Genomic DNA, 57671 nt, shown 5'->3' with positions numbered 1-57671 from the left:
GGCGGCGGCCTTCTGCTCGGCCATGGCCTTGTCGAAGCCTTCGCGGTCGACGCTGAGGCCGCGCGAGCGCAGCGCGTCTTCGGTCAGGTCATAGGGGAAGCCGTAAGTGTCGTAGAGCTTGAACGCGGTTTCGCCCGGCAGCGTGCCGCCTTCGCTGAGGTCGCCGGTCGCTTCGTCGAGCAGTTTCAGGCCCTTTTCCAGCGTCTGGCGGAAGCGGGTTTCCTCGCGCAGGAGGGTCTCCTCGATCAGCGGCTGGGCGCGGACCAGTTCCTGATAGGCGCCGCCCATTTCGGAGACGAGGCTGCCGACCAGACGGTGCATCAACGGCTCCTTCGCGCCGATGATGTGGGCGTGGCGCATGGCGCGGCGCATGATGCGGCGCAGGACATAGCCGCGGCCCTCGTTCGCGGGCAGCACGCCGTCCGCGATCAGGAAGCTGGTGGAGCGCAGATGGTCGGCGATGACGCGGTGGCTGGCCTTGAACTCGCCGTCGGTGGCGGTCTTCGTCAGCGCGCCCGATTCCTCGATCAGCGCCCTGAACGTGTCGGTGTCGTAATTGTCGTGGACGCCTTGCAGGACGGCCGCGATGCGTTCCAGCCCCATGCCGGTGTCGATGCTGGGCTTGGGCAGTTCGCTGACGATCTCGTTCGCTTCCTGCTCATATTGCATGAAGACGAGGTTCCAGATCTCGACGAAACGGTCGCCATCCTCTTCCGGGCTTCCGGGAGGGCCGCCCCAGATATGGTCGCCATGGTCGTAGAAGATTTCCGAACAGGGACCGCAGGGGCCGCTGTCGCCCATCGCCCAGAAATTATCCTTGGTGGGAATGCGGATGATGCGTTCTTCGGGGAGACCCGCGATCTTCTTCCACAGGTCGAAGGCTTCGTCGTCCGTGTGGTAGACGGTGGCGGTCAGTTTCTCCGCCGGAAGGCCCCATTCCTTCGTCAACAGGGTCCAGGCGTGGGTGATCGCCTGTTCCTTGAAATAGTCGCCGAAGCTGAAATTGCCCAGCATTTCGAAGAAAGTATGGTGGCGCGCCGTGTAGCCGACATTGTCGAGGTCGTTATGCTTGCCCCCGGCGCGGACCGACTTCTGGCTGCTGGTCGCGGTGGAATAAGGCCGGGATTCCAGGCCCGTAAAGACATTCTTGAACGGCACCATGCCCGCATTGACGAACATCAGCGTCGGGTCGTTGTGCGGCACCAGAGGCGCGGACGGAACGATGGTGTGGCCGTTGGCCCCGAAATAGTCGAGGAAGGAGCGGCGAATGTCGTTGGTCGAGGTCATGCGGGCGATTTAGTGGGAAGCGCTCCAACGCACAAGCGGGGCTTTTCGTCGTTCATGGGAATATCGGTCGATGGGGTGGCGGAGCGGGATGGGTGGCAAGCCTGGACGGCTTCACGCATCCGTTCGGGCTGAGCCTGTCGAAGCCTCTTCACTTCCTTTCAAGCATGTCGTTTGAAGAAGAAGTAAAGCCCTTCGACAGGCTCAGGGCGAACGGGGAGGGCTATGTGGCCCTCCCCTTTTCCCGCTCTTCAGGCCAGCGCCTTCGCCATTGCGCGATATTTGTGGAGCAGGGGTTCGGTGTAGCCATTGGGTTGCGCCACGCCTTCGAAGACCAGGGCGCGGGCGGCTTGCCAGGCGAGGCTTTCCGGATGGCCGCTCATCGGCCTGTAGAGCGGATCGCCTGCATTCTGGGCGTCGACCTTGGCGGCCATGCGGGCGAAGGCGGCGTCGACCTGTTCCGCCGTGCAGACGCCGTGGAGCAGCCAGTTCGCCATATGCTGAGAGGAAATGCGCAGGGTGGCGCGGTCTTCCATCAGGCCGATGTCGTGGATGTCGGGAACCTTCGAGCAGCCGACGCCCTGGTCGATCCAGCGGACGACATAGCCCAATATGCCCTGGGCATTATTGTCCAGTTCCTGCGTGATTTCCTCCTCCGACCAGTTGCGGCCCTGGGCGACGGGGATCGTCAGCAGCTTGTCGAGCGGGGCGATGGCTTCCTTCGCCCGCTCCTCCTGGCGTTTGAAGACGTCGACGCCGTGATAGTGAGTCGCGTGCAGCGTCGCCGCGGTGGGGGACGGAACCCAGGCGGTGTTGGCGCCGCTTTTCGGGTGGCCGATCTTCTGGTCCAGCATGTCGGCCATGCGGTCCGGCGCGGCCCACATGCCCTTGCCGATCTGGGCGCGGCCCGACAGGCCGCAGGCGAGGCCGATCTGGACATTGCGGTCCTCATAGGCCGCGATCCAGTCGCTGGCCTTCATCTCGCCCTTGCGGATCATGGCACCGGCGTGCATCGACGTGTGCATCTCGTCGCCCGTGCGGTCGAGGAAGCCGGTGTTGATGAAGACGATGCGGTCCTTCACCGCCGCGATGCAGGCGGCGAGGTTGGCGGAGGTGCGGCGTTCCTCGTCCATGACGCCGACCTTCAGTGTATGGCGGCTGAGGCCCAGCAGATCTTCGATGGCGTCGAACAGGCGGTTGGTGAAGCCGACCTCCTCCGGCCCGTGCATCTTGGGCTTGACGATATAGACGCTGCCGGCGCGGCTGTTGCCCCCTGCCCGCTTCAGGTCGTGCAGGGCGATCAGGCTGGTGACGATGCCGTCGACTATGCCTTCGGGCGCCTGCGCGCCGTCGGCCAGCAGGACGGCGGGCGTGGTCATCAGATGGCCGACATTGCGGACGAACAACAGGCTGCGGCCGGGCAGGGTGAAGGCGCCGCCCTTGGGCGCGATATAGTTGCGGTCGGGGTTGAGGGCGCGGGTCATCATCGCGCCGTTCTTCTCGAACGTGTCGACAAGATTGCCCTGCATCAGGCCCAGCCAGTTGGAATAGGCGGCGACCTTGTCATCCGCGTCGACGGCGGCGACCGAGTCCTCCAGGTCGCAGATGGTGGTGAGCGCGGATTCCAGGATGATGTCGGCGATGCCCGCCGGATCGCCGCCGCCGATGGGGTGGGAGCGGTCGATGACCAGTTCGATATGCAGGCCGTTATGGCGCAGCAGGATCGCCGTGGGATCTTCCGGATCGCCGCGATAGCCGGCGAAGCCGTCCGCCTGCTCCAGGCTGGTCGCGACGACGCCGTGGCCGTCCTTGATATGCAGGTGGAGTTCGCCGTTCCAGACATGCAGCCGGACGATGTCGGACCAGCCCGCATGCCCCTTCAGCGGGACGGCGCGGTTCAGGAAATCCTTGGCCCAGGCGATGACCTGCGCGCCGCGCGCCGGGTCGTACCCCTTGCCCGACGGCGCGCCGGGCAGCGCGTCCGTGCCGTAGAGCGCGTCGTACAGGCTGCCCCAGCGCGCATTGGCGGCGTTCAGCAGGAAGCGGGCGTTGAGGATGGGGACGACCAGTTGCGGTCCGGCCAGGCGGGCGACTTCATCGTCGACATTCTCGCTGCCGATCCGGAACGGCGCGGGTTCGGGGACGAGATAGTCGATCTGGCGCAGGAAGCCCTGATAGGCGGCGGCGTCGAAGGGCTGCCCCGCTTTTTCCCGGTGCCAGGCGTCGATCCGCGCCTGTAGCGCGTCGCGCCGGGCGAGCAGGGCGGCGTTTTCCGGGGCGAATTTCGCGAAGATCGCGGCGGTCCCCCGCCAGAAGGCGTCGGCGTCTATGCCCGTGCCGGGAAGCGCCCGATCCTCGATGAAGGCGGCGAGTTGCGGCGCGACCTTCAGGCCTGCGCGCTCTGTCATGCTGGTCATGGAACGATCTCCTTTGGGAGGACCATAGACGGATCGCATTATGGCGTGTAGACGCCATTATTCGAATTCAGACTTTCTTCTGGTGAAAGAAATGATGGACCCGGATTATGACCTGTTCGCGACCATCGTGGACGAAGGCGGGATGGCGGCGGCGGGGCGGCGGCTGAACATCTCCCCCGCCATGGTGTCGAAGCGGCTGGTGCGGCTGGAGGAGCGGCTGGGCACGCGGCTGATCCACCGGACGACGCGGCGGCTGGCGCTGACCCCGGCGGGCGAGCGGCTGCACGAAGACCTGCACGCCATCATGGCGGCGCTGGAAGAGGCGGAGCGGCGCGTGTCCGGCGCTTCGGCGGAGGCGGCGGGGACGCTGCGGGTTTCGGCGCCGACATCTTTCGGGCGGATGCATGTCGCGCCCTATCTGGGCCGGTTCCTGGAGGCGCATCCCAAGGTGCGCCTGCGGATCGACCTCTCGGACGATTATGCCGACCTGCTGGCGACGCGGGCGGACCTGGCCATTCGCATCACCGCCGATCCAGGGCCGGGGCTGGCCGCGCACAGGCTGGCGACCAACCGGCGGGTGCTGTGCGCCGCGCCAGATTACCTGGCCCGCTTCGGCGTGCCGGAAACGGTGCCCGACCTGCGCAGGCACCGGCTGCTCGCGGCGGATGGGCAACTGCCCTGGCGGCTGATCGGCCCCAAGGGCGCGGCGACGGTCGAGGGCGACAGCCATGTCCGCACCAACAGCAGCGAAATGGTGCGGGAACTGGCGCTTTCCGGCGTGGGCATAGCGCTGCGTTCGCTCTGGGACATCAGCGACGCGCTGGAGCGCGGAAATGTCCGGCAGGTCATGCCGGATCATGAAGGGTCGGCGGATGTTGGCCTCTATGCCGTTCATCTGCCGCAGAATAATCCCCCGCTCGCCATCACCGCCTTCATCGATTTCCTCGCCGGACTATATGCCCCCAGCCCGCCATGGGAGCGTTCGGGCATTGCCCCCGCGTAAAAGCGGCTTTAAGGGCCGTTTCATGGATGAAAACACCCGGCGCGCCGCCCTCGACTATCACCGCTATCCGCAACCTGGAAAGCTGAGGATCGAACCGACCAAGCGCATGGTCAACCAGCGCGACCTGGCGCTGGCCTATTCGCCTGGCGTCGCCGCGCCCTGCATCGACATCGCCGAAGATCCCGAAAAGGCGATGGACTATACCGCGCGCGGCAATCTGGTCGCGGTGATCTCCAACGGGACGGCGGTGCTGGGGCTGGGCGCCATCGGCGCGCTGGCGTCGAAGCCGGTGATGGAGGGCAAGGCCGTCCTCTTCAAGAAATTCGCCGACATCGACGTGTTCGACATAGAGGTCGACACCACCGATCCGGAGAAGTTCATCGAGGCCGTCGCCCTGCTGGAGCCGACCTTCGGCGGCATCAACCTGGAGGATATCAAGGCGCCTGAATGCTTCGCCATAGAGGCGGAGCTGAAGAAGCGGATGAACATCCCCGTCTTCCACGACGACCAGCATGGCACGGCCATCGTGGTGGCGGCGGCGGTGCGCAACGCGCTGGTGTTGCAGGGCAAGACGCTGGCCGACGCGAAGCTGGTGACGTCGGGCGCGGGGGCGGCGGCGCTGGCCTGCGTCGACCTGCTGGTGTCGATGGGGCTGCCGATCGAGAATGTGACGCTGACCGACAAGGACGGCGTCATCCATTCGGGGCGGGAGGGCATGTTGCCGAACATGGCCCGCTATGCCCGGACCACCAATGCGCGGACCCTGCCCGACGTGCTGCCGGGCGCCAACCTGTTCCTGGGCCTGTCGGCGCCGGGCGTGCTGAAGCCCGAATGGCTGCCGCTGATGGCGCCCAATCCGCTGATCTTCGCGCTCGCCAATCCGGAGCCGGAAATCCGCCCCGAAGCGGCGCGGGAGGCGCGGCCCGACGCGATCATCGCGACGGGGCGGTCGGACTATCCCAATCAGGTCAATAATGTCCTGTGCTTCCCCTATATCTTCCGGGGAGCGCTGGATGCGCGGGCGACCGAGATCAACGAGGCGATGAAGGTCGCCGCCGCCGACGCCATCGCCAACCTGGCCCGCATGCCCGCGCATGACAGTGTCGCGCAGGCCTATGGCGGGCGCAAGCTGGCGTTCGGGCCGGACTATATCATCCCGACGCCCTTCGACCCCCGGCTGATCGCGGAAATCGCCTGCGCCGTCGCCAAGGCGGCGATGGACAGCGGCGTCGCCAAGCGGCAACTGGACCTGGAGGCCTATAAGCGCCAGTTGACGCAGCAGAATGCCCGTTCCGCCCAGTTGATGCTGCCGGTGTTCGAAGCGGCGCGGGGAACGCAGCGGCGCATCGCCTATGGCGAAGGCGAGGATGAGCGGGTGCTGCGGGCCATCCAGGATGCGCTGGACGAAGGCATCGTCCGGCCGGTGATCGTGGCGCGGCGGCGCATATTGGAACAGAAGCTGCCGGACATGGGCCTGCGGTTCCAACTGGACCGCGATGTCGAGGTGGTCGATCCGGAAACCGACCATCTGCTGATGGGCGAGCTGGTCGAAGGCTATCGCGCCGTCGCGGCGCGCAAGGGCGTGTCGGGGGCGGAGGTGGTGCGCCATGTCTATCGCCGGCCCAGCGTCACCGCCGCCATGCTGCTGCGCACCGGGCGGGTCGACGCCGCGCTGGTGGGCGGCAACAGCGACTATTGGGGCGAGGTCGAGCATGCGATGCGCATCATCGACCGCATGCCGGGCAGCAGCCGCGTCTATGCGCTGTCGGGGCTGATCCTGGACGCGGGCGCGCTGTTCATCACCGACACCCATATGGTGCCCGATCCGACGCCGGAGCAGATCGCCGAAATGGCGCTGCTGGGGGCGACGGAACTCAAGCATTTCGGCCTGACGCCGCGGGTGGCGCTGCTGTCCCACTCCAATTTCGGGGCTTCGCATTCGCCCAGCGCCCGGAAAATGCGGGAGGCGTTCAAGCTGGTAAGGCAGGCCGCGCCCGAATTGATGGTCGACGGGGAAATGCATGCCGATGCGGCGCTGAGCCAGGGGCTGCGCGAGCGGTTGATCCCGGATTCGCGGTTCGAAGGGTCGGCCAATCTGCTGGTCATGCCCAATCTGGATGCGGCGAACATCACGCTGACGGCGCTGTCGGCTTCGTCCAGTTCGCCGACGGTCGGGCCGATGCTGGTGGGGCTGGCGCAGCCGATCCATGTGCTGACGCCCGGCGTGACGGCGCGGGGCATATTGAACCTGACCGCCATCGCCGCGGCGGAGGTCGAGCGGGAGGGATGATGTTTAACCTTTGCCTGCGATAGATTGTCCAACCGGAGTGGCTGAGGGCATATGGCGCGACAGGTTTCGACAGGGGTGAAGCTGGCCATCGGCGGCGGCGCGGCGGCCGTGGCGCTGTTGCTGGGCCTGTCCATGGGCCGTGGCAGCGATCTGCCGCCCATCCAGAGCAAGGTCGTTCAGGCCAAGGTCGTTCAGGCCAAGGTCGTTCACGCCAGGCCCGCCGAACGCACCCGCGCCCAGCCCGTGGCGGTCGATCCGCGGGCGTTGATGGTGAAGCGCGTGCTGCCGATCGACGGTCCCTTCCGCCATGGCGACTATGTCTGGGACGAAGGCGGCGCGCCCGCGACGGGGCCGCTGATCGTCACCGTCGACCTCAAGGCGCAGACGCTGTCCGTCTTCCGCGCAGGCTATGAGATCGGATCGGCGGTCATCCTCTATGGCGCCGACGACAAGCCAAGCCCTCTAGGCGCCTTTCCGATCATACAGAAGGATGCGGACCATTATTCCAGCACCTACAATAACGCGCCCATGCCGTACACGCTGCGCCTGACCAGCGATGGCGTGGCGATCCACGGCAGCGACGTGCAATGGGGCAACGCCACCCATGGCTGCATCGGCGTGCCCAAGCCTTTCGCGAAAAAACTGTTCGGCGCGGCGAAGCTGGGCGACCTGGTCGTCATCACCGACGGCAAGATGCTGGACACCAGCCACGCCCGGCCTGCGGCGTGAATTGCGCGATCCAATGCCGCAACTGCAATAAAGTCACGCCGGCCATGGCTTGATTTTGTGCGGTAACGCTATCATGTGCGAGCGTCATTCCCACCGCATCGCAACATGGAGCAGCCGATGGCGCAGGCCAGCCGTCCCCCTTCTTCCGGCCCCGTTCACCCCGCTCTCGTCATTCTCGCGCTCTCCATGGGCGCATTCGCCATCGGCACGACCGAATTCGCGGCGATGAGCCTGCTGCCTTTCTTCGCCGGCGACCTGCGCATCAGCGAGCCGATGGCGGGCCATGCGATCAGCGCCTATGCGCTCGGCGTGGTGGTCGGCGCGCCGGTGATCGCGGTGCTGGGGGCGCGGCTGCCCCGGCGGACGCTGCTGATCGGGTTGATGGCCCTGTTCGCCATCGGCAATGGCATGAGCGCCCTGTCGCCCGACTATGCGACGATGCTGCTGTTCCGTTTCCTGAGCGGCCTGCCCCATGGCGCCTATTTCGGCGTGGCGGCGCTGGTCGCGGCGTCGCTGGTGCCGGGCGACCGGCGCGCGCTGGCGGTGGCGCGGGTGATGACCGGCCTGACCGTCGCGACCGTGATCGGCGTGCCGGCGGCGAACTGGATGGGACAGGCGCTGGGATGGCGGTGGGGCTTTGGCATCGTGGCGGTGCTGGCGATGATCACCATGACGCTGGTGGCGCTTTACGCGCCGCGCGACGCGGGCGATCCGGCAGCCGTGCCCATGCGCGAACTGGGCGCGTTGCGGGAACCCCAGGTGCTGCTGACGCTGCTGACCGGGGCCATCGGCTTTGGCGGGCTGTTCGCGGTCTATACCTATGTGGCGTCGACCATGATTTCCGTGACCCATGTGTCGGAGCGGCTGGTGCCGGTGGTGCTGGCGATCTTCGGCATCGGCATGACGATCGGCAATCTGGCGGCGGCCTGGGCCGCGGACCGGGCGCAGGGCAGGACCGCCGTCATCGTGCTGTTGTGGAGCGCGGCGTCGCTGGCGCTGTTCCCCCTGATGGCGGGGAATATATGGAGCCTGTCGCTGGTGATCTTCCTGATCGGCTGCGGCGGGGGGCTGGGCAGCGTCTTGCAGACGCGGCTGATGGACGTGGCGGGCGATGCCCAGACGCTGGCGGCGGCGGCGCATCACAGCGCGTTCAACGTCGCCAATGCGCTGGGGCCGTGGCTGGGCGGGCTGGCGATCTCGGCCGGCTATGGGCTGACCTCCACCGGGTGGATCGGCGCGGCCCTCGCCCTGGGCGGCCTGGCGATCTTCCTGCTGGCGTTGAACCTGCGCCAAAAATCCCTGCGGCTGGCGGCGGTGGCTTGCGAGTGAGCCTCGCCGGAAACGCGATAGGGGCCGGATTTCCTAATCGGGATCGCAAAGCGGATCGCCGCTGCCGTCGCGGGCCTGCAAGGCCGCGGCGGCGTCGCCCGCCACGCGGGGGAAGCTGACGCCCTCCAGCGAGCCTCGCCCCTTGCAGAGTTCCGCGCATTTCATGTCGACCACGCCGGGCAGCGACAGTTGATCGCCGTCATATTGGGCCACCACGATGCAATGATCGCTGCGGGAGAAGCTGAGGATCAGCTTGTCGCCGGCCCGCCGCGCCGATCCCTTGCCGGCGCAGCTCTGGCCCTCCCCGAAGGACGCTTCCATGCCGAAGCGATAGTCGCCGTCCCTGGCCGGGATCACGCAGAGCGCGTCCCGCCCCGCTTCATGATTGCGCTGGTAAAGGCCGATTGCTGGCACCTTCGCCGCGTCCGCGATCGCTCCGGTCTCGATGGCGGCGCGCTCAAGGCCGGAACTGGTCTGGATGCCGGTTTCACGCGGACCCGGCGCGGGCGCAGCCTCACGCTGGCACGCGGCGAGCAACAGCAGCGCGGCAAGGCTAGCCAGCCGCATCGACAGGCGTCAGGCCTTCCGGGCCGATGCGGCGGAAGAAGCAGGAGCGCGCGCCGGTGTGGCAGGCAGGCCCGGCGGGCACGGCCTTCACCCAGACGGCGTCCTGATCGCAATCGATGCGAAGGTCGCGCACCTTTAGCATATGGCCGGACGTCTCGCCCTTCTTCCACAGCGACTGGCGGCTGCGCGACCAGAAATGCGCAAGGCCGGTGTCGCGGGTAAGCTGGAGCGCCTTCGCGTTCATGTGCGCGACCATCAGCAATTCGCCGCTGTCCGCATCGGTGACGACGGCGGTGATCAGGCCGTCCCGGTCATATTTGGGGTTGAGGGCCAGGCCCTTGTCGCGCGCTTCGTCCATGAGCGGGCTATAGAGGGCTGCGGCGCTCGTGCGAAGCCCTGAATGATGGGCGGCGTATCGGGAGGAGAAGCAACAAGGCGCTTCGAGGGGATCGGCGCGAAAGAGGCGAGGCGGTGCGCAGGCCCTTTCCTGCCGCGACTGTCCAGGAAGGAAGGAAATGGGGCGATCGACGGGATCCGAACCCGCGACCTCCGGTACCACAAACCGGCGCTCTAACCAACTGAGCTACGATCGCCACAGGGGCCGTGCCCCTTGAGAGAAGGGCCACATATGCGGCCCATCCCGCGCCGTCAAGCGGACTGATGCGGAAAAAGCCGGGATGCCGCAATAAAAAGAAAAGGGGCGAAGGGCATGAAGCCCCCGTCCCTTTTCATGCCTTGGAAAATCAGCACGGATGGGAGCATTTGCTCCCTGTTGCCGCGCTGAAATCCGGCGCTCTCTCTCCGATAAAACTTCGCCAACCGCGACGCCGGCTCAAAAAACGGACCGGGGCGCTTCATAGGAAAGCGCCCCAGGAAAATCCTTAGTTGACCGAATCCTTCAGGCCCTTGCCAGCCTTGAACTTCGGCTGGGCCGAAGCCTTGATCGTCATCGTCTCGCCCGTGCGCGGGTTGCGGCCGGTCGAGGCCTTGCGCTGCGAAACGGAGAAAGTGCCGAAACCGACCAGGCGAACTTCATCCCCCTTCTTCAGGGCTCCGGTGATGGCGTCGAAAACGCCCTCGACTGCCTTGCTGGCGTCGCTCTTGGAAAGGCCGCTGCTTTCAGCGACTGCGCTGATAAGATCCTGCTTGTTCATGCCTTGGGAACCCCCTTCTAGCTGTCTGGATAGTTTAGGAATCGCGGCGTAGGCGGGGCAATAAGGCGCAGCTTTCGGGCCTTGTCAAAGGGAAAGCGGCATCGGCGCCCGGCGAGGCGAGATTTTATGGTAAAAGCCTGCTGAATCGCCGCCCGCCGCCGCCTTTTTCATCCATCTCAGTGCCGGATGGGGGCTTCCCCGTCCCGTCCCTGCGCCGGGTTCGGCTGGGCGGCGAGATCGTCCTCTTCGGTCCAGGCGATCGCTTCGGGCTTGCTCACCAGGGCGCGGGCCAGCACCTCGTCCACATGGGACACGGGAACGATCTCCAGCCCTTCCCGGATATTGGCCGGAATCTCCGCCAAATCCTTCTCATTCTCGGCCGGGATCAGCACCGTCTTGATGCCGCCGCGCAGCGCCGCGAGCAGCTTTTCCTTGAGGCCTCCGATGGGAAGCACGCGGCCGCGCAGCGTGACTTCGCCGGTCATCGCCACATCCTTGTGCACGGGAATGCCGGTCAGCGTCGACACGATGGTCGTCACCATGCCGATGCCCGCCGAAGGCCCGTCCTTGGGCACCGCGCCTTCGGGAAGGTGGATGTGGATGTCCTTGCGGGTGAAGATGCTGGGCTTGATCCCATAGCCGGGCGAGCGCGCCTTCACATAGGAGAAGGCGGCCTGGACCGACTCGTTCATCACCTCGCCCAGCTTGCCCGTGGTTCTGATCGCGCCCTTGCCAGGCACGGTCACGGCTTCGATGGTCAGCAGTTCGCCGCCCACTTCGGTCCAGGCCAGGCCCGTCACCGCCCCGATCTGATGCTCCTCCTCGCCCACGCCATGGCGGAATTTCCGCACCCCGGCATAGTCGGCCAGGTTTTCCGGCGTGATCGTCACCTTGTCATAGGCGCCTTCGAGGATCTTGCGCAGCGCCTTGCGGGCGAGGCGCGCCACTTCGCGTTCCAGCGTGCGGACGCCGGCTTCGCGGGTATAGTAGCGGATGAGGTCGCGGACAGCCTCCTCCGTGACGTCGAGTTCGCCTTCCTTGAGGCCGTGGGCGTCGATCTGCTTGGGCAGCAGGTGGCGCTGCGCGATCTCCACCTTCTCATCCTCGGTATAGCCCTCCAGCCGGATGATCTCCATGCGGTCGAGCAAGGGCTGAGGCAAATTCAGGGAGTTGGCGGTCGTCACGAACATCACGTCTGAAAGATCGACGTCGATCTCCAGATAATGATCCTGGAACTTGCTGTTCTGTTCGGGGTCCAGCACCTCCAGCAGGGCGGAGGCCGGATCGCCGCGGAAATCCTGGCCCAGCTTGTCGATCTCGTCCAGCAGGAACAGCGGGTTCATCGTCCCGGCCTTCTTGAGGTTGGAGACGATCTTGCCCGGCAGCGAGCCGATATAGGTCCGGCGATGGCCGCGGATTTCCGCTTCGTCGCGCACGCCGCCCAGCGACTGGCGCACGAATTCGCGGCCCGTCGCCTTGGCGATGCTGCGGCCGAGCGAGGTCTTGCCGACGCCCGGAGGGCCGACGAGGCACAGGATCGGGCCCTTCAGCTTGTTGGTGCGCGCCTGCACGGCGAGATATTCGATGATCCGGTCCTTGACCTTCTCCAGCGCGAAATGATCCTCGTCCAGGATCGCCTGCGCCTTCCTGAGGTCGGTCTTGACCTTGCCCTTCTTGCCCCAGGGCAGGCCGAGCAGCACGTCGAGATAGTTGCGCACGACCGTCGCTTCGGCGGACATGGGCTGCATGCCCTTGAGCTTCTTGAGTTCCGCCGTCGCCTTGGCGCGGGCTTCCTTGCTGAGCTTGGCCTTGGCGATCTTCTCGGTCAGTTCGGCGAGTTCGTCGCCTTCCTCGCCCTCGCCATTGCCCAGTTCGCGCTGGATCGCCTTCAACTGCTCGTTCAGATAATATTCGCGCTGGGTCTTTTCCATCTGCCGCTTCACGCGGCCGCGAATCTTCTTCTCGACCTGGAGCACGCCCAGTTCGCCTTCCATGAAGGCGAAGACCATTTCGAGGCGCTTGACCGGATCGGCCTCGACCAGCAGGGACTGCTTGTCGGCGACCTTCACGTTGATGTTGGCGGCAACGGCGTCTGCCAGACGGCCCGCATCCTCGATCTCGCGCAACTGCACCGGGGTTTCGGCAGGCAGCTTCTTGTTGAGCTTGGCGTAATTTTCAAACTGTTCGGCCACCGAACGCATCAGCGCGGCGGCTTCCGGCCCTTCGGCAGCGATTTCCTCGACCGCCGTCACATCGGCGACCATATGGCCGTCGGCCTGCCCTATGCCGTCGAGGCGCGCGCGCTGCTTGCCCTCCACCAGCACGCGGACGGTGCCGTCGGGGAGCTTCAGCAATTGCAGCACCACGGCGATGACGCCGGTGTCGTAGAGCGAATCCTGCCCCGGATCATCCTCCGCCGGGTCAAGCTGCGACACCAGGAAGATTTCCTTGTCGCCTTCCATCGCCGATTCGAGCGCGGCCACGCTCTTGTCGCGACCCACGAACAGCGGCACGATCATCTGCGGGAAAACGACGATGTCGCGCAGGGGCAGAAGGGGATATTGCGTAGTCATTCACTCTCCGGGGCGGCATCCCACCCAGTCATGCGGTTCATCGCCTTTATGGGGATGGTCGCCGCATGGTTCAATCATGCGTTATGGGATCGCAATGATGAATAAAGGCTGATCCCCGGCGCGTCCGCGATCAGAAAGGCAGCTTGAAACCGGGCGGCAGCGGCAGGCCGGCGGTCATCTTGCCCATTTCGGCGTTGGAGACTTCGTCCGCCTTCTTGCGCGCATCGTTGAACGCGGCGGTGATGAGATCCTCCAGCATCTGCTTTTCCGACGGGGCGAGCAGGCTGTCGTCGATGGCGACGCCCAATATGCGGCCCTTGGCGGAGGCGCGGACCTTGACCAGCCCGCCGCCGGCCGTGCCCTCCACCTCCAGCCTGTCGAGATTTTCCTGGGCGCGTTGCAGTTCCTCCTGCACGCGGCTCGCCATGCCCAATATTTCGTTCAGATCCTTCATCGCTCTGCGCTCCATTGTTCGAGCCCGTCGCCAAGCTCGGCATCGGGGAAAGCGGCCAACGCCGCCTTGACCACCGGGGTTTCCATGATTTCCGCGCGGGCGTCCGCCGCCTTGCGCATTTCCTGCTCCAGCAGGGTGGGCGCGGCGGGGCCGTCGACGGCATTGACGCGCCAGGCCGTGCCGGTGACCTCGCGCAGCGCCGGGTTGAGGCGGGCAAGGAAATCGGACGGCAAGGAAGGCGTCGGGGCATAGTCCAGCTCCGGCGCGGCATAGCGGACGACGCCGATGCAATCGTGCAGTTCCTGCGCGAGCTGGCCCTTGCCGCGCTGCCAGAAAGCCTCGATCAGTTCCTCGAAGCTGGCGGGGAGCGTGGCGGCGGGCGCCGGGGATGGGGCGGCTGCGCCCCCCTCGCCCGGCGCGGCGGCGGCTGGCGCGCCTTCCCGGATCAGGCGGGCGATCTCGCCGGGGTCGGGCATGGTCGCGGCGTGCATCACGCGCAGCAGCGCCATTTCGCAGCTTTCGATGGGCAGCGCGGCGCTGGCGACCTCGTCATGGCCCTTCAGCAGCAACTGCCAAAGCCGATGCAGCGGCGCGAAGCCGAGTTGCGACGCCCAGTCGGCCAGCGCCTCGCGCTCCTCCGCCGACTGGCCGGGATTGGCGATGTCGCGGCCCGCCTTCACCAGCGTCACGGCATGGACCAGTTCCAGCAGGCCGCGCATCAGCGAGAGCGGCTCCACGCCCAGCGCATATTGGTCGCGCACTGCGCCCAGCAGCACGCCGGTGTCGCCCTCCAGCAGCAGGCCGAGCAGGCGACGCGTGGCGCCCCTGTCGGAAAGGCCCAGCATGTCGCGGACCTGCGCGGCGGTGACGAGCGGCGCGCCTTCGCCCATTTCGGCATGGGCGATGGCCTGGTCGAGGATGGAGAGGCCGTCGCGGGCGGAGCCTTCGGCGGCCTGGGCTATGAGGGCCAGGGCATCGGGTTCGGCGGCGACCGATTCCGCCTCCACCACATGGGCGAAATGGGCGGCGAGCAGTTCAGCGGGGATGCGGCGCAGGTCGAAGCGCTGGCAGCGCGACAGCACCGTCACCGGCACCTTGTTCACCTCCGTCGTTGCCAGCACGAACTTCACATGTTCAGGCGGCTCCTCCAGCGTCTTCAGCAAAGCATTGAAAGCATTGCGGGAAAGCATGTGAACTTCATCGATGATATAAATCTTGTATCGGGCCGAATAGGCGCCTTTGCCCGCTATATCGATGATCGAACGAATATCGTCGACGCCGGTATGGCTGGCGGCGTCCATCTCCAGAACGTCGATATGCCGCCCCTCGCCAATGGCCATGCAGGGTTCGCAGAGGCCGCAGGGATCGATGGTGGGACCGCCCTGCCCGTCCGGGCCGACGCAGTTCAGCGCCTTGGCGATGAGGCGGGCGGTGGAGGTCTTCCCCACGCCGCGCACGCCGGTCATCAGGAAGGCATGGGCCAGGCGACCCCGGCGGATCGCATTGCCCAGCGTCTGGACCATCGCGTCCTGCCCGATCAGTTCGCTGAAATTGCGCGGGCGATATTTGCGCGCAAGGACGCGATAGGGCTGAGGGGAATCGGACATTCGAATCTTCTAGCCGTTCGTGCGGGGCTTGGCGACCCGAAGGGAAGCCTCCTTCGTTCCCATAGCGAAAGAAGAAGCGGCGTTCGACAGGCTGGGCCAGAACGGGGTTTGGATGGAGGTGGGAGCCGGAACGACCCGCAGCGAAATCACTGTGGCTGCTTCCGTCAGGACCTGACCAGGTTCGCGACGACTGCGTCCGCCCGACTCCCGGCGCGGCATATGGCGAAAGGCGGGGGGGATGGCAAGGGGTTAAGGGATCGGCCGGACAGGGGCCTTCCGTGCTTCTGCGAAGGCGGGAGCCCAGGCCCGGTTGCGCTTCTCCACCCTGGGCTCCTGCCTTCGCAGGAGCACGGTGGTTTTCTTTTGGTTCCTTCCAGGTCTATTCCAGCCCGGTCTTCTGCGCCTTATCCACGAAATCCAGCGCGGCGCGGGCGGTTTCGGCTATGGCGGCTTCGGCGGCCTTGGCGTCGACCGTCGGGCGGTCGAGATAGATGGCCAGGATATATTCCTCGCCCGACGGGGCCTTCACCAGCGCCACGTCATTATAGGCGGTGCCGCAGCTTCCCGTCTTGCTGCCGGAGGTCCAGCCCTTGGGCAGGCCCGCCTTGATCCGGTTGGCGCCGGTGGTGCTGGCATTGAGCCAGCCGCGCAGCTTTCCGGCGCTTTCCGGAGCGAGGTCGCGGAAGATCAGGCGGCCCATCAGGCCGGCCATGGCGGCGGGGCTGGTGGTGTCGCGCTCGTCGCCCTCCGCATTCTCGTTGAGAGACGGCTCATTGCGGTCGAGCCGCGTCACCATGTCATCATGGGCGCGGATGAAGCGGGTCAGGCCCTCCGGCCCGCCGACCATCGGCAGCAGCAGGTTGGCCGCGCTGTTGTCGCTGACTTCCACGGCGGCGGCGGCGAGTTCCTCCATCGACATGCGGCCGCGCTTCACATTCTTCCTGACGACCGGGGCATAGTCCAGCAGATCGGCCTTGGCGAAGCTGATCTGCCCCTCCAGCCCGAACTTGCCGCCTTCCGCGCCCGCCAGCACGGCGGCGGCGAGCGGCGCCTTGAAGGTCGAGCACATGGCGAAACGCTCGTCCCGGTTGAAACCAAGGATCAGCGCGCCCTTGCCGTCGACCAGCGCCACGCCCAGCCGGCCGCCGCTTTCGGTCTCGATCTCCTTGGGATTGCGGACCGACCTCATGGCGGATTCGCTGACCATATAGCGAGGCGGCGGCGGGAGCAGCGACGGGCGCGGCGCTTCCTGCTGCGCGGCCGCCGGGGCGGCGAGCAGCAGGGCCGCGAATATCAGGCGCCTGGGCAAGCTCACATTCCCTGCATATTGTAGGATTCGCCCGGAATGCGGACGGTCAGGCTGTCGAGCTGTTCATCCAGCACGATCTGGCAGGACAGGCGGCTGGTGCGGGTCGCGGCGGCGGCGAGGTCCAGCATGTCCTCCTCATCCTCGCTTGCCTTGCCGAGCTTGGAGAAGTCGGCGGCGTCGACGATGACATGGCAGGTGGAACAGGCCATCTGCCCTTCGCATGTTCCCTCCAGCGGCTGGCCCGCGGCCTGCGCGACGTCCAGCAGCACGGCGCCCGGCGGCGCTTCGACCTCCTGCTTATGCTCTCCATCGGCGCTGATGAAGACGACCCTGGTCATGATATGCGTTCCCCGCTCTGTATTGCCGCATGATGCGAAAAGCGGTTTTCCGCTTTTCCGCGCGACGCTTCATGGCGCCCATATTTGGGCTGCCCTGTTCATTGCCTCCGCCGCATCCTCCAATTCGGCCAGTGTCGTGTACCGGCCGAAGCCGATCCGCACCGATCCGCGCGCCTCCGCGTCTGAAAGGCCGAGTGCGCGCAGCACATGGCTAGGCCGCCCGGACCCACTTGCGCAAGCGCTGCCGAGCGAAAAAGCGACATCGCGGCATTCCGACAACAGCCGCGCGCCGTCCACGCCCGTCCGACGCAGGTTCAGATTGCCATGATAGCGCAGGCTTTCGCTGCCGTTGAGCGTCCATTGGGAGAAGAGACGGCGGGCAGCGTTCCAGAGCGTTTCCGCATGCGCCCGGTCGCCATCCGCCCGTTCGCGCATCAGCCGGGCGGCGGCGCCGAAACCCGCGCACAGCGCCGGCGACAGGGTGCCCGAACGCAGGCCGCCCTCCTGCCCGCCGCCGTGGATGACGGGCGTCAGGGCCACGTCGTCGCGCAGCCAGAGCGCGCCTATGCCCTTGGGTCCATGGACCTTGTGGGCGCTGATCGCGATCATGTCGCACCGGGGCGGGATGGGCACGCGGCCATAGCCCTGCACGGCGTCGCAGAGGAACAGCGCGCCTGCCTTGTGCGAAAGGTCGGCCAGTTCCGCGACAGGCTGGATGGCGCCGATCTCGTTATTGACCAGCATGGCCGCGACCAGCGCCGTGCCCGGACGGATCGCCCTGGCGGCTTCTTCTAGGTCGACGATGCCGTCGGGACCGACCGGCAGGATGGTGATGTCCCGCCCCGCCCTGCCCATCGCCTGGACCGTGTCGAGGACGGCGGCATGTTCTGTGGCGATGGTGACGATGCCGCCCGGCGGGACGCCCTGAATCGCCATGTTGAGCGCTTCCGTCGCGCCGGAGGTGAAGATCAGGCGGCCGCCATCCGGCAGCAGCTTCAGGATTTCGGCGCGGGCATGCTCGACCTGCGCGGCGGCGGCCCGGCCGAGCCGGTGGGCGCTGTGCGGATTGGCGAACTGGTCGCGCAGCAGCGGGACCATCGCATCGAAGACTTCGGGCGCGAGCGGCGTCGTCGCCTGATAGTCGAGATAGACGGTCATCGCGCCCGTTCCGCCATCCGCGTCCAGGCCGCGACGAAGCGATCCACGTCCGCCTCGCTCGTATCCGGGCCGAAGCTGACGCGGACGACTTCGCCCGCCCGCGCATCGTCCCAGCCCATGGCGCGCAGGACATGGCTGGTCTTGAGCGAACCTGAGGAACAGGCGCTGCCGGCCGAGACGGAAATGCCGGCGAGGTCGAACTGGATAAGCTGGGCGCGGGCGGAAAGGCCGGGCATGCGGTAGCCGGCGATGGTCGGGATGCGCGGCGCATCGCGGGCGACGATCTCGCCCCCGGACGCTTCGATGGCGGCGTCAAGTTTGGCGCGGAGGGTCGCGGCCCTGGGGAGCCAGTCGGCGCGGGCTTCGAGCGCCGCCGCCATGGCGAGGATGGCGGGGAGGTTTTCGGTTCCGGCGCGATAGCCCTGCTCCTGGCCGCCGCTGGGATCGATCAGGACGAGGTCTTTGATCAGCAGCGCGCCGATGCCGGGCGGGCCGCCGAATTTATGGGCGCTGACGGCGATCATGTCGGCGTCGGGGAGCGGGAGCTTGGCGGCGCTCTGGGCGCAGTCGGCGAAGAGGATGATATTTTCGCGGGCGATGGCGTCCAGCGGCTGGATGACGCCGGTTTCATTGTTGACGTGCTGGACGGCGAGGAGAACCCTCTCATCCGTTCGGGCTGAGCTTGTCGAAGCCCTCCCCTTCTCTTCCGAAAACAAGTGTTGGGCTTCGACAGGCTCAGCCCGAACGGGGGAGAGTGTGGCGAGACCATCGGACGTTACTTCCAGACGTTCGGCCTGTGGCGTGACGCGCAGGACCGAATCATGTTCGACCGGGGATGTCAGGATGCGGGCCGCCTTCGCGCGGGTGAGGGCGATGGCGATGGCTTCGCTGGCGCCGGAGGTGAAGAGGATCTGGCCGCCCCAGCCCAGCGCCGCGCCGATGCGGCGGCGGGCGTCCTCCAGCGCGGCGCGGGCGGCGCGGCCGTCGCCATGGGGGCTGGAGGGGTTGGACCAGCTTTCCAGCGCCTCGGCCATCGCCGCCTTCGCCTGGGGCAGGATGGGCGTGGTGGCGGCGTGATCCAGATAGAGACGGTCGGAAGCCACGGGCGGGAAACACTCATTGATTGCGGAAATGGTGGCGGCTTCTATATAGGCGGTCTGTCGCGCAGCGCCAGCATATGCTGCTGCGCCCTCTCCATTCGCGGCTCGCCCTGTTTCGGGTGGGGCCGCCCAGAACCATAACAGGTGCCATGCCCGACGTTATTTTCCCCGGTCCCGAAGGTCGCCTAGAAGGCCGCTTCAGCCCCCCGCCCCGTCCCCGCGCCCCCGTCGCGATGATCCTGCACCCGCACCCGCAGGGCGGCGGCACGATGAACGACCGCATCACCCAGGCGCTCTACAAGACCTTCGTGCGGCGCGGCTTCGCGGTGTTGCGGTTCAACTTCCGCGGCGTGGGCCGCAGCCAGGGCACCTTCGACAACGGCATCGGCGAGCTGTCGGATGCCGCCGCCGCGCTCGACTGGGTGCAGAGCTTCCATCCGGAGGCGCAGACGACCTGGATCGCGGGCTTCTCCTTCGGGGCGTGGATCGGCATGCAATTACTGATGCGGCGGCCGGAAATCCGGGGCTTCATCTCGGTCGCGCCGCCGGCGAACATGTATGACTTCTCCTTCCTGGCGCCCTGCCCTTCGTCCGGCATCATCGTGCAGGGGACGGCGGACGAGGTCGTGACCGCCAGCGCCGTGCAGAAGCTGGTCGACAAGCTGCGGACGCAGAAGGGCATCACCATCCATCATGACGAGATCCGTGGCGCGAACCATTTTTTCGAGCATGAACTGGACCAGTTGATGAAGTCGGTCGACAATTATCTGGACATGCGGCTTTCGCCGGATTCGCCGATACGGTGAATGGGTTTTGCGGTTGAGGATTTGGGGGCTGCCTTGGCAGCCCCTTTTCTTTTTGGGCTGGCACAGAGGCCGCCCCATGGCCCAATATCGATGCAGCTTAGCGGCCGTCCTTTTCCAGCACAGGCAGGTCCGGGCCGGGGATGGCGGTGATGGCGACATTGGCGAACATGACGAGGCCCGCGACGATCATCAGCGTGCCGCGCTTGCGGTCGCCCCGCTTCACGATGGCGTAGATGCCGCCGCCAGTCAGGGCGATGCCCGCGAGCATCAATAGGGATAAAATCGTGCCAGCCATGAAGCAGGCCATAGGTGGGCGGCTGGACTGTGGCAATATCGCGGTTCACCTCCTATGAGGCGCGGGAAACGAATCAACTTTTTGAGTGATTGGATAACCGGCATTTGAAAATAGCCCTCGCTTCCGACCATGCCGCCGTGGACCTGAAGGCGGAACTCGCCGATTGGCTGCGCGCCGAAGGGCATGAGGTCGACGATCTGGGTCCGGCGACGGCCGACCGGGTGGATTATCCCGATTTCGGCTACAAGCTCGCGGCGGCGGTGGCTTCGGGTGCGGCGGAGCGGGGCATCGCGCTCTGCGGGTCGGGCATCGGCATCTCCATCGCCGTCAACCGCAATCCCGCCTGCCGCTGCGCCCTGGTGTCGGAGCCGCTGTCCGCCGCGCTCAGCCGGGAACATAATGATGCCAACGTCCTGGCCCTGGGCGCGCGCCTGACCGGCGTGGACATGGCCAAGGCCTGCGTCAGCGCCTTCCTCACCACCGATTTCGGCGGAGGCCGCCATGCCGGCCGCGTCGAGAAACTCTCCCAGCCCGCGCTTTAAGGAGCCTGCCCTATGAGCACCGCAACCCTCGACCAGCCTTCCGACATCCGTTCCGAAGGCTATTTCACGCGCAGCCTGGCCGATGCCGATCCGGCGGTCTTCGCGGGCGTCACCCATGAACTGAAGCGCGAGCAGAACCAGATCGAACTGATCGCTTCGGAAAATATCGTGTCGAAGGCGGTGCTGGAGGCGCAGGGTTCGGTCTTCACCAACAAATATGCCGAAGGCTATCCGGGCAAGCGCTATTATCAGGGCTGCGCGCCGTCGGACGAGGTCGAGCAATTGGCCATCGACCGGGCGAAGCAGATCTTCAACTGCGGCTACGTCAATGTGCAGCCCCATTCGGGCGCGCAGGCGAACGGTGCGGTGATGCTGGCGCTGACGAAGCCGGGCGACACCATCATGGGCCTGTCGCTGGATGCGGGCGGGCACCTGACGCACGGCGCGAAGCCCGCGTTGTCGGGCAAATGGTATAATGCCGTGCAATATGGCGTGCGCGAAGACACGCATGTGATCGACTATGACGCGCTGGAGGCGCAGGCGGTCGAGGCCAAGCCGACGCTGATCATCGCGGGCGGTTCGGCCTATCCGCGTCATCTGGACTTTGCCCGCTTCCGGGCGATTGCGGACAAGGTCGGCGCGCTGCTGATGGTCGACATGGCGCATTTCGCCGGCCTGGTGGCGGGCGGCGCGCATCCGACGCCCTTCGGCCATGCCCATGTCGTGACCACCACCACGCACAAGACGCTGCGCGGGCCGCGTGGCGGCATGATCCTGACCGATGACGAAGCCATTGCGAAGAAGATCAATTCGGCGGTGTTCCCCGGCCTTCAGGGCGGGCCGCTGATGCATGTGATCGCGGCGAAGGCGGTGGCCTTCGGCGAAGCGCTGCGGCCTGAGTTCAAGACCTATGCCCAGGCCATCGTCGCCAATGCCAAGGCGCTTGCCGGCAAGCTGGAGCAGCGCGGCCTGGCCGTGGTTTCGGGCGGCACGGACACGCATCTGGCGCTGATCGACCTGCGCCCCTATGGCATTTCGGGCAAGGATGCGGACGAGGCGCTGGAGCGCAGCTTCATCACCTGCAACAAGAATGGCGTGCCGGGCGACCCGCTGCCGCCGACCAAGACGAGCGGCATTCGGGTCGGTTCGCCCGCAGGCACGACCCGCGGCTTCGGCGTTGCGGAATTCGAGGCCATCGGCGACATGATCGCGGACGTTCTGGAAGGGCTGCGCGATCATGGCGAACATGGCGATGCCGCGATAGAAGCCGATGTGCGCGAGCGCGTTTCGGCCCTCTGCGCCCGTTTCCCCATCTACGAAGGATAAGGTCGCTTGCGCTGCCCCTTTTGCGCCCATGAAGACAGCCAGGTGAAGGACAGCCGTCCGACGGAGGATGGCGCCGCCATCCGTCGTCGTCGGCAGTGCGAAGCCTGCGGCGCGCGCTTCACCACCTTCGAGCGGATACAGCTTCGCGACATATGGGTGGTGAAGAGCGAGGGGCGCAAGGAAGCCTTCGACCGCGACAAGCTGGCGCGCTCCATCGGGATCGCGTGCCGGAAGCGGCCAATCGATCCCAGCCGGCTGGAGAAGCTGATTTCGGGCATCCAGCGGCAGTTGGAGACGTCGGGCGACGGAGAGGTTCCGGCGCGGGCGATCGGAGAGATGGTGATGGAAGGGCTGAAACGCCTGGACAGCGTCGCCTATATCCGCTTCGCCAGCGTGTACAAGGACTTCACCGATGCGCGGGACTTCGAGGATTTCGCCTCGACGGTGAAGGAGGTGGGGAGTGATTGACCCCGCCCTGTCCTTTTCTTCTTCCGTTTGTCCTGAGTAGCCATTGAGCGAAGTCGAAATGGCATATCGAAGGACCAGGCCGTGACCTTCCACGTCTATATGCTGCGCTGTTCGGACGGCAGCTACTATCTGGGGCATACGGATAATCTGGAACAGCGCATCGCCCAGCATCAATCGGGCGAGATTGCGGGATACACGCAGAAGCGGCGGCCAGTGTCGCTCGTCTGGCAACAGGATTTCGGGACACGCGACGAAGCGATTTCCGCAGAGCAGCAGATCAAGGGTTGGTCGCGGAAGAAGAAGGAAGCCTTGATCGCTGGCGATTGGGACATGATCAGCCAGTTGGCGCGCAAGTCCTTCGATACGGGGCTTCGACAGGCTCAGCCCCTACTCAGGACGAACGATGGTATGATTGAAACCGCCCCACCCCCCGTCATCGTGCTCGTCCGCCCGCAGCTTGGCGAGAATATCGGCAAGGCGGCGCGGGCCATGTTGAATTTCGGGCTGGTCGAGATGCGGCTGGTGTCCCCGCGCGACGGCTGGCCCAATCCGGATGCCGGGCCGTCGGCGGCGGGCGCGGACGTGGTGCTGGACAAGGCGGAGGTTTTCGGGACTCTGGCCGACGCGGTGGCGGATTGCGCGCATGTCTACGCCACCACCGTGCGCAAGCGGGGCGTGACCAAGCCGGTGGTGACGCCCGAAGAGGCGGCGCGGGAAATCCATGCCGCCACCGGACGCTCCGCTTATGTGTTCGGGCCGGAACGTTCGGGGCTGGAGACCGAGGATGTGGCGCTGGCGCGGAAGATATTGACCGTGCCGATCAATCCGGAATTCGGGTCGCTCAACCTGGCGCAGGCGGTGATATTGTGCGCCTATGAATGGTCGAAGCAGGCTTCGCTGGAGCAGCCGACCGTGGTCGATCTGGGCCAACCGGCTCCGCAGGCGGAACTGGAGGGGATGATCGCGCAGTTCGAGACGCTGCTGGAAGGTGCGGGCTATTTCTTCCCGCCGGATCGGGCGCCCGCGACCAAGCGCACCTTGCGGAACCTGCTGACCAAGCCGGGCTGGAACCATCTGGAGGTGCGGACCCTGCGCGGGGTCTTGTCGGCGCTGGGCAATCCGCGGTCGCGCTGAACGCTGAGCGCAACATGTTCTGCCAAGGCAGGATGTTTGAACTGGGCTCCTGCCTTCGCAGGAGCACGTCATGCCTTGAGGCGGTCGAATTCGGTCATTTCATAGGCGATCGATGCTTCGACCAATCGATCCCAAAGGTCGGCAATAACATCGGCCGGGGCGCCCAGCCTTTCCGCCTCGGCGCGGACATTCTCGATCACCTCCGCCTTGCGCGCCTCGTCGCGGACGGCGGCGCGTTCCGGCTTGATCCGGGCGGCGGCGCGCATATGGGCGAAGCGTTGGTCGAGCAGCGCGACGAGCCGGCGGTCGATTTCGTCCACCCCTGCGCGGACGTCGGCCATGGTGGTGTAGCTTTCGGGGTCCATGGCCCGCTCAACTAAGGCCGGAAACAGGCGCTGTCGAGGGTTGACATCGCGTCCTCGCTTCTTCATAGGCGCCGCTTCGCGATTGGCCCCGTATCCCGGTGAAACGGTGGCCCTGCCCCTGAAATATGGATCGTAGGCGATACCGGGGATACATTCGCCCTTCCCGAAAAGTGGGAACCGGTTTTCGGATCAGAAGGGTGAACAAACGTTAAAAGCAGTTGTTAAGGAATCATCATGTCGAAGCGTTCAAGCGCCAAGTACAAACTCGACCGCCGCATGGGCGAGAACATCTGGGGCCGGCCCAAGAGCCCGGTCAACAAGCGGGAATATGGCCCCGGCCAGCACGGCCAGCGCCGCAAGGGCAAGATGTCCGACTATGGCATCCAGCTTCGCGCCAAGCAGAAGCTGAAGGGCTATTATGGCGACATCACCGAAAAGCAGTTCAAGAAGAACTACACCGAAGCCGCCCGCATGAAGGGCGACACCGGCCAGAACCTGATCGGCCTGCTGGAACGCCGCCTGGACGCCGTCGTGTATCGCGCCAAGTTCGCCCCGACCATCTGGTCGTCGCGCCAGCTCGTGTCGCACGGCCACATCTATGTGAACGGCGTGAAGTGCAACATCGCCTCGCGCCTGGTGAAGCCGGGCGATGAGATCACCCTGGGCAAGAAGGCGCAGGAAATGGCGCTGGTCCTGGAAGCCCAGGGCCTGCCCGAGCGCGACATCCCCGACTATGTCGTGGCTGACGGCGCCGCCAAGGTCACCTATGTCCGCGTGCCGACGCTGGACGAAGTGCCCTATCCGGTGAAGATGGAACCCAATCTGGTCGTCGAATTCTATTCGCGCTGATCCGGTTTCGCTTCCGGCGAGAATTTCAGGAAGGCGGTCCTTCGGGGCCGCCTTTTTGTTTGCCCCTTCGGCTTGTTTGCCTGCCCGACTTGTTTGCCCGCCCTACTTGTTTGACAGCCGGGCAACTGGCATCAACGGCGCATTCGCCGTCTTTTCAAGGGCCTTGCCATGCGCGCGCTTTTCCTGACCACCCTTGTCGCCCTTGCCAGCGGGAGCGCGGCGATTGCCGCTGCCGCCGACGACGGCCCTGCCATCGACACGATGAAGGAGGTGGTGAAGGAGATTTCGTCCGACGCCTATGAAGGGCGCGCCCCCGGAACGGCCGGGGAGGAAAAGACCCTGGCCTATCTGGTGCGGCGTTTCGAGGCGCTGGGGCTGAAGCCCGGCAACAAGGGAAGCTGGTTCCAGGACGTGCCGCTGGTGGAGATCGACGCCAAGAATGTGTCTCCGCTGCGCTTCACCGGGGGCAAGACTGCGGTTTCGGCCGCCTACGGCCCCGAAATGGTGATCGCCACCTATCGCACCGGCCAGCCGCATGTCGAGGTGAAGGACAGCCCGGTCGTCTTCGTCGGCTATGGCATCAACGCGCCGGAGAAGAAGTGGAACGATTATGCCGGGGTCAATGTGAAGGGCAAGACTGTCCTCATCCTGGTGAATGATCCGGATTACCAGACGCCGACGCTGCGCGGGCCGTTCAACGGGCGGGCGATGACCTATTATGGCCGCTGGACCTACAAGTTCGAGGAAGCGGCGCGGCAGGGCGCGGCGGCGGCGATCATCGTGCATGACACCGTGCCCGCCGCCTATGGCTGGAACGTCGTGCAGTCGAGCTGGACGGGCGCGCAGCATGTGGCGGACAGCGCCAACGGCAATGCCGACCAGTCCGCCGCCATCGGCTGGATTCAAAAGGACAAGGCGGCCGCGCTGATGGCAAGCGCGGGCCTGAACCTCGACGCGCTGACGACGGCGGCGAAGAAGCGCGGATTCAGGGCGGTTCCGCTCAAGAATGTGAAGGCGGGCGTCTCCTTCGACAACGCCGTTCGCAGGCATAGTTCGAAGAATGTCGTGGCGCTCCTCCCCGGCAAGGCGCGGCCCGACGAATATGTGCTCTACGCGGCGCACTGGGACCATCTGGGCCGGTGCGAGGCCGCGCCGGACGGCGACGACATCTGCAACGGCGCCATCGACAATGCGACCGGGACGGCGGCGCTGGTGGCCCTGGCGGAGGCCAATGTGAAGGCCGGGCCGACCGAGCGCAGCCAGGTCTTCCTGGCGGTGACGGCGGAGGAATCGGGGCTGCTGGGGTCGGCCTATTACGGCAATCATCCGGTCTTTCCGCTTGGGCAGACGGTGGGCGGGGTCAATATGGACGCGCTCAGCATGGCGGGGCTGGCGAAGAATGTCGTGGTGATCGGCAAGGGCAAGTCGCAGCTCGACGCCTATCTGGACCGCGCCCTGGCGGCGCAGAAGCGGGTCGCCAGCCTGGAGCCGACCCCGGAAAAGGGCTTTTACTACCGATCCGACCATTTCAGCTTCGCCAAGCATGGGGTGCCGATGCTCTATTTCGAAGGCGGGCAGGACCTGGCGAAGGGCGGGCCTGCCGCGGGCGCGAAGGCGGCCAAGGACTATGAGGAGCATCATTATCACGGCCCCAAGGACGAATATGACCCCAGATGGGACTGGAGCGGGGTGAAGGCGGACCTGAAGCTCTATTATGATGTGGGCCGCGCGCTTGCCGTCGCGACCGATTGGCCGAACTGGATGCCGGGGGACGAGTTCCGCGCGATCCGCGACGCGAGCCGGGCGGGCAAGTGAGCGAATCCATGGCCTTTTAGGGGCGAAGGCCGCCATTTTCCGTCGGCAGGAGCGCAATCGCCGGCGGGGCAGCCGCCCCTGACCCTACGGCATCGGGGAAGACGCCTCCCTGCCCCCGGCATCTCCGCGATTCGGCCTTTTTCGTCGCCCGCTTAAATGATAGCGCCCTGCTGGAAATCATGAAGGAGAGGCTTGGCCCATGAGTTTGCCGGTATTTTTGGAAGGGCGCCTGTCCCTGCCGCTGATCGGTTCGCCGTTGTTCATCATCTCGCAGCCGGCGCTCGTGATCGCCCAGTGCCGCGCCGGGATCGTGGGCTCCTTTCCTTCGCTCAATGCGCGTCCGTCCGGCATGTTCGAACGATGGCTCCAGCAATTGGGCGAGGCGCTGACCGACCGGGACGCGCCCTTCGCGGTCAACCTGATCGTGCACAAGACCAACAGCCGGCTGGAGGAGGATCTCGCCCTCTGCGTCAAATATCGCGTGCCCATCGTGATCACCTCGCTGGGGGCGCGGGAGGATGTGAACCGGGCGGTGCACAGCTATGGCGGCATCGTCCTGCACGACGTCATCAACAATGGCTTTGCGCGCAAGGCGATCCAGAAGGGCGCGGACGGGCTGATCGCCGTGGCGGCGGGCGCGGGCGGCCATGCCGGCACCATGTCGCCCTTCGCGCTGGTGGAGGAAATCCGCGCCTGGTTCGACGGGCCGCTGGCCCTGTCGGGCGCGATCGCCACCGGCCGATCGATCGCGGCGGCGCGGATGATGGGTGCGGACTTCGCCTATATGGGTTCCCCCTTCATCGCGACGCAGGAAGCCAATGCCGAACCGGCCTACAAGCAGATGATCGTCGACAGCGGCGCGGCCGACATCGTCTATTCGGATTATTTCACCGGCGTGCTCGGCAATTATCTGCGGCCGAGCATTACCGCCGCCGGGCTGGATGCCGACAATCTGCCGAAGGCGTCGGAAATGGACTTTTCCAGCGCGGCGGGCGGCGCCAAGAAAGCCTGGCGCGATGTCTGGGGCGCGGGCCAGGGAATCGGCGCCATCCGCGACATTCAGCCGGCGGGCGACTTCATCGCCCAGCTCAAGGCCGAATATCGGGCCGCCATCGCCGCCTTCGCCGCTTAGGCTGTATCGACATTCAGCCCTGACGGCCTCCACCGGCCGGAGGTGACGCCTCAGCGCTTCGCTGCGGAAGGGTCAGAGGAAGCCGCGCAGTTCGGCCATGAAGCGGTCGAACTGGTCATGGTGCAGCCAATGGCCCGCATTGGCGAATTCCACCAGCCGCGCGTCCTGGAAATGCGCGGCGCGCCCATCCTTCACCGGATTGGACGCCCAGCTATCCAGGCCCAGGCACAGCAGGGTCGGGCATGTGATCCGCTTCCAGAACTGGGGCAGGTCGACATCCGACCAGGCCTGAGGCGCCGGATCGTGCAGATAGGGGTCGAATTTCCAGCGATAGCTGCCATCCTCGTTGCGGTTGACGCCGTGGACGGTGAGGTGCATCGCCTGCTCGACCGACAGATGGTCGTTGCGTTCCCGCATGCGCGCCACCGCCGCCTCTATGGTCGGGTAATGCCGCCGCGTCTGGCGCGCCCGCGTCCGCCGCTTGTCGATCCATTGGAGCCATTGGTCCGGCCCGGCCTTTTGCGCCTGTTCCTCGATCCGGCCCGGCGACAGGCCCAGCCCCTCTATGGCGACTATCCTGGCGACCCTGTCCGGAAACAGCCCGGCATAGCGCAGCGCGACCGATCCGCCCAGCGAATGGCCGACCAATATCACCGGCTCCCGCCCCAATTGCTCGATCAACTGCGCCAGGTCGTAGACATAGTTCGCTATCATGTAGGAACCCTCGGCCGACCAGGCGCTGTCGCCATGGCCACGCAGGTCCGGCGCGACGACGTGATAATCCTTCGCCAGCGCCCGCGCCGTCCAGTCCCAGCTTCGCGCATGGTCGAACCCGCCATGCACCAGGATCAGCGTGGGCGCCGCGCTGTTGCCCCAGTCCAGATAATGCAGGCGCATCCGCAGCGACGTGTAGAAATGCGAGGTCGGCGCGGCTTGCGTGTTCATGCGATCCTGCGAAAGCGGTGACGGGAAAGGACGACGTTCCTGCCTCTTTGGCGAACTCCCCGCCGCATGCAAGGGGCGATGGGCGAAAATCCTTGGTTTACGCGCCTTTCGTCAAACTTTGTTGCCGCCGTCGCGCGCGGCGCGCCCTGGGGAAAGCCGCCCGTCCGTTCCCCGTCCGAAATCGACCATTTGCCATAATGCCTCTGGAATGCCCGGCGCGATGCTGTAGAGGGCGCGGAGGACAGCGTGCGATCAGGAGCCGAGCCCATGACTTTCCATATGCCCGCCGAATGGGCGCCGCATGAATGGACCTGGATCGGCTTTCCCACATCCGCCGAGGAATGGCCCGGCGCGTTCGACGATGCGCGGCGGCAGATCGCGCAGTTCGCAAGCGCGCTGCATGCCGGGGGCAAGGGCGAAGAGGTGCGGCTGGTCTGCGCCAATGAGGGGGATGCGGACATCGCCCGCGCCCTGGTGCCGCCGGGGGTCGCCATCGTCGTGCAGAAGCTGGGCGACGTCTGGCTGCGCGACACGGCGCCCATCGCGGTGAAGCGGGGAAAGGAGCGGGCGCTGGTCGACTTCGGCTTCAACGGCTGGGGCGGCAAATATCGGATGCCGGGCGACGAGGATATAGGCGCGCGGCTGGCGGCGACGACGGGGCTGCCGATCTCTACCCAGAATTGGGTGTTCGAAGGGGGCGCGGTCGACACCGACGGCACCGGCCTGTTCGTGACGACGGAGCAATGCCTGCTCAACCCCAACCGCAACCCCGAACTGGATCGGGGAAAGATCGAAACCCTGCTGGCCGGTTCGCTGGGGCTTTCCGACATGCTGTGGCTGGGCGACGGCCTGCTCAACGATCATACGGACGGGCATGTCGACAACCTGGCCCGCTTCGTGGCGCCGGGGGTGCTGGCGCTGCCGGAAGCGAGCGGGGAGGATGATCCCAATGCCGCCGTCTATGCCGATGCGCGGGCGCGGGCCAGGGCGTTCGGGGTCGACGTAGCCCCCATCCCCTCCCCCGGCCGCGTGATCGTGGATGGGGAGGCGATTCCGGCAAGCTACATGAATTTCTATATCGGCAACGCAGCCGTCATCGTGCCCGTCTATGGCCGGCCCAATGACCAGGCGGCCCTGGACGCGCTCAAACCCTTCTTCCCCGGCCGGGAGATCGTCGGGCTGCGCAGCGACGCGATCCTGTCGGGCGGCGGCAGCTTCCATTGTTGCAGCCAGCAGATGCCGTCCGCCTGAAAGCCGAAAGGAGCGAGCGCGGCGCCGATCGCGGGTTGCGCGGTCACGATCCTGCTCTATCTCCTCACCATTGCCATTGCGGCCCGCATGGGCGCTCGTCCTTAGGGTGTTACCGATGACCAAAGTTACCGTCGCCGCTCTCCAGCTCGCCTTTTCGGACGACCGGGCGGACAATATCGAAATGGTCGCCGGCCATGTGGTGAAGGCGGCGGCGCGCGGCGCGAAGATCGTCCTGCCGCCCGAACTGTTCGAAGGCCCCTATTTCTGCAAGGTGGAGGAGGAGGAACTGTTCGCCAACGCCCTGCCCCTGGACGAGCATCCCGCCGTGCAGGAAATGCGCAAGGTGGCGAAGGCGGAGGGCGTCTATGTCCCGACCAGCTTCTTCGAGCGCGACGGCCATCATCACTACAATTCGCTCGCCATGATCGACGATGAGGGCGAGATCATGGGTGTCTATCGCAAGAGCCACATTCCCGACGGGCCGGGATATGAGGAGAAATATTATTTCCGCCCCGGCAATAGCGGCTTCAAGGTGTGGAAGACGAAATACGGCACCATCGGCGTCGGCATATGCTGGGACCAATGGTATCCGGAAACGGCGCGGGTGATGGCGCTGATGGGGGCGGAGATGCTGTTCTACCCGACCGCCATCGGGTCCGAACCCTATGACGCGGACCTCGACACCAGCCGCATGTGGCGCCGGGCGATGATCGGCCATGCTGTCAGCAACTGCATGCCCGTGATCGCCGCCAACCGGATCGGCGAGGAGGACGGCCAGAAATTCTACGGCCACAGCTTCATCGCCGACGAGTGGGGCGATTTCGCCGCGGAAGCCGACGGCAGGGACAATGGCGCGCTGGTGGCGACGCTGGACCTGGCGCAGGCGCGCAAGCATCGTGCCGGCATGGGTTTCTTCCGCGACCGGCGGCCGGAGCTTTACGGCCGGATCGCCCAGGATATCTGAACAAACAGGAGGAAAGACGATGACCATTGCACGCTACTATGTCATGCACGCGAAGGAAGGCATGAGCGCCGCCCTGGAAACCGCCCTGCGCGCCGTAACGGACGCGGTCCGCCCGCTGGCCGGATGCGAAGGGGTGGAATTGATGCGCGACATCGGCAATGAGCGCCGCTTCGTCTTCATCGAGCAATGGGCGGATGTCGACGCCCACAAGGCGGCGGTGGAGATATTGGACAAGGCGCTGTTCGCGCCGATGCTGGCGGCGCTCGACGGGCCGCCGGACGGGCTCTACCTCGACTATCTCATTCGCTGAGCGCCAGCGCCCGGGCGAAGACGGCCTCGAACATCCGAGCCGTCAATCGCCCGGTATTCTGGTTGTACCGCGAACAATGATAGCTATCGATGACGATCTTGCCGCTGGGCATGCGATGCTCCGCCATATGGGCGAAGCGCGCCTTGGGGAGCTTGCCGCCCAGCGCCTTGACCGTCGACTGATGCGCGATCTGACCCAGGGCGAGGAAGACCTGCGCGTGGGGCAGGGCCTCCACCGCGGCCTTCAGGAAGGCGCGGCAATTGTGGACCTCCTCCGGCAGTGGCCTGTTCTGCGGCGGCAGGCATTTGACCGCGTTGAGGATGATGGCGCCGCGCAATGTCAGGCCGTCGTCGGCGCGCGCTTCATAGACGCCGTTGGCGAGGCCGAACTTGGCGAGGGTGGCAAAGAGCAGATCGCCGGCATGATCCCCGGTGAAGGGCCGGCCCGTGCGGTTGGCGCCCATCCTGCCGGGCGCCAGGCCGACAATCGCGATCCGGCCGAGCGGATCGCCGAAATGCGGGACCGGCGCGTTCCACCAGCCGGGATGTTCCGCCCGGTTCCGTTCGCGCAAAACGGCCAGGCGCGGGCAAAGCGGGCAATCGTGGGGCGCCTCGCCATGCGGGATAGGACTTTGCAGCGTCATGGCGACGGGATAGGCGCTGTGGGATGGCCAAGACAAGCACCCGTCATGTTTACGCCCTAGCCCTGGGATCGAACCGGGCCTTGTCGGCGCGGCTGGATCCGCCCCGCCTGTTGGCCGAGGCGATCCGCCGGATCGCGGAACTGGGCGCGGTTCTCAGCGTCGCTCCCGTCATGCAGACGCCGCCCATCGGGCCGACGCGCCGCGTCTTCGCCAACGGCGCGTTGCTGGTGGAAAGCTCCCTGCCGCCCGAGGAGATGCTTTCCCGCCTGCAGGCGATAGAGCGCGCCTTGGGCCGGCAGCGGTTCAGGCGCTGGGGATCAAGGCGGCTGGACATCGACATCATCCTGTGGTCGGGGGGGCGCTGGAACAGCCGCTCGCTGCGCATTCCGCACCCGGCGTTTCGCGGGCGGGACTTCGTGCTGGCGCCGCTGCATGCGATCGCGCCGGGCTGGCGCGACCCGATGTCGGGACTTTCGATCCGCCATTTGCGCTTCCGCCTGCGAAAAGCGGTTTCTGGAGGTTGACCCGCCGCATCGCCGCCTCTAGTGCGTGCGGACCCCAGGACATGAGGGCCCTTAGCTCAGTCGGTAGAGCAACTGACTTTTAATCAGTAGGTCGCTGGTTCGAATCCAGCAGGGCTCACCACCCCGTCGGCACGGGGCTGCCTTCAATCCCGCTTCATTAGGGTGTATGGGGATTCAGTTCAGGGCGCGGCGAAAATAGTGGATTTCGAGAACTGGCGCGCAGCCTACTCAAAGTAGGTGAGCACCGGAAGCACGGAGATTGAAGCGAGGCACGTGACTCGCTTCAACCATTTGCAGGCCGTCAGGGCTGAATGTCGATACAGCCTAGACCGCCTTGATCACCAGCGCGGCGAAGCACCATATTTCTATCGAAACCAGCAGGCCGAACAAGATGCCGAACATGGCGTCAGGCTTCAAAGCGTCGTCCATCTGCCCTCTCCATTTCTTTCTGCAAGATGAACGACTTAACCATGCATCTGGTTCCCGGAGCGTTTCGACGCATGTATCTGTCCGCATTTTGGAGGGTTCGCCTCGCGGCTCCTCGTTTCATGCTGAGCGCGGCGGCTCTCGATAATCTAGCTCTGCGGCCGGTCGCCGGCGCGACCCCGCGCGCCGCTTTCCCGTTCAGCGGGAATGGGCAGGACCGTTCGGGCGGGGACGCGCACGGCGCCGAAATCCCGCGGCTGGTCGTCGCCATTGATGAGGATGGTGAAGCCAGATCGCCGGAACCGCATGGCCAGGCAGCGGCGATCCGCATCCTTCCATTGCGCGACGGTCATGGGCCGACCCTGCTCGTCCAGCCACTCGATGTCATCTTCCGACAGCCAGCCCGTGTCGCTGAAATCCGGCGCGGACGCCCGCAGGCCGGCGAGTGCGAAGGCATGCGCCTCAATCTCGCGGTCGCGTCCCTGCCAGTCGAGCCAGCCGATCGCATTATCCTGCGCATAGGCATTGTTGTTGCCCATCTGCGTCCGCCCGAACTCATCGCCGGCGGTCAGCATGATCGTGCCGCGGGAGCAGAATAACGTGCCGAGTAGCGCCTTGACGTCGCGCCGCCGCGCCGCCTGAATGGCCGGATCGGCGCTGGCGCCTTCGACGCCGTTGTTCCAACTGAAATTCTCGCCATGACCGTCACGGTTATGCTCGCCATTGGCCTCGTTGCGGCGATGTTCATAGGCGGTCAGGTCCGCCAGCGTGAAGCCGTCATGCGCCGCCAGGAAATTGACGGTCCGCGTCGCCGCAGCGCCATGGAAAATGTCGGACGATCCCGCGAGCCGGGTCGCCAGCGCGCCGATCATGCCGCGATCCCCGCGCCAGAAACGGCGCATGTCATCGCGATAGCGGTCGTTCCATTCCAGCCACCGTTCCCCGAACCGGCCGAGCTGATAGCCGCCGGGGCCGATGTCCCACGGTTCCGCGATCAGGACGCGGTCGGACAGCAGCGGATCGTCGCCCATCGCCCTCAGCAAGGGCGCTTCGCTGTCGAAACCCGTCGGCAGGCGTCCCAGAGCGGGAGCGAGGTCGAAGCGGAAGCCGTCCACGCCCGCCGCGCCGACGAAATGGCGCAGCGAATCCAGGATCAGCCGCTGCGCGACGGGATGGTTGCAGTCGATGCTGTTGCCCGTGCCCGTGTCGTTGATCAGGCGGCCGTCGGCTTCATGCCGGAAATAGCTGCGCGCATCCAGGCCGCGAAGCGACAGGGTCGGCCCCTCCCGGTCGCTTTCCCCGTCATGATTATAGACCATGTCCAGGATCACGCCGATGCCGGCCGCATGCAGCGCGTCCACCGCGCCGCGCAGTTCCGCCATGCCGCCGGGCGCGAGGCGGGGATCGAGCACGAAATAGCTGACCGGATTATAGCCCCAGGCGTTGCGCAGCCCTAGCGGCCCCAGATGCCGTTCGTCGATCCAGGCGTTGATCGGCATCAGTTCGACGGCGGAGACATGCAGGCGGCGCAGATGTTCGATCACGGCGGGATGGCCAAGCGCGGCTATGGTGCCGCGCCGCGCCTCCGGAATGTCGGGATGCAGCATGGTGAAGCCGCGGACCTGCACCTCGTAGACCAGGCCGCCGGGGCGGAAGACCGGCGGTTCCGGAGCCATCATGGGAAAGGGCGGCGTCACCACCCCCTTGGGCATCAAGGCTGCCGTGTCCCCGCCCTCGCCGCGTGGCGCGGCCAGCATCGGATCATAGGCGAACGGCCGGTCGATGGCGGCGGCATAGGGATCGAGCAGCAGCTTGTCCGGGTCGAACCACAGCCCGGCGTCCGGATGATGGGGCCCGTCGGCGCGCAGGCCATAGCGATCGCCCTCCCCCACGCCCGGCGCATCGACGGACCAGATTCCATCAACGCCCCGCGTCATCGGCAGGCGCGTCTCGCGATCCTGGGCGTCGAACAGGCACAGCCAGAGCCGGTCGGCATCGGGCGCATGGACGCGGAAACGGGTTCCGCGTTCGTGCATGTCCGGACCCAGCGGACTCATGCGCCGGTCTGGATCAGGGTGCGGAACAGTTCCGCATAGCGCGCCGCGCTATGGGTCCAGGAAAAGTCGGCGCGCATGCCGGCGCGCTGCATCGCCTGCCATGTCGGCCGATGCGCATGAAGGCGGATGGCGCGCGCGATCGCGCCGTGCAGCGCCAGCGGATCGGACGGGGGGAAGACGATGCCGGTCGCCGCGCCCGCGCCGACGGCAGCTTCATTGGCGTCGATCACCGTGTCCGCCAGCCCGCCGACACGCGCCACAACCGGCACGCATCCATAGCGGAGGCCGTAAAGCTGGGTCAGGCCGCAAGGTTCGAAGCGGGAGGGGATCAATATGGCGTCGCCGCCCGCCTGCATCAGATGCGACAGCGGCTCGTCATAGCCGATCCGCGCCCCAACCCGGCCGCGATGCCGGTCCGCCGCCGCCAGGAACGCGCCCTCCAGCGGATGGTCGCCCGACCCCAGCAGCGCCAGCTTGCCGCCCAGGCCCACCAGATGGTCAATGGCGTCCATCACCATGTCCATGCCCTTCTGCCAGGTGAGGCGGCTGACGATGATGAAGATCGGCGCATCGTCGCGGTCGAGGCCGAACTGCGTTTCGAGGGCGCGGCGGCTGGCGCGGCGCCCGCCCAGCGCGCGCGCCCTGAAGGGCCTGGGGATCAGGGGATCGGCGGCGGGATCCCATATCGCGGTGTCGACGCCGTTCAATATGCCGTGCAGCCTGTCGGCCCGGCCGTTGATCAGGCCGTCCAGCCCCATGCCGTGCATCGGGGAACGGATTTCGTCGGCATAGGTGGGGCTGACGGTGGTGATGGCGTCGGCCGAGACGAGCCCTGCCTTCAGATAGCCGGTGCCGCCATAATATTCGACCCCGTCGACGCCCCAGGCTTCGGGCGGCAGGCCCAGTTGGGGGAAGATGTCCGCGCCGAAACGCCCCTGAAAGGCCAGGTTATGGATCGTCACCACCCTGGGCACGGCATGGGCCGGGCCGAAACGCATATAGGCGGCGGTCATCGCCGCCTGCCAGTCATGCGCATGGACCAGGTCGGGCCGCCAGCCCTTCACCCCTTCGGCCGCCATGTCCGCCCCCACGCGGGACAGAGCGGCAAAGCGTTTCCAATTGTCGGGCCATTCGCCGCCGCCCGCATCGCCATAGGGGCCGCCTTCCCGCGCGAAGAAATCCGGCGCATCCAGCACCAGCAGGTCAAGCTCGCCCAGCTTCGCCCCCAGCACCGCCGCCGGCGCCCCGAACAGCGCGTCATAGCGGCGCAGCGGCTTCGCCTTGCCCAGGCGCGAAAGAACCGCCGGATAGCCCGGCACCAGCGTCCTGACCCCTATGCCTTGCCCCGCCAGCGCGCCGGGCAAGGCGCCCGCCACGTCGGCCAGTCCCCCGGTCTTCACCAGCGGATAGATTTCGGACGCGACCGAAAGAACCCGCATCGCCATTCCCCCGCCCAAGATTCAGTCCGCCAGCCGTTCGATCATATATTGGGTGATCAGCGTCACGCCGCCTTCGGTCCGTCGGAAACGCTGCGCGTCATGTTCCGGATGTTCCCCCACGATCAGGCCGGGCGGGACGATCACGCCCGAATCCAGCACGCATTTATGCAGCCGCGCCCCGCGCCCGATCACGCAGTCGGGCATGATGACGCTCTCCGTCACGGAGGAGAAGCTGTGCGTGCGCACGCCGGTGAACAGCAGGCTGCGGTGGAGCGACGATCCCGACACGATGCACCCGCCCGCGATCAGGGAGGATGTGGCCGAACCGCGCCGCCCCTCCTCATTATGCACGAACTTGGCGGGCGGGGTGACTTCGGAATAGGTCCAGAGCGGCCAGCTCCGGTCGTAGAGGTCGAGCGACGGCACCACGTCGGTCAGGTCGATATTTGCCTGCCAATAGGCGTCGATGGTGCCGACGTCGCGCCAATAGGGCACGGGTTCGCTTTCGGCGCGGACGCAACTGCTGGAAAAGCGGTGGGCGACGGCCTTGCCATGCTTGACGATGTGCGGGATGATGTCGCCGCCGAAATCGCGCTTGCTGTCCGGATCGTCAGCGTCGCGGCGCAGTTCCTCGATCAAAAGGGCCGTGCGGAAGACGTAGATGCCCATGGACGCCAGCGCCATGCCGGGGCTGCCGGGAATGTGCGGCGGCTTCTTCGGCTTTTCGACGAAGGCGGTGACCACGTCCTGCTCGTCCACATGCATGACGCCGAAGCCGCTGGCTTCCTTCACAGGCACCTCCATGCAGCCGATGGTGACGTCCGCGCCGCTGTCGACATGCTGCTGGAGCATCAGTTCATAGTCCATCTTGTACACATGGTCCCCCGCCAGGATGACCATATATTCCGGCGCATAGCTTTCGATGATGTCGATATTCTGGAACACGGCGTCGGCCGTGCCCTCATACCACTGGCTTTCCGACACGCGCTGGCTGGCGGGCAGGATGTCGAAGCTCTCGTTGCGTTCCGTGCGAAAGAAGTTCCAGCCGCGCTGGAGATGCCGGATCAGCGAATGCGCCTTATATTGCGTCGCGACGCCGATGCGCCTGATGCCGCTGTTGAGCGCGTTCGACAGCGCGAAATCGATGATCCGCGCCTTGCCCCCGAAATGCACCGCCGGCTTGGCGCGGCGGTCGGTCAATTCGGCCAGGCGACTGCCCCTGCCCCCGGCCAGTACATAGGCCATGGCGTCGCGGGCGATCGGCTGGTGTCTTGGCTGCATCGCCCTCTTCTCCTTCATGCTCGCGAGCGCTTGGTTTCCGCCCGTCGGTTTCAATAGTCCAGTTCCAGCATCAACGTCGCGAGCGGCGGAATGGTGACATTGGCCCATCCTTCCTCATCGGCGGTGACGATCCCCATATTGCCCGCACCGCTGCCGCCATAGTCGGCGGCGTCGCTGTTGACGATCTCTCGCCAGCGGCCGCCGGAGGGCAGGCGCATGCGGTAGCCGTGGCGCAAGGTCGGCGTGAAATGGCTGATGACGACGATGGGCGACAGGCCGGGCGCGCGCCGGACCCAGGCGAAGACCGAGTCCGCCGCCGCGTCGACCAGCACCCATTCGAAGCCCTCCGGCTCGCAATCGCGGGCATGCAAGGCGGGATGGGAGCGATAGAGGCGGTTGAGGTCGCTCACCAGCAACTGCACGCCCCGGTGCGGCGCATGATCGAGCAGGTGCCAGTCGAGCGCCCGCGCCTCGCTCCATTCGGCCCGCTGGGCGAATTCCTGGCCCATGAACAGCAGCTTCTTGCCCGGATAGCCCCACATCATGGCGTAATAGGCGCGCAGGGTCGCGAATTTCTGCCAGTCGTCGCCGGGCATCTTGTGCAGCAGGGACGCCTTGCCGTGCACCACCTCGTCATGGCTGAGCGCCAGCACGAAATTCTCCGTAAAGGCGTAGAGCAGGCCGAAGGTGATGTCGTCATGATGATGGGCGCGGTGCACCGGATCGCGCGCCAGATAGCGCAGCGTGTCGTGCATGAAGCCCATATTCCACTTGAAACCGAAGCCCAGGCCCCCTTCATGGACGGGGTGGGACACCTTCGGCCAGCTCGTCGACTCCTCGGCAATGGTCATGACGCCGGCATGGGTGCCGTAGAGCGCCTTGTTCATCTGCCGCAGGAAATCGACCGCCTCCACATTTTCCCGCCCGCCCTGGCTGTTGGGAATCCACTCCCCTTCCTTGCGGCTGTAGTCGAGGTAGAGCATGGAGGCGACGGCGTCGACGCGCAGCCCGTCGACATGGTAGCGCTCCGCCCAGAAAAGGGCGTTGTTGACCAGATATTGCGCCACTTCCCGCCGGCCGAAATTGTAGATCGCCGTGTTCCAGTCGGGATGGAAGCCCTTGCGCGGATCGGCATGCTCATAAAGGGCGGTGCCGTCGAAATGGGCCAGCCCATGGGCGTCGGTCGGGAAATGGGCAGGCACCCAGTCGAGGATGACGCCTACCCCCGCCCGGTGCGCGCCGTCGACGAAGCGGGCAAAGCCCTCCGGATCGCCGAAGCGGGCGGTCGGCGCGTAAAGCCCTGTGGTCTGATAGCCCCAGCTTGGATCATAGGGATATTCGCTGATCGGCAGGAATTCGATATGGGTGAAGCCCATGCCGACCACATAGGGGATCAGCCGGTGGGCCAGCGCGTCCCAGCTGAGGAAATTCCCATCCTCGCCGCGCTGCCAGGAGCCGGCATGCACCTCATAGACGGAAATGGCTTCGCGGCGTGGATCGGCCCTTTCCCAATAGGCGCGGTGGCGCTCGTCGCCCCAGTCATGGGCCGGGACCGCCGCCACGATGGAGGCTGTCGCGGGCCGCAATTCGGAACGAAAGGCGAAGGGGTCGGCCTTTAGCGGCAGGACTTTCCCGTCAGGCCCGACGATCTCATATTTATAGGCGCTGCCCACCCCCAATTCGGGCAGGAAGATTTCCCATATTCCCGCATCCTGCCGCCGCCGCATCGGCGCCCGGCGACCATCCCAGCGGTTGAAGTCGCCCACCACCGACACCCGCGTCGCGTTGGGCGCCCATACCGCGAAATGCGTGCCCGCCACCCCTTCATGGGTGATGATGTGCGCGCCCATCTTGTCGAACAGCCGGGCATGCGATCCTTCGGCGAAATAATGGTCGTCCATCGGACCCAGCACCGGGCCGAAGCTGTAGGGATCGATCAGCGCATATTCGCCGCCGTCGGCATAGGTCGCATGATAGCGCAAAGGCTGGCGCTTGCGGATGGACAGCTTGCCGAAGAACAGCCCCGCCGGATCGATCCGGTCCAGCGTCCCGACCGCCTTGCCGTCCAGCCGATGCGCCGTGACGCTGACCGCGTCGGGCAGCAGGACGCAGGCGGTAAAGCCCCCCTTCCCCGCCGGATGGACGCCCAGCGTCGCGAAAGGATCGTCCTCCCGCCCCTCCAGCAGGCGGGCGATCTGTTCCGGGGTCAGGCCCACGCTAGATACGGCCCCGCGTCAAACCGGCACTTTCCAGATGTCCGTCGCATATTCCCTGATCGTGCGGTCCGACGAGAACCAGCCCATGCGCGCGACATTGTGGATCGCCTTGCTCGCCCAGAGCGCCTGGTCATGCCATATCCCGTCCACCCTGCGCTGCGCGGCGGAATAGCTGTCGAAATCGGCCGCGACCATGAACCAGTCATGATCGTAGATGCCCTGCACCAGATCCCTGTAGCGTCCCGGATCGTCGGGGGAAAAGACGCCGCTCGCGATCGCGTCCAGCGCCTGGCCCAGTTCGCGGCTCTGGCCGATCACCTCGCGCGGGTCGTAGCCATGGGCGCGCCGTTCGTTCACCTGCGCGGCGGTGAGGCCGAAGATCACGATATTCTCCTCCCCCACATGGTCGCGCATCTCGACATTGGCGCCGTCCAGCGTGCCGATGGTGAGCGCGCCGTTGACCGCGAACTTCATGTTGCCGGTGCCCGACGCCTCCATGCCCGCGGTCGAAATCTGTTCGGACAGGTCGGCGGCCGGAATCATCATTTCCGCCAGCGACACATTGTAATTGGGCACGAACTGCACCTTCAGCAGGCCCTGAACCGCCGGGTCGTGATTGACCGCCCGCGCCACGTCGCCCGCCAGCTTTATGATCAGCTTGGCGTTATGATAGCTGGGCGCCGCCTTGCCGCCGAACAGCTTGACCCGCGGCACCCAGTCCTTCTCCGGATGCGAGCGTATCTGGTCGTAGAGCGACACCGCCTCGATGATGTTGAGCAACTGCCGCTTATATTCGTGGATGCGCTTGATCTGGATGTCGAACAGGGCGGAAGGATCGATCCGGGCGTTGACCCGCTGGCGCAGCAGATCGGCCAGCGCCACCTTGTTGGCGCGCTTGACGGCCAGGAATTTCTCCTGGAAGGCGCTGTCGTCGGCGAAGCGATCCAGTTCCCGCAGCGCTTCGGGATCGTCCATGAAGCGGTCGCCTATCGCCTCGCGGACCAGTTCGAACAGCCCGTGATTGCACTGCATCAGCCAGCGGCGGAAGGTGACGCCGTTGGTCTTGTTGTTGATCCGCGCCGGGTAGAGGCGGTGGAAATCGGCGAACACCGTTTCCTTCATGAGTTCGGTGTGCAGCGCCGACACGCCGTTGACGCTGTGCGATCCGGCGAAGGCCAGATTGCCCATGCGCACCCGCCGCTCTCCCCCCTCGTCGATCAGGGAGATGGCGCCGATCGCCCGGTCGTCGAACTGGCCCGACCGCCGCGCCTCGCCCAGCAGGCGGCTGTTCACCGCATAGACGATCTGCATGTGCCGGGGCAGCAGCCGTTCGAACAAGGGCACGGGCCAGCTTTCCAGCGCTTCGGGCAGCAGCGTGTGGTTGGTGTAGCTGAACGTCCGGCGGGTGATGTCCCACGCCTCGTCGAAATCGACGCCGTGATTGTCGAGGAGGATGCGCATCAGCTCCGCGACGGCGACCGCCGGATGGGTGTCGTTGAGCTGGATCGCCGCCTTGTCCGGCAGGGTGCGGATGTCCTCGAAATATTGGATATGCCGCCTGACGATGTCCTGCAGCGAAGCGGAGGAGAAGAAATATTCCTGCCGCAGCCGCAATTCCTGCCCCGCGGGCGAACTGTCGGCGGGATAGAGCACCCGCGTCAGCGCCTCCGCCCTGTTGCTTTCGGTCAGCGCGCCCAGATGGTCGCCGGCGTTGAAGCGGTCGAGCAGGATCGGGTCGATCGGCTGCGCCTCCCACAGGCGCAGCGTATTGACCCGCTTGCCCCGCCAGCCCGCGATCGGCGTGTCATAGGGCGTGGCGATGACCCGCTCGGCCGGGCGCCAGCGCATCTGGTGCTGGCTGGCGTCCTCATTCTCCGACGGGTCGACCCGCCCGCCGAAGCCGATCTCATAGCTCGCCTCGCGCCGTTCGAATTCCCAGGGATTGCCGTGGGTCAGCCAGGTTTCGGGCAGTTCCACCTGCCAGCCGTCCGAAATCTCCTGCCGGAACATGCCGTTCACATAGCGTATGCCATATCCATAGGCGGGCACGTCGACCGTCGCCATGCTCTCCATGAAACAGGCCGCCAGCCGGCCCAGGCCGCCATTGCCCAAAGCCGCGTCCGGCTCCAGCGCGGCGATGATGTCGATGTCGACGCCCAGCGAACTCAATGCCGCCTGCATGTCGTCCAGCATTTCCATGTTGGACGCCGCGTCGCGCATCAGCCGGCCGATCAGGAACTCCAGGCTCAGATAATAGACCCGCCGACCCTGCTGCTCATAGGTTTTCTCCGTGGAGGCGATCCAGGCGTCGATCACCCGGTCGCGAATGGCGAGGATCACCGCGTGCAGCCAGTCGTGCGGCTTGGCGGCCGTGGCGTTCTTGCCGATCCGGTAAGTCAGCCGCTCGACGATCTCATGGGCGAGAACCTGTGGATCGACCTGCCGCGGGGCGGGCTTGGGGAGGGTGGTTTGGCCTTTCAGGTTCATAAATGCGCCCCTTTCGCCTTCGAGTCCGGGCGCGATGATGGCACGCCCTCCCGACGCTCGCCAACAGCAAATTTTGCAGCGCAGCAATTAATCGGCCCGGCTTTCGATGATGGCGTTGCGAATACCCTGCCTCAACTCGCGACGAACCGGATGGATGCTGGAGGGAAAATGCTGGGTCATAAAAATGCCGATCAGCCGCTCGGCCGGATCGATGAAGAAGAAGGTCGAGAAGACGCCGCCCCAATAATATTCCCGCGTCCGCAGGTCCGTCGCGAAGCCGAGGCCGAAACCGACGCCCGCATAGTCCGCCTCGCTGAACATGGAGGAGGACAGGCTGGAAAGGTCGGCCCCGCCCGGCAGGTGATTGGCGTGCATCGCCGCGACCGTCTCCGGCTTCAGCAGCCGCGCGCCGTCCAGTTCGCCGCCGCGCAGCAGCATCCGGGCGAAGCGGTGGTAATCGGCGACGGAGGAAATGAGGCCCCCGCCGCCCGAACGCAGCCTGAGCGGCCTGCGCCACCCGCTGCGGGCGCCCCGGTCGTAAAGCGACAGCGTGCCGTCCGGTCCCCATTGCCAGGCGTCCGTCATCCGCTCCACCCGGTCCTCCGGCAGTTCGAAGAAGGTGTCCGGCATGCCCAGCGGATCGAAGATGCGCTCCTGAAAGCAGCGCTCCAGGTCCAGGCCGCCCAGCCGCTCCACCACGACGCCCAGCACGTCGGTGGACACCGAATAATTCCAGCGCTCGCCCGGCGAAAATTCGAGCGGCAACGCGGCGAGGGCGGCGATGAACTCGTCGGAACCGCGCTTCTGCTGGAACTCGTCGAGGCCAAGATCGCGGTAGCGCGCATCGATGGCGGTCTGCCGCTGCAAGCCGTAGGTAAGGCCGGACGTATGGCGCAGCAGGTCGATCATCAGCATCGGCCGCCGCATCCGCCCGCTTCCATCGGCGCCGACGGCAAGGTCGGCGAATTCCGGCAATATCTTCGTCACCGGATCGTCCAGCGCCACCAGCCCCTGCTCCACCAGCATCATGAAGGCGACCGACGTCACCGGCTTGGTCATGGAGGCGATGCGGTAGAGCGCGTCCTCGGCCAGCGGCTCTCCCGTCGCCCGCGCAATGCCGCTGTGGACCGACATGATCGGCTGCTCGTCCCGCGACACCAGCAAGTGCATATGGGGCAGCTTGCCGGGCGCGACATAGCGGTCGTGAAGGATGTCGGCCAACGCCTGCAATTTCCCGGCGTCCATGCCCGCCGCCTGCGCTGCCTCCGCGTCCACCCGCCCTGTAAGCTCCATCGATCCTCCTGCCGGCGCTCATCGACGTTCGCCCTTCCGTCATCCCAAGCCCGGGATGGCGGTCATGGGGCGAACTTCGAATGCAAGGCACTAGAACAGGCAGGCGCGCCCTGCAAATGCCATGCCCCTTCCGCTGCTTGCCCGTTGCAACACTTCCGTCAGGCCATTATGCCAGCCCGCCTGATCCCATTGGACGCAAGTTCTTCATGGCTACCGGCCTTTCCGCCATATTCCTGCACAACCGGCCCGCCCTGCTGCGGTTCCTGCGCGCGCGCGGCGCGGGCGACGAGTCCGAAGACCTGTTGCAGGACATGTGGATGAAGCTGGAGGAGAAGGATCTGGGGCCGGTCGCCGACCCCCTCCCCTATCTCTACCGCATGGCGAACAACCTGATGCTCGACCGCTATCGGTCCGCCACCCGGCGGGAACGGCGCGAACAGGATTGGGCGGAGGGCGCGGGCGGCGTGATGGCCGACCCGTCGGAGGACGTCGCCGTCGACGAACGGCTGATCCTGAACGAGCGGCTGGAGGAGGCGCGCGCCGTGCTGCAATCCCTGGGGCCAAGGGTGGAACTGGTGTTCCGCCGCTTCCGCCTGGAGGGGGTCGGACAAAGGCTGATCGCGGAGGAACTGGGCGTCAGCCTCACCACCGTGGAGAAGGATCTGCAAAAGGCCTATCGCGCCATGATCGCCCTCAAGCGAAAAATGGATACGGAATGAGGATCGCGGCGGCGTCTGGCTCAGATGAGGGGCTGACATGAACAGGGCTGGAGCCATGATGAACGAGGAGGCGCTCGGATGGGTCATCCGCACGCGCGATCCCGAATTTGCCGATTGGGAAGCCTTCACTGCGTGGCTGGAGGCCGATCCCGCGCATGCGCCCGCTTATGATGCGCTGATGGCGGCGGACGGCGATCTGGCGGACATCGTTCCGGCCGAACCTGTCACCATCGCCGTGCCCGCCAACGACGCCGGACCGCGAGGCTGGAGGCCGATGCGCTGGCTGGCGGGGGGCGCGATCGCGGCCGCGCTGGTCGGCTCGGTTTCGGTTGGCCTGATGAACCGGCCGGACATCTATACCGTCGCCACGCGGCCGGGCGAAACCCGCACCATCGCGCTGGACGAAGGCACCCGCGTCGAGATGAACGGCGGCACGACCATGCGCTTCGACCGGCATGACCCGCGTTTCGCGGCGCTCGACAGCGGCGAGGCGGCCTTCACCGTCCGGCATGACGCGAAAAACCCCTTCCGCGTGACCGTGGGCGACGCGCTGTTCGAGGATGCGGGCACCGTCTTCAACATCGTCCGCACCGGCAATGCGACCCGCATCGGCGTGTCGGAGGGCGAGGTCATCTACAATCCGAAGGCGGAAGCCATCGCCCTGCCCGCCGGCCGCGCCCTCATGGACGACGAGAACGGCCTGCGCGTCATGGACATCGCGCCCGACGCCGTCGCGAGCTGGCGTCAGGGCCGCCTTACCTACGCCAATGCCCCGGTGACGCAGATCAGCGCCGACATCGCCCGTTCATTGGGCGTCCGGCTCACCGCCACGCCCGGCGCGGGGGCGATGCGCTTCACCGGCACGATCCGCCTGCACCGCGACCCGGCGCGGTTCTTTGGCCAGGCGGCGCCGCTGATGGGCCTCAGCGCCGTCAGGCAGGGCGACGGCTGGCTGTTGAGGGAGGGGGATGGCCCGCCACGCTGACGTCCTGTTCGTCGCCGCCCTCGCCATGATGGCCGCTTCGCCTGGGCAAGCGGCGGAAAGACAGCAGATCAGCATCGCCCCCGGACGGCTGGGCGAGGCGGCGATAGCGCTCGGCCGCCAGACCGGCGCCAGCATCGGCATGTCGGACCAGTCGCTGGCGGGCATGGCCACTCCCGCCGTGGAGGGACGCATGACGGTGGAAGCCGCGCTCAAGCGGCTGGTCAAGGGCAGCGGCGCCAGCATCCGGCGGATCGACGCGACCACCTGGCGGATCGTCCGGACGCCGGCGGTGGTGCGCGAGCAGCCCCGCGCCCGCATCGCCCAACCCGCTCCGCAAGCCGCGCCCGAACCGGCCGAGATCATCGTCACCGCATCCAAGCGCGACACCCCGCTTCCCCGCTATGCCGGGATGGTCGATGTGGTGGGCGACGACGCCTTCACCGCCGGGGAAGCGGCGGGCGGCACGGCCAGCCTGATCTTCCGCGTGGCGAGCCTCAGTTCCACCCATGCGGGCACGGGCCGCAACAAGCTGTTCATCCGCGCCATCGCGGACTCCGGCGTTGCCGGACCGACCCAGGCGACGACGGGACAATATCTGGGCGACATGCGGCTCAACTATGCCGCGCCGGACCCGGACCTGCGGCTATACGACATGCAGGGCGTGGAGGTGCTGGAAGGGCCGCAAGGCACGCTCTACGGCGCGGGATCGCTGGGCGGCATCGTGCGCATGATCCCCAATGCGCCCAACCTGGTTCGCGCCGGCGGGCAGATCTCCGCCGGGCTCAGCGCGACGCAGCATGGCGATCCGGGCGGCGACCTGGCCGCGACGATCAACCTGCCGGTCGTGACGGAGAAGATCGCGCTGCGCGTCGTCGGCTATGGCGTGCAGGACGGCGGCTATATCGACGATGTGCTGCGCGACAGGCATGACGTCAACCGCATCCGCACCCATGGCGGCCGCGCCGCGCTGCGTTTCGCGCCGGACGAGAACTGGACCATCGACCTCACCGGGGTCTTCCAGCGGATCGAGGGCGACGATGCGCAATATGCCGCCAAGGAGATAGGCGACCTCAAGCGCGCCTCCGCCGTCGCCCAGCCCTATTCGTCCGACTATGCGCTCGCCAACCTGAGGGTAGAGCGGCAGTGGGACGATCTGCGCTTCGTCTCCTCCACCGGCTTCGTGCGCAACATATTGACGGAAAGCTACGACGCGACGCCCTATGAGATGGCCGGGGCGGACGCGCCCGCCGCCCTGTTCCGGCAAAGGAACAAGGTCGACATCTTCTCGACCGAAAACCGCATCGTCCGCGACCTGGACAATGGGCTGGGCTGGATATTGGGCGCATCCTATCTGGAAAGCACGTCGGACATTCAGCGCTCGCTGACTTCCTACGGCACGGACCTGATGCAGCCGCAGGTCATCCCCGGCGTGCCGATGTACGGGCGCGGCATGCCCGCCACATCGACCGGCGTGCACAACCGCATCCGGGAGGCGACGCTCTTTGGCGAGGCGTCGTTCGAACCTGTGCGCGGCCTGATCGCCACGGTGGGCGGCCGGCTGACCAACAGCCGCCTGACCGGCGAGGTGCTGGACCCCATCGCCCTGTTGTCCCTGGCCGCCATCGCGAAGGCGGAGGCGCAGGCGAACCGGAGCGAGACGATCTTCCTCCCCTCCTTCTCCCTGCTGACGGACGCCCTGCCGGGAATGACCGTCTATGCCCGGTTCCAGCAGGGCTTCCGTCCCGGCGGGCTGGCGGTCGACGACCAGCATATCCAGCGGTTCCGCAACGACCGCGCGTCCACGCTGGAACTGGGCTTCCGCAGGGGCGTGCCGGGCGTCGATCCGGTCGCGCTCACCGGCAATCTCGCCTATACCAGGTGGCGGGACATCCAGGCCGACGTCACCGACCGGATCGGCATTCCCACCACCGCCAATATCGGGGACGGGCGCATCTACACGGTGGAGGGGCGCGTCGCCATCCGCCCCGCGCCGCGGCTGACGCTGGACGGCAGCATCATCTACAATGACAGCCGCCTCAGCCGCCCGGCGCAATTCCTGCGCCTGCTGTCCTATGAGGGGCAGTCGCTGAGCCTGCCCAATGTCGCCAATTGGGGCGGCCGCATCGGCTTCGACTATCGCGCGCCGGTGGGCGGGGAGATGCGGTTCCAACTCAGCGGCTCGGCCCGCTATGTCGGCAAGTCGCGGCTGGGCGTCGGGCCGCTGCTGGGCCGGGAACAGGGCGACTATGTGGACACGGCGTTCACCGCCGCGCTGACGCATGGGACGGTGCAATGGTCGCTGTCCCTCGCCAACCTGCTCGACAGCAGCGGCAACCGCTTCTCGCTGGGCACGCCCTTCGACCTCAGCGGGGATTATGTGACGCCGCTGCGTCCGCGCACTGTCCGGCTGGGGCTGGATTTTGCCTTCTGATCCTGCATCGCATTATTTTTAACGGACGGGACAGGCGTTCCCGCGCCGTCTTCGCCGCATGCGCGCTCATCGGAAAGAGGCGCGGCACGCAGAGGAGACATCATGCGCAATCTACTGGCCTGCACGGCCATCGCTCCCGTTCTGGCCGCCCTGTCGGTGGCCGATGCGGCGGCGGAAACCACCATCGGTTCCTCCACCACCACCGCCGTCCGCACCTCGACCGTCGCCAATGGCGCCGCCGATGACGTGACGGTCAGTTCCGCAGGATCGATCACCCTGACCGGCGGCACCGCCATCACCCAGGACAGCAACAACAAGGTCGGCAATGCCGGCACGCTGAAGATTTCGGGAGCGGACGGCGCGACCGGCATCCGCGCCGTCGCGGGCACCAGCGGCACTATCAGCCATAGCGGCACGATCACCCTGGACGAGGATTATACGCCCGCCGATGACGACAAGGACGGCGACCTGGACGGTCCCTTCGCCAAAGGTTCGAACCGCAACGGCATCTGGGTCCAGTCGGGCGCGGCGCATATGGGCAATATCGACAGCAGCGGCACCATCACCATCGAAGGCAATCAGTCCGCCGGCATCCGCATCGACGCGCCGCTGACCGGCAATCTGTCGACCAGCGGCTCCACCAGCTTGGTGGGCGACAATAGCCATGGCGTGCTCGCCAATGCGGTCGCCGGCAATGTCACCATCCGCGGGACGACGGCGGTCACGGGGGCCAACAGCACCGGCCTCGCCCTGCAGGGGGACGTGACCGGAGCGGTGAAGATCCAGGGAACGATCACCAGCACCGGCTATCGCTATATTTCGCGTCCGAGCGACGTTTCCAAGCTGGACGCGGACGATCTGCTTCAGGGCGGATCGGCGGTGACGATCGCCGGCAATGTCACGGGCGGCGTCATCTTCGACATTCCGCCGACGCTCGACAGCAGCAAGCCCGACGTCGACAATGACGGGCTGACCGACGCCAGCGAAGGCTCCGCCAATATCATCGCCTACGGCTCCGCCGCCGCCGTGCGGATCGGTTCGGCCACGGCGGCCACGACCATCGGTCCGGTGGCCGCGGACAGTTCCGGCTATGGCCTGATCGTCAAGGGGACGATCACAGGACAGGGCGTCTATAACGGCGTCAGCGCCAATGGCCTGGCCATTGGCGGGCTGGGCGGCGACGTCACGCTGGCAAAGGGCCTGCTGGTGTCTGGGTCGGTCGGCGCGGCGTCCTATGACAGCAATGCGACGGCCATTCGCCTGGGCAGCGGGGCCACGGCAGACACCATCCAGGTCGGCGGCGCGGTGAGCGCGACCGGATCCAGCGTCGCCGGCATGTCGGCGCGCGCGCTGGTGATCGACGCGGGCGCGACGAGCCGCGCCATCGTCAACAGCGGCGCCATCTCCGCCACGGCGCTCAGCAGCAAGGACGGCGCGGCCGTCGCCATCCTCGATTCCTCCGGCACGGTGTCGTCGCTGTCCAACAGCGGCACCATCTCCGCGACTGGGGGCAAGAGCGGGTCGAACGTCGCCGTCGATCTGAGCGCCAACGGCAGCGGCGTCACCCTGACGCAGTCGCTTGCCTCCGCCACGGCGAGCGCGCCCAGGATCACGGGCGACGTGCGGCTGGGGTCGGGCAACGACGTCGTGACCGTCTCGGCCGGCGGCATCGCGGGCAATGTCGACCTGGGCGGGGGCAGCAACAGCTTGGCGCTCTCCGGCTCCTCCACCTTGGCGGGCAATGTCGCGCTGGGCGGGAACGGCTCCAGCCTGGGCCTGTCGGGAAGCGCGCAGATCAATGGCGACGTGGATTTCGGCGGCGGCGCGTCGACCCTGACCCTTTCCGGCACCGCCGCGCTCAACGGCGCGATCGGCAATGCCGGCAATGTCGCCGTCGCGATGAATGGCGGCACGCTCAACGCCGGCAACAAGGGCGCGGTCGCGCTTGCCTCGCTGGCGGTCGGCGCATCCTCCGTCATCGGCGTGACGGTCGACACGGCCAACGGCACCAACACGCTCTACAATGTCGCGGGCGCCGCAACCTTCGCCAGCGGATCGCAGGTCAAGGCGACCTTGACCAGCGTCGTCGGGTCGGAGGGCGATTATGTCATCGTCCGCGCCGGATCGCTGAGCGGCACGCCCGCCCTCTCCAGCACCACGCTGATCCCCTATATGTTCAAGGGCGGCATCGCCAGCAACGCCGCGACGGGGGAAGTGACGCTGTCGATCGCCGCCAAGACCGTGTCCGAACTCGGCCTGACGGGATCGCAGGCGCGGGCCTATGACGCGATCTTCAACGCGCTGGACAAGGACAGCGCCGTTGCGGGCCGCTATCTTGCCATCACCGACGGCGACGCGCTGAAGGCCAATCTGCAACAGATGCTGCCCGACCATGCCGGCGGCACGTTCGAGGCGGTGACCGCCGGTTCGCGCGCGACCGCCCGCATCCTGGCCGATCCGGGCGGCATCTATCGCACCGACGACGGGCGCCTCGGCTTCTGGCTGCAACAGGTGGCGTTCGGCAGTTCCAAGAGCCTGGGCGACACTGCGTCCTACGACATCACCGGCTGGGGGGCGAGTTTCGGCGCGGAATATCTGACGGGGATCGGCGCGCTGGGCGCATCCTTCGCCTATATCCATGGCAGCGACTCTTCGGGCAGCACCGACAATGCCGTGGATTCCGACCAGTTCGAACTGGCGGCGCACTGGCGGGGCGATTTCGGCCCGTTCCAGGCCTATGCGCGCCTGTCGGCCGCCCATGTCGATTTCCGCGGCAGCCGCCATTTCGAGTCCGGCGACGTCGTGCGCGCGGCCGACGGCGACTGGTCGGGCAAGCTCTACTCCGCGACGGCGGGCGGCTCCTATGAGATGCGCTTCAACCGCTTCACCCTGCGTCCGGCGGCCGGCGTCGATTATTACCGGCTGAAGGAAAACGGCTATGGCGAGACGGGCGGCGGCGCTGCCTTCGACCTGATCGTCGACGGGCGCACCAGCGACGAACTGACCGCCAGCGGCAACGTCACGGTCGGTTACGACTTCGGCAGTCTCGACCGCGAGGACGGCTGGATGCGGTTCGAGCTGGAAGGGGGACGGCGCCAGATCATCGGCGGATCACTGGGCGACACCACCGCCCGCTTCGCCGGTGGGGAGGACTTCACCCTGGTCGCGGACAAGCGCACCAGCGGCTGGACCGGGCGCGCCCGGCTGATCGGCGGCACTGGAAGTTTCCGCGTCGGCGGCGAATTCGGGGCGGAAGAACAGCAAGATCACGTAGCCCTTTCGTTGCGGGCGACGGTAAACTTCATTCTGTGACGTCCTAGGCAGCATGGACAAATTCGAAAATGTCGTGGAATTGGCCGGGCGCGGTCATCAGTTTTCCGTCACCCCGGAATGGGGAATGACGGCAAACCACCCAAATCGCTCAGTCCGTCGAGTCCTGAACTTGTCCACGCTGCCTGCAGCGTTTTCCAAGCAGATGAATCATCTGCTGACTTGGGAAACGCGGCAAAGCAAGAGCCTGGAGCGGCCGATCCGATGCAGTCGGATCGGAATCCGCTCCAGCACTGAATTGGCGGGCCACACCCCACAGACCCTCCCGGCCCGCCGATCCGCCATGACATGAGCCGCCTCCCAACGGCGTCATGGCAGTGAAGGAAGGGGCGCTGCCTTCCCCCGGCAGCGCCCCTTTTTTTAACCGCTTCAAGGTCGGACCGCGAAATCGAAGATCCCCGCGCCGCCCGTGCCGCCGCCCCACATGCCAGGACCGGAGCCGGCGCTGACGGAATAGAGGAAGCCATATTCGCCCGCGCCCAGATCCGCCTTCGGCATGACCTTGAAGACGCCGGGCGCCACCTGCTCATAGTCGAAGGCGATGCGGTCCTTGTCCATGACTCCGGACTTGGCGCCGCCCAGGTTCATGCTGCCGACGCGGGTTTCGCGACGGCCCTTCTTCACGTCGAACTGGATCAGGCTGAATTCATTGGGCGAGGTGATCGCCGCCGCTGGCCCCCCCAGCCAGAGCGACGGCGCACCCGCCTGCGACAGGCTGCGATTGGCCTCGTCAAAGTAGAAATAGAAGGTCGGCCGCGCCTTGCCCGACGCGATCCGGGCGCTGACATTGGGTATGACCGCCTTGATGCTGAGCGAGGCGATGCCCCCCGTGAAGGCATAGCCCAGTATCCCGCCCGTCTTGCTCTGGTTGGAAATGGTGGGATCGATCCGCGCCATGCGGGCAGGCTCCGCGCCTTCGACCAGCATGTAGATGCCGGAAGGATGCGGCACCAGCGGATCGGGCGAGTCCGCCGACATGGCCGCCTTGGCCGAGGTGATGCCCTGCGATCCCGCCTCGATCATCGCGGCGATGACGGGGCCGGAAACGCCGTTCTTCTTGAGCGCGATGAGGTCTTCGGTGGACAGCCTGTACCGGGCGGGCGAAGCCTTGATCTTCGCGATCACAGCTTCATCCCCCAGACCGGCCGATACCAGCGCCACGACGCTGTCATTGTCGAGCGTTTCCGCCCGCGCCGCGACGGTCGCGATGCATGCCGCGAGGCTCAGCCCCACGGCGAAAATCCCCCTTTTCATATCCACCCCCTGAAACCAGGCCGGCATCCCCAATGCCGGCCCCCATGACTTAACTCAAAGCCTTCCTGATCAGTTCGTTGACGACCTGCGGATTGGCCTTGCCCTGCATCGCCTTCATCGTCTGGCCGACGAAGAAGCCGAACAGCGCTTCCTTGCCCGCCTTATATTGTTCGACCTTGTCGCCATTGTCGGCCAGCACCTTGGCCACCGCCGCCTCGATGGCGCCGGTGTCGCTGGTCTGCTTCAGGCCCTTTTCCTCGACGATCTTGGGCGCGCTGTCGCCGGTTTCGAGCATGATCTCGAACACCTGCTTGGCGATGGTGCCGCTGATCGTGCCGTCCGCGATCAGGGCCAGCAGTTCAGCGCCTTCCTCCGGCCCGACCGGGCTGTCCTCCAGGCTCTTGCCCAGACGATTGAGCGCACCGTAAAGCTCCGACAGCAGCCAGTTGGCCGAAGCCTTGGCCACCTCGCCCTCGCTCTTCTTCTGGATGCGCGCGCCCTCGGCCAGCAGCGCCTCGAACCAGCGGGCGGTGTCGGCGTCGGCGGTCAGCGTGGCGGCATTATAGGCGCTAAGCCCCAGATCCTTCTCATAGCGGCGACGCTTGGCGTCGGGCAGTTCGGGCAGCGACTGGCGGCATTCCTCCAGAAATGCGTCGTCCAGTTCCAGCGGCAACAGGTCCGGATCGGGGAAATAGCGATAGTCATGCGCGTCTTCCTTCGACCGCATGGAACGCGTTTCATTCCTGTCCGGATCGTAGAGGCGCGTTTCCTGCACCACCTTGCCACCGGCTTCCAGCACGTCGACCTGCCGGTTGGCTTCATGCTCGACCACCGCCATGACGAAACGAACCGAGTTCACATTCTTCGTCTCGGTACGGGTGCCGAATGGCTCGCCCGGCTTGCGGACCGAGACGTTGACGTCGGCGCGCATCGAACCCTGATCCATATTGCCGTCGCACGACCCCACATAGCGCAGGATCGTCCGCAGCTTCGACAGATAGGCCCCGGCCTCGGCGGGGGAGCGCATGTCGGGCTTCGACACGATCTCCATCAGCGCGACGCCCGAACGGTTCAGGTCGACATAGGAGCGCGTCGGATGCTGGTCGTGCATCAGCTTGCCCGCATCCTGCTCGACGTGGATGCGTTCGATGCCGATCTTCTTGGTCGCGGCGTCGGGATTCTTGTCGTCCAGACTGATCTCGATGGCGCCCTCGCCCACCAGCGGGTGGTAGAGCTGGCTGATCTGGTAGCCCTGCGGCAGGTCGGCGTAGAAATAGTTTTTCCGGTCGAAGCGCGACCATTTGTTGATCTGCGCCTTGATCGCCATGCCGGTGCGCACCGCCTGGCGGATGCATTCGCGATTGGGCACGGGCAGCATGCCGGGCATGGCCGCGTCGACAAGGCTCACCTGCGTGTTCGGCTCCGCCCCGAAAGCCGTGGCGGCGCCGGAAAAGAGCTTCGCCTGGCTCGTCACCTGCGCATGGACTTCCAGGCCGATCACGACCTCCCACTCGCCGGTTGCGCCCTGGATGCGATAGGTTGATTCGGTCATCAGTCGTCCTCTGAAGGCGTGATCAATGACACGCCGGGGAAATAGCTTCTGTAAAAGCGCGGGTCGCGGGTCAGGATGGTGGCTCCCGCCGCCTGCGCATGCCCGCCGATGAAGAAATCGGCGAGGATGGATTTTGCCGCTCCGGCTTGCCGCCGGGCACGATGAACCTCAAACGCCCGCCCGGCCTGGAATGCGCCTTCGTCGGTCAGCGGCTCAATCATGATCAGCATGGAGGCCAAGACGGCCCTGAGATCGGCCAATGCTTCAAACCGTGGCGCGATCTCGCCTACCACCACCGGATTGACGAACAGAGAGGCTCCGAAAGCGGCGCGATTGATGTGGGCGAACGACCAGTCGAACCACTGCGGATCACGATCGAAAACATCTATGAGCACGTTTGAATCAATCAGGATCACGGTTCGTAACTACCCCGTATCTCCCGCATATATTCATCCGTGCTCATGCCGTCCGGATTCGGATATTTTCCGGCGATCGCCATGATGGCTTCACGCACCCGCCGGCTCCGTTCGCTGGCCTCCTCCAGGCTGAAACCCAGAGGGGTGACCACCACCTGGCCTTCGCCATTGACCGTCACCTTATAGGGTTGCCCCGGAACCAGACCAGCGGCGTCACGCATGGCCTTGGGGATCAATATTTGCCCCTTGCTCGTCATGGTTCCGGTTTCGATCTTGCTCGGCGCGTTCATCGTCAATCTCCAGTGTTACCAAGGTAACACTTCGACCTGGATATTACCACCACTTGTCCGGCCGCGCCGCAAAGCCTGCGCGTTCTTCAATCGCAAGGCCCGCGTTCAGCACGGTCTGCTCGTCCAGCGCCTTGCCGATGATCTGGAGACCCAGCGGCAGTCCCTGCGCATCCAGCCCGCCCGGCACCGCCATGGCGGGCAGCCCCGCCAGCGAAGCGGGCACGGTGAAGACATCGTTCAGATACATGGCCAGCGGATCGGCCTGCTTCTCCCCCAAAGCGAAGGAAGCGCTGGGCGCGGTCGGCGTCAGCAGCAGGTCGCACTTCTCGAAAGCCTGCTCGAAATCCCGCGCGATCAACGCCCGGACCTTCTGCGCCTGCGTATAATAGGCGTCGTAGAAACCCGCCGACAGCACATAGGTGCCGATCATGATGCGGCGCTTCACCTCCGGCCCAAAACCCGCGGCGCGGGTCGCGGCATACATGTCCTGCAACCCCGCTCCATCGGGCAGATCGCGCTGCCCGTAACGCACGCCGTCATAGCGGGCGAGGTTCGAGGACGCCTCGGCAGGCGCGATGATATAATAGGTCGGCAGCGCATATTTGGTATGCGGCAGGGACACGTCCACCACCTCGGCGCCCGCATCCTTCAACCATTCGATGCCGCGATCCCACATGGCGGAGATTTCCGCGTTTAGCCCATCGGGTCGATATTCCTTGGGAATGCCGACCTTCTTCCCCTTGAGATCGCTCGACAAATTGGCTTCCCACTGCGGCACTGCCAGGTCGAGCGAGGTCGAATCCTTCGGATCGAAGCCCGCCATCGTCTCAAGCAGGATCGCATTGTCCCGCACCGTGCGCGCCATCGGCCCGGCCTGATCGAGCGAAGACGCAAAAGCCACGATCCCCCAGCGCGAACAACGCCCATAGGTCGGCTTGATCCCCGAAATGCCGGTGAAGGCGGCAGGCTGGCGGATCGACCCGCCCGTGTCGGTCCCGGTCGCCGCCGGGCAGAGCCGCGCCGAAATCGCCGCCGAAGACCCGCCCGAAGACCCCCCCGGCGCCAGCGCGGCATTGTCGCCGCCGCCACGCCGCCAGGGCGAGATCACATTGCCGAAATAGCTGGTCTCGTTCGAAGAGCCCATGGCGAACTGGTCGAGGTTCAGCTTGCCCAGCATGCCCGCGCCCGCATCCCACAGCTTCCTCGAAACCGTGGACTCATAGGTCGGCGTGAACCCCTCCAGCATGTGGGAGGCGGCGGTCGTCTGCACGCCCTCGGTGCAGAACAGATCCTTCATGCCGATCGGCACGCCCGAAAGCGGCTTCAGCGCCTCCCCCGCGGCCTTCGCCCTATCGGCGGCGTCGGCCGCTTCCAGCGCCTTTTCCGGCGTCTCGACGATGAAGGCATTGAGCGCCTTGGCGGCGGCGACATTGGCGTTGAACGCCTCCGCCACTTCCCGCGCCGAAAAATCGCCCGCGCGGAAACCGTCGCGGATTTCCGCGACCGTCAGATCAGTAAGCTCGGTCATTCGATCACCTTCGGCACCGCGAAAAAGCCATGCTCGGCCTGCGGCGCATTGGCCAGCACCCGGTCGCGGACATTGCCGTCGGTGACGACATCGTCGCGCAGGCGCAGCTTGTTGGGGATGACGGCGGTCATCGGCTCCACGCCGGTCACGTCCACCTCCCCCAATTGCTCCACCCAGCCCAGGATGTTGTTGAGTTCGGGCACCATGGCTTCGGCTTCGGCGTCGGTCACCGAAATGCGCGAAAGGCTGGCGATCTTTTTCACGGTCTGAAGGTCTATCGACATGGCCCCGCCGCTACCATCGGCACCTCCATGCTTCAAGTCCTTGCGCGCATGACGCGCTTGCGCCAGACAGGGATATATCAGCATCGCAGCCAGATGGAGAGCGCCAGTTGGCCCGCAAGTTCCTCTATGTCGTAACCGGCCTGATCGTGCTGGTGATCGCGGCATTGCTGGCCTATCGCCTCTGGGGCATGCAGTTGATCCGGGCGGTGATGGTCCCGCGGGAGGCGTTCGCGCAGATTCCGCCCCTGCCCGCCAACGCCTATGACGATCCGAAGATGTGGATCGCCCGGCCCGACATTGTGAAGGACAATCCGGCGCTCTGGACGCCGGAGGGCGTGAAGGACGTCCCGGCCCCGGCAAAGGCGCCGGAAAAGGCAGCAATCTTCTTCATCCACCCGACATCCTACATCACCACGCTGGGCGACGCCCATTGGAACATGCGGCTGGACGATCAGGAAGCGCTCGCCACCGCCAGGCGCTTCGTGCAGAGCCAGGCGAGCGCCTTCAACGCGGCCGGTTCCATCTGGGCGCCGCGCTATCGCCAGGCCAATTACGGGGCGTTCCTGACCGACAAGCCCGCCGCAGAACAATCCCTCGCCGCCGCCTATCGCGACGTCGCGCAGGCCTTCGCCGCTTTCCTCAAGGCCAATCCGCAAGGCCCCTTGATCCTCGCCGCGCACAGCCAGGGAACGCGCCACCTGCTCCAGTTGCTGCGCGAACGGGCGGCGGACAAATCCCTTACCGACCGCGTCGCCGCCGTTTACGCCGTGGGCTGGCCCATCTCCGTCGAGGCCGACCTGCCTGCCCTCGGCCTCCCCGCCTGCGCCAGGCGCGATCAGGCGCATTGCATCGTAAGCTGGCAGAGCTATGCCGAACCGGCCGATCCTTCCGCCGTCATCGAAAGTTTCGAGCGCAAGCCCAGCTTCACCGGCAGGCCGCACAAGGGCACGCACATGCTCTGCACCAACCCCATCACCGGCGCGTTCAACGGCTCGGCACCGG

General features: G+C 66.0%; 50 protein-coding genes, 2 tRNA genes and 1 other RNA gene (2 of these 53 running past the window's edge). 23 read left to right on the top strand and 30 right to left on the bottom strand.

All coding sequences use genetic code 11. The features are described from left to right. Positions 1–1287, bottom strand: the start of a protein-coding gene (gene alaS / locus SIDU_RS04690; protein WP_007688813.1) for an alanine--tRNA ligase. 1368 nt of this gene lie to the left of the window's left edge; 1287 of the gene's 2655 nt are visible here — the first part of the coding sequence; the start codon lies at positions 1285–1287; its stop codon lies off the left edge, out of view. Positions 1288–1535: 248 nt separating this feature from the next. Further along, positions 1536–3701, bottom strand: a complete 2166-nt coding sequence (locus tag SIDU_RS04685) for a malate synthase G (RefSeq protein WP_007688811.1) — start codon at positions 3699–3701, stop codon at positions 1536–1538. A 91-nt stretch (positions 3702–3792) separates the two neighbouring features. On the opposite strand from SIDU_RS04685, the gene SIDU_RS04680 reads away from it, so the two are divergent. The 4 genes from SIDU_RS04680 to SIDU_RS04665 all read left to right on the top strand — a co-directional run bounded on the left by SIDU_RS04680 (position 3793) and on the right by SIDU_RS04665 (position 9052). Further along, positions 3793–4704: a LysR family transcriptional regulator gene (locus SIDU_RS04680; RefSeq protein WP_039980467.1), complete on the top strand. Its 912-nt coding sequence runs from the start codon at positions 3793–3795 to the stop codon at positions 4702–4704. A 22-nt stretch (positions 4705–4726) separates the two neighbouring features. Continuing rightward, a complete protein-coding gene (locus SIDU_RS04675; RefSeq protein WP_007688807.1) occupies positions 4727–6994 on the top strand; it encodes an NADP-dependent malic enzyme in 2268 nt (755 codons plus the stop codon). Between the two features lie 51 nt (positions 6995–7045). After that, positions 7046–7723: a L,D-transpeptidase family protein gene (locus SIDU_RS04670; protein ID WP_025771908.1), complete on the top strand. Its 678-nt coding sequence runs from the start codon at positions 7046–7048 to the stop codon at positions 7721–7723. Positions 7724–7840: 117 nt separating this feature from the next. Next, positions 7841–9052 carry an MFS transporter gene (locus tag SIDU_RS04665; protein WP_007688803.1) on the top strand — a complete coding sequence of 404 codons (1212 nt, stop codon included), beginning with the start codon at positions 7841–7843 and terminating at the stop codon, positions 9050–9052. Between the two features lie 33 nt (positions 9053–9085). Here the strand turns inward: SIDU_RS04665 and SIDU_RS04660 are convergent, their stop codons facing one another. The 12 genes from SIDU_RS04660 to SIDU_RS04600 form a co-directional block, all read right to left on the bottom strand. Further along, positions 9086–9619, bottom strand: a complete 534-nt coding sequence (locus tag SIDU_RS04660; protein ID WP_007688802.1) for a hypothetical protein — start codon at positions 9617–9619, stop codon at positions 9086–9088. Next, a complete protein-coding gene (gene hisI, locus SIDU_RS04655) occupies positions 9606–9977 on the bottom strand; it encodes a phosphoribosyl-AMP cyclohydrolase (RefSeq protein ID WP_007688801.1) in 372 nt (123 codons plus the stop codon). Before hisI ends, SIDU_RS04660 begins: the two co-directional genes overlap by 14 nt. 158 nt (positions 9978–10135) lie before the next feature. Continuing rightward, a tRNA-His gene (locus tag SIDU_RS04650) sits at positions 10136–10212 on the bottom strand. A gap of 288 nt (positions 10213–10500) precedes the next feature. Next, positions 10501–10773 (bottom strand): HU family DNA-binding protein, encoded by a 273-nt coding sequence (locus SIDU_RS04640; protein ID WP_007688799.1) that lies wholly within the window; start codon positions 10771–10773, stop codon positions 10501–10503. A gap of 176 nt (positions 10774–10949) precedes the next feature. Beyond that, entirely contained in the window at positions 10950–13346 is a 2397-nt protein-coding gene (gene lon / locus SIDU_RS04635) for an endopeptidase La (RefSeq protein WP_007688798.1), read from the bottom strand. 130 nt (positions 13347–13476) lie between these two features. Then, positions 13477–13800, bottom strand: a complete 324-nt coding sequence (locus tag SIDU_RS04630; RefSeq protein ID WP_007688797.1) for a YbaB/EbfC family nucleoid-associated protein — start codon at positions 13798–13800, stop codon at positions 13477–13479. After that, positions 13797–15407, bottom strand: a complete 1611-nt coding sequence (locus tag SIDU_RS04625) for a DNA polymerase III subunit gamma/tau (protein WP_007688795.1) — start codon at positions 15405–15407, stop codon at positions 13797–13799. Before SIDU_RS04625 ends, SIDU_RS04630 begins: the two co-directional genes overlap by 4 nt. A 114-nt stretch (positions 15408–15521) precedes the next feature. Next, positions 15522–15619: signal recognition particle sRNA small type (gene ffs, locus SIDU_RS04620), an RNA gene on the bottom strand. Positions 15620–15786: 167 nt separating this feature from the next. After that, the gene (locus SIDU_RS04615; protein ID WP_007688792.1) at positions 15787–16716 is read right to left on the bottom strand and encodes a class A beta-lactamase SGM-3; all 930 of its coding nucleotides are present in this window, start codon (positions 16714–16716) and stop codon (positions 15787–15789) included. 2 nt (positions 16717–16718) lie between these two features. Then, entirely contained in the window at positions 16719–17054 is a 336-nt protein-coding gene (locus SIDU_RS04610; protein WP_007688791.1) for a 2Fe-2S iron-sulfur cluster-binding protein, read from the bottom strand. 69 nt (positions 17055–17123) lie between these two features. Beyond that, complete coding sequence (locus SIDU_RS04605) at positions 17124–18212, bottom strand: cysteine desulfurase family protein (RefSeq protein ID WP_007688789.1); 1089 nt, start codon at positions 18210–18212, stop codon at positions 17124–17126. Beyond that, positions 18209–19315: a cysteine desulfurase family protein gene (locus SIDU_RS04600; protein ID WP_007688787.1), complete on the bottom strand. Its 1107-nt coding sequence runs from the start codon at positions 19313–19315 to the stop codon at positions 18209–18211. Before SIDU_RS04600 ends, SIDU_RS04605 begins: the two co-directional genes overlap by 4 nt. A gap of 146 nt (positions 19316–19461) precedes the next feature. Here SIDU_RS04600 and SIDU_RS04595 point away from each other — a divergent pair, with 146 nt between their 5' ends. Beyond that, positions 19462–20118 (top strand): alpha/beta hydrolase, encoded by a 657-nt coding sequence (locus SIDU_RS04595; RefSeq protein ID WP_007688785.1) that lies wholly within the window; start codon positions 19462–19464, stop codon positions 20116–20118. A 97-nt stretch (positions 20119–20215) separates the two neighbouring features. On the opposite strand, the gene SIDU_RS04590 is transcribed toward SIDU_RS04595, so the two are convergent. Beyond that, a complete protein-coding gene (locus SIDU_RS04590; RefSeq protein WP_025771904.1) occupies positions 20216–20413 on the bottom strand; it encodes a hypothetical protein in 198 nt (65 codons plus the stop codon). 104 nt (positions 20414–20517) lie between these two features. Here SIDU_RS04590 and rpiB point away from each other — a divergent pair, with 104 nt between their 5' ends. The 4 genes from rpiB (at position 20518) to SIDU_RS04570 (ending at position 23883) form a co-directional block, all read left to right on the top strand. Then, positions 20518–20955, top strand: a complete 438-nt coding sequence (gene rpiB, locus SIDU_RS04585; RefSeq protein ID WP_007688781.1) for a ribose 5-phosphate isomerase B — start codon at positions 20518–20520, stop codon at positions 20953–20955. A 12-nt stretch (positions 20956–20967) separates the two neighbouring features. Further along, positions 20968–22281 (top strand): serine hydroxymethyltransferase, encoded by a 1314-nt coding sequence (glyA, locus tag SIDU_RS04580; protein ID WP_007688779.1) that lies wholly within the window; start codon positions 20968–20970, stop codon positions 22279–22281. Between the two features lie 6 nt (positions 22282–22287). Then, positions 22288–22749, top strand: coding sequence for a transcriptional regulator NrdR (gene nrdR, locus SIDU_RS04575; protein ID WP_007688777.1), 462 nt, complete (start codon positions 22288–22290; stop codon positions 22747–22749). 81 nt (positions 22750–22830) lie between these two features. Continuing rightward, positions 22831–23883: a TrmH family RNA methyltransferase gene (locus tag SIDU_RS04570; protein ID WP_007688776.1), complete on the top strand. Its 1053-nt coding sequence runs from the start codon at positions 22831–22833 to the stop codon at positions 23881–23883. A 68-nt stretch (positions 23884–23951) separates the two neighbouring features. Here the strand turns inward: SIDU_RS04570 and SIDU_RS04565 are convergent, their stop codons facing one another. Beyond that, positions 23952–24248, bottom strand: coding sequence for a chorismate mutase (locus SIDU_RS04565; RefSeq protein WP_007688774.1), 297 nt, complete (start codon positions 24246–24248; stop codon positions 23952–23954). A gap of 234 nt (positions 24249–24482) precedes the next feature. Between SIDU_RS04565 and rpsD the strand changes: the two genes are divergently transcribed. The 3 genes from rpsD (at position 24483) to SIDU_RS04550 (ending at position 28044) form a co-directional block, all read left to right on the top strand. Continuing rightward, complete coding sequence (gene rpsD / locus SIDU_RS04560) at positions 24483–25097, top strand: 30S ribosomal protein S4 (protein WP_007688773.1); 615 nt, start codon at positions 24483–24485, stop codon at positions 25095–25097. A 168-nt stretch (positions 25098–25265) separates the two neighbouring features. Next, on the top strand, positions 25266–26912 hold the full coding sequence (locus SIDU_RS04555; protein WP_007688771.1) for a M28 family peptidase: 1647 nt from the start codon (positions 25266–25268) through the stop codon (positions 26910–26912). A gap of 199 nt (positions 26913–27111) precedes the next feature. Beyond that, positions 27112–28044: an NAD(P)H-dependent flavin oxidoreductase gene (locus SIDU_RS04550; RefSeq protein WP_007688770.1), complete on the top strand. Its 933-nt coding sequence runs from the start codon at positions 27112–27114 to the stop codon at positions 28042–28044. A gap of 72 nt (positions 28045–28116) precedes the next feature. Here SIDU_RS04550 and SIDU_RS04545 read toward each other — a convergent pair whose 3' ends face one another. Beyond that, the gene (locus SIDU_RS04545) at positions 28117–28989 is read right to left on the bottom strand and encodes an alpha/beta fold hydrolase (RefSeq protein WP_007688768.1); all 873 of its coding nucleotides are present in this window, start codon (positions 28987–28989) and stop codon (positions 28117–28119) included. Between the two features lie 267 nt (positions 28990–29256). Between SIDU_RS04545 and SIDU_RS04540 the strand changes: the two genes are divergently transcribed. The 3 genes from SIDU_RS04540 to SIDU_RS04530 all read left to right on the top strand — a co-directional run bounded on the left by SIDU_RS04540 (position 29257) and on the right by SIDU_RS04530 (position 31514). Next, entirely contained in the window at positions 29257–30240 is a 984-nt protein-coding gene (locus SIDU_RS04540) for an agmatine deiminase family protein (protein WP_007688767.1), read from the top strand. Between the two features lie 115 nt (positions 30241–30355). Continuing rightward, positions 30356–31204, top strand: coding sequence for an N-carbamoylputrescine amidase (gene aguB / locus SIDU_RS04535; RefSeq protein ID WP_007688765.1), 849 nt, complete (start codon positions 30356–30358; stop codon positions 31202–31204). A gap of 19 nt (positions 31205–31223) precedes the next feature. Further along, positions 31224–31514: a putative quinol monooxygenase gene (locus SIDU_RS04530; RefSeq protein ID WP_007688763.1), complete on the top strand. Its 291-nt coding sequence runs from the start codon at positions 31224–31226 to the stop codon at positions 31512–31514. Here the strand turns inward: SIDU_RS04530 and SIDU_RS04525 are convergent. After that, positions 31504–32157: a uracil-DNA glycosylase gene (locus SIDU_RS04525; protein ID WP_007688761.1), complete on the bottom strand. Its 654-nt coding sequence runs from the start codon at positions 32155–32157 to the stop codon at positions 31504–31506. The two genes, SIDU_RS04530 and SIDU_RS04525, sit on opposite strands and share 11 nt — an antisense overlap. Positions 32158–32180: 23 nt before the next feature. Between SIDU_RS04525 and folK the strand changes: the two genes are divergently transcribed. Beyond that, entirely contained in the window at positions 32181–32681 is a 501-nt protein-coding gene (gene folK / locus SIDU_RS04520; RefSeq protein ID WP_007688759.1) for a 2-amino-4-hydroxy-6-hydroxymethyldihydropteridine diphosphokinase, read from the top strand. Positions 32682–32726: 45 nt separating this feature from the next. After that, a tRNA-Lys gene (locus tag SIDU_RS04515) sits at positions 32727–32802 on the top strand. 454 nt (positions 32803–33256) lie between these two features. On the opposite strand, the gene glgX is transcribed toward SIDU_RS04515, so the two are convergent. The 6 genes from glgX to SIDU_RS04485 all read right to left on the bottom strand — a co-directional run bounded on the left by glgX (position 33257) and on the right by SIDU_RS04485 (position 43880). Continuing rightward, the gene (gene glgX, locus SIDU_RS04510) at positions 33257–35164 is read right to left on the bottom strand and encodes a glycogen debranching protein GlgX (RefSeq protein WP_025771897.1); all 1908 of its coding nucleotides are present in this window, start codon (positions 35162–35164) and stop codon (positions 33257–33259) included. Beyond that, positions 35161–36609 (bottom strand): glycogen synthase GlgA, encoded by a 1449-nt coding sequence (gene glgA, locus SIDU_RS04505; RefSeq protein ID WP_007688752.1) that lies wholly within the window; start codon positions 36607–36609, stop codon positions 35161–35163. Before glgA ends, glgX begins: the two co-directional genes overlap by 4 nt. 15 nt (positions 36610–36624) lie before the next feature. Continuing rightward, entirely contained in the window at positions 36625–37884 is a 1260-nt protein-coding gene (gene glgC, locus SIDU_RS04500) for a glucose-1-phosphate adenylyltransferase (RefSeq protein WP_007688750.1), read from the bottom strand. 50 nt (positions 37885–37934) lie between these two features. Beyond that, on the bottom strand, positions 37935–40100 hold the full coding sequence (gene glgB / locus SIDU_RS04495; protein ID WP_007688748.1) for a 1,4-alpha-glucan branching protein GlgB: 2166 nt from the start codon (positions 40098–40100) through the stop codon (positions 37935–37937). An 18-nt stretch (positions 40101–40118) separates the two neighbouring features. Then, positions 40119–42587: a glycogen/starch/alpha-glucan phosphorylase gene (locus tag SIDU_RS04490; protein WP_007688746.1), complete on the bottom strand. Its 2469-nt coding sequence runs from the start codon at positions 42585–42587 to the stop codon at positions 40119–40121. Between the two features lie 87 nt (positions 42588–42674). Further along, positions 42675–43880 carry a serine hydrolase domain-containing protein gene (locus tag SIDU_RS04485; RefSeq protein WP_025771893.1) on the bottom strand — a complete coding sequence of 402 codons (1206 nt, stop codon included), beginning with the start codon at positions 43878–43880 and terminating at the stop codon, positions 42675–42677. A gap of 206 nt (positions 43881–44086) precedes the next feature. On the opposite strand from SIDU_RS04485, the gene SIDU_RS04480 reads away from it, so the two are divergent. The 5 genes from SIDU_RS04480 to SIDU_RS19220 all read left to right on the top strand — a co-directional run bounded on the left by SIDU_RS04480 (position 44087) and on the right by SIDU_RS19220 (position 51637). Further along, positions 44087–44599 carry an RNA polymerase sigma factor gene (locus SIDU_RS04480; protein ID WP_007688742.1) on the top strand — a complete coding sequence of 171 codons (513 nt, stop codon included), beginning with the start codon at positions 44087–44089 and terminating at the stop codon, positions 44597–44599. Between the two features lie 55 nt (positions 44600–44654). Continuing rightward, positions 44655–45584 carry a FecR family protein gene (locus tag SIDU_RS04475; protein WP_007688740.1) on the top strand — a complete coding sequence of 310 codons (930 nt, stop codon included), beginning with the start codon at positions 44655–44657 and terminating at the stop codon, positions 45582–45584. Further along, the gene (locus tag SIDU_RS04470) at positions 45568–48015 is read left to right on the top strand and encodes a TonB-dependent receptor domain-containing protein (RefSeq protein WP_007688738.1); all 2448 of its coding nucleotides are present in this window, start codon (positions 45568–45570) and stop codon (positions 48013–48015) included. The genes SIDU_RS04475 and SIDU_RS04470 overlap by 17 nt, the downstream gene beginning before the upstream one ends. A gap of 102 nt (positions 48016–48117) precedes the next feature. Further along, positions 48118–51327, top strand: coding sequence for an autotransporter outer membrane beta-barrel domain-containing protein (locus SIDU_RS04465; RefSeq protein ID WP_025771891.1), 3210 nt, complete (start codon positions 48118–48120; stop codon positions 51325–51327). A gap of 13 nt (positions 51328–51340) precedes the next feature. After that, entirely contained in the window at positions 51341–51637 is a 297-nt protein-coding gene (locus SIDU_RS19220) for a hypothetical protein (RefSeq protein ID WP_148663244.1), read from the top strand. A gap of 77 nt (positions 51638–51714) precedes the next feature. Here the strand turns inward: SIDU_RS19220 and SIDU_RS04460 are convergent, their stop codons facing one another. The 6 genes from SIDU_RS04460 to gatC are packed head-to-tail and all read right to left on the bottom strand — an operon-like array spanning position 51715 to position 56669. Next, positions 51715–52599 (bottom strand): hypothetical protein, encoded by an 885-nt coding sequence (locus SIDU_RS04460; protein ID WP_037512216.1) that lies wholly within the window; start codon positions 52597–52599, stop codon positions 51715–51717. A 49-nt stretch (positions 52600–52648) separates the two neighbouring features. Beyond that, entirely contained in the window at positions 52649–54151 is a 1503-nt protein-coding gene (gatB, locus tag SIDU_RS04455) for an Asp-tRNA(Asn)/Glu-tRNA(Gln) amidotransferase subunit GatB (RefSeq protein WP_007686465.1), read from the bottom strand. Then, positions 54151–54567, bottom strand: coding sequence for a type II toxin-antitoxin system VapC family toxin (locus SIDU_RS04450; protein ID WP_007686466.1), 417 nt, complete (start codon positions 54565–54567; stop codon positions 54151–54153). The genes gatB and SIDU_RS04450 overlap by 1 nt, the downstream gene beginning before the upstream one ends. Then, on the bottom strand, positions 54564–54857 hold the full coding sequence (locus SIDU_RS04445) for an AbrB/MazE/SpoVT family DNA-binding domain-containing protein (RefSeq protein ID WP_007686467.1): 294 nt from the start codon (positions 54855–54857) through the stop codon (positions 54564–54566). The genes SIDU_RS04450 and SIDU_RS04445 overlap by 4 nt, the downstream gene beginning before the upstream one ends. A 43-nt stretch (positions 54858–54900) precedes the next feature. Next, positions 54901–56385, bottom strand: a complete 1485-nt coding sequence (gatA, locus tag SIDU_RS04440; protein WP_007686468.1) for an Asp-tRNA(Asn)/Glu-tRNA(Gln) amidotransferase subunit GatA — start codon at positions 56383–56385, stop codon at positions 54901–54903. Next, on the bottom strand, positions 56382–56669 hold the full coding sequence (gene gatC, locus SIDU_RS04435; RefSeq protein WP_007686469.1) for an Asp-tRNA(Asn)/Glu-tRNA(Gln) amidotransferase subunit GatC: 288 nt from the start codon (positions 56667–56669) through the stop codon (positions 56382–56384). Before gatC ends, gatA begins: the two co-directional genes overlap by 4 nt. 107 nt (positions 56670–56776) lie before the next feature. Here gatC and SIDU_RS04430 point away from each other — a divergent pair, with 107 nt between their 5' ends. Then, on the top strand, positions 56777–57671 hold the 5' portion of the coding sequence (locus tag SIDU_RS04430) for a DUF3089 domain-containing protein (RefSeq protein ID WP_007686470.1). The gene runs 236 nt beyond the window's last position; 895 of the gene's 1131 nt are visible here — the first part of the coding sequence; it begins with the start codon at positions 56777–56779; the stop codon falls past the right edge of the window.

The organism is Sphingobium indicum B90A, assembly GCF_000264945.2.
Classification (GTDB): domain Bacteria; phylum Pseudomonadota; class Alphaproteobacteria; order Sphingomonadales; family Sphingomonadaceae; genus Sphingobium; species Sphingobium indicum.
This window is presented reverse-complemented; position numbering and strand designations above follow the sequence as displayed.

Bases quoted from the DNA above. Each gene is read 5' to 3' on its own strand.
- SIDU_RS04460 (WP_037512216.1), bottom strand. From the start codon at position 52,599: ATGAAAAGGGGGATTTTCGCCGTGGGGCTGAGCCTCGCGGCATGCATC.
- SIDU_RS04680 (WP_039980467.1), top strand. From the start codon at position 3,793: ATGATGGACCCGGATTATGACCTGTTCGCGACCATCGTGGACGAAGGC.
- SIDU_RS04630 (WP_007688797.1), bottom strand. From the start codon at position 13,800: ATGAAGGATCTGAACGAAATATTGGGCATGGCGAGCCGCGTGCAGGAG.
- SIDU_RS04565 (WP_007688774.1), bottom strand. From the start codon at position 24,248: ATGGACCCCGAAAGCTACACCACCATGGCCGACGTCCGCGCAGGGGTG.
- SIDU_RS04675 (WP_007688807.1), top strand. From the start codon at position 4,727: ATGGATGAAAACACCCGGCGCGCCGCCCTCGACTATCACCGCTATCCG.
- SIDU_RS04550 (WP_007688770.1), top strand. From the start codon at position 27,112: ATGAGTTTGCCGGTATTTTTGGAAGGGCGCCTGTCCCTGCCGCTGATC.
- SIDU_RS04545 (WP_007688768.1), bottom strand. From the start codon at position 28,989: ATGAACACGCAAGCCGCGCCGACCTCGCATTTCTACACGTCGCTGCGG.
- rpsD (WP_007688773.1), top strand. From the start codon at position 24,483: ATGTCGAAGCGTTCAAGCGCCAAGTACAAACTCGACCGCCGCATGGGC.
- glyA (WP_007688779.1), top strand. From the start codon at position 20,968: ATGAGCACCGCAACCCTCGACCAGCCTTCCGACATCCGTTCCGAAGGC.
- SIDU_RS04555 (WP_007688771.1), top strand. From the start codon at position 25,266: ATGCGCGCGCTTTTCCTGACCACCCTTGTCGCCCTTGCCAGCGGGAGC.
- SIDU_RS04590 (WP_025771904.1), bottom strand. From the start codon at position 20,413: ATGGCTGGCACGATTTTATCCCTATTGATGCTCGCGGGCATCGCCCTG.
- SIDU_RS04475 (WP_007688740.1), top strand. From the start codon at position 44,655: ATGATGAACGAGGAGGCGCTCGGATGGGTCATCCGCACGCGCGATCCC.
- SIDU_RS04640 (WP_007688799.1), bottom strand. From the start codon at position 10,773: ATGAACAAGCAGGATCTTATCAGCGCAGTCGCTGAAAGCAGCGGCCTT.
- aguB (WP_007688765.1), top strand. From the start codon at position 30,356: ATGACCAAAGTTACCGTCGCCGCTCTCCAGCTCGCCTTTTCGGACGAC.
- SIDU_RS04470 (WP_007688738.1), top strand. From the start codon at position 45,568: ATGGCCCGCCACGCTGACGTCCTGTTCGTCGCCGCCCTCGCCATGATG.
- SIDU_RS04685 (WP_007688811.1), bottom strand. From the start codon at position 3,701: ATGACCAGCATGACAGAGCGCGCAGGCCTGAAGGTCGCGCCGCAACTC.
- SIDU_RS04465 (WP_025771891.1), top strand. From the start codon at position 48,118: ATGCGCAATCTACTGGCCTGCACGGCCATCGCTCCCGTTCTGGCCGCC.
- hisI (WP_007688801.1), bottom strand. From the start codon at position 9,977: ATGGACGAAGCGCGCGACAAGGGCCTGGCCCTCAACCCCAAATATGAC.
- SIDU_RS04530 (WP_007688763.1), top strand. From the start codon at position 31,224: ATGACCATTGCACGCTACTATGTCATGCACGCGAAGGAAGGCATGAGC.
- SIDU_RS04660 (WP_007688802.1), bottom strand. From the start codon at position 9,619: ATGCGGCTGGCTAGCCTTGCCGCGCTGCTGTTGCTCGCCGCGTGCCAG.
- SIDU_RS04480 (WP_007688742.1), top strand. From the start codon at position 44,087: ATGGCTACCGGCCTTTCCGCCATATTCCTGCACAACCGGCCCGCCCTG.
- SIDU_RS04540 (WP_007688767.1), top strand. From the start codon at position 29,257: ATGACTTTCCATATGCCCGCCGAATGGGCGCCGCATGAATGGACCTGG.
- SIDU_RS04445 (WP_007686467.1), bottom strand. From the start codon at position 54,857: ATGAACGCGCCGAGCAAGATCGAAACCGGAACCATGACGAGCAAGGGG.
- glgA (WP_007688752.1), bottom strand. From the start codon at position 36,609: ATGGCGATGCGGGTTCTTTCGGTCGCGTCCGAAATCTATCCGCTGGTG.
- folK (WP_007688759.1), top strand. From the start codon at position 32,181: ATGGCCAAGACAAGCACCCGTCATGTTTACGCCCTAGCCCTGGGATCG.
- SIDU_RS19220 (WP_148663244.1), top strand. From the start codon at position 51,341: ATGGACAAATTCGAAAATGTCGTGGAATTGGCCGGGCGCGGTCATCAG.
- glgC (WP_007688750.1), bottom strand. From the start codon at position 37,884: ATGCAGCCAAGACACCAGCCGATCGCCCGCGACGCCATGGCCTATGTA.
- gatB (WP_007686465.1), bottom strand. From the start codon at position 54,151: ATGACCGAATCAACCTATCGCATCCAGGGCGCAACCGGCGAGTGGGAG.
- SIDU_RS04490 (WP_007688746.1), bottom strand. From the start codon at position 42,587: ATGAACCTGAAAGGCCAAACCACCCTCCCCAAGCCCGCCCCGCGGCAG.
- SIDU_RS04605 (WP_007688789.1), bottom strand. From the start codon at position 18,212: ATGACCGTCTATCTCGACTATCAGGCGACGACGCCGCTCGCGCCCGAA.
- SIDU_RS04485 (WP_025771893.1), bottom strand. From the start codon at position 43,880: ATGGAGCTTACAGGGCGGGTGGACGCGGAGGCAGCGCAGGCGGCGGGC.
- gatC (WP_007686469.1), bottom strand. From the start codon at position 56,669: ATGTCGATAGACCTTCAGACCGTGAAAAAGATCGCCAGCCTTTCGCGC.
- SIDU_RS04595 (WP_007688785.1), top strand. From the start codon at position 19,462: ATGCCCGACGTTATTTTCCCCGGTCCCGAAGGTCGCCTAGAAGGCCGC.
- SIDU_RS04665 (WP_007688803.1), top strand. From the start codon at position 7,841: ATGGCGCAGGCCAGCCGTCCCCCTTCTTCCGGCCCCGTTCACCCCGCT.
- gatA (WP_007686468.1), bottom strand. From the start codon at position 56,385: ATGACCGAGCTTACTGATCTGACGGTCGCGGAAATCCGCGACGGTTTC.
- SIDU_RS04670 (WP_025771908.1), top strand. From the start codon at position 7,046: ATGGCGCGACAGGTTTCGACAGGGGTGAAGCTGGCCATCGGCGGCGGC.
- lon (WP_007688798.1), bottom strand. From the start codon at position 13,346: ATGACTACGCAATATCCCCTTCTGCCCCTGCGCGACATCGTCGTTTTC.
- SIDU_RS04625 (WP_007688795.1), bottom strand. From the start codon at position 15,407: ATGTCCGATTCCCCTCAGCCCTATCGCGTCCTTGCGCGCAAATATCGC.
- SIDU_RS04525 (WP_007688761.1), bottom strand. From the start codon at position 32,157: ATGACGCTGCAAAGTCCTATCCCGCATGGCGAGGCGCCCCACGATTGC.
- glgX (WP_025771897.1), bottom strand. From the start codon at position 35,164: ATGAGTCCGCTGGGTCCGGACATGCACGAACGCGGAACCCGTTTCCGC.
- SIDU_RS04610 (WP_007688791.1), bottom strand. From the start codon at position 17,054: ATGACCAGGGTCGTCTTCATCAGCGCCGATGGAGAGCATAAGCAGGAG.